General features: G+C 60.9%; 56 protein-coding genes and 1 tRNA gene (2 of these 57 only partly in view). 36 read left to right on the plus strand and 21 right to left on the minus strand.

Translation table 11 applies throughout. The features are described from left to right. From urtC to ETC27_RS10955, 12 genes are all read left to right on the plus strand, one after another. A protein-coding gene (gene urtC, locus ETC27_RS10900; protein ID WP_205742727.1) for an urea ABC transporter permease subunit UrtC crosses the window boundary here: on the plus strand, positions 1-358 show its final stretch. The gene continues 773 nt to the left of window position 1, outside the view; the window shows 358 of its 1,131 coding nt (coding positions 774-1,131); its start codon lies beyond the left edge, outside the window; it ends in the stop codon at positions 356-358. After that, entirely contained in the window at positions 355-1,185 is an 831-nt protein-coding gene (gene urtD, locus ETC27_RS10905) for an urea ABC transporter ATP-binding protein UrtD (protein WP_136255027.1), read from the plus strand. The genes urtC and urtD overlap by 4 nt, the downstream gene beginning before the upstream one ends. After that, entirely contained in the window at positions 1,185-1,883 is a 699-nt protein-coding gene (gene urtE / locus ETC27_RS10910; RefSeq protein ID WP_136255028.1) for an urea ABC transporter ATP-binding subunit UrtE, read from the plus strand. The genes urtD and urtE overlap by 1 nt, the downstream gene beginning before the upstream one ends. A gap of 38 nt (positions 1,884-1,921) precedes the next feature. Beyond that, the gene (locus tag ETC27_RS10915; protein ID WP_240724886.1) at positions 1,922-2,821 is read left to right on the plus strand and encodes an urease accessory protein UreD; all 900 of its coding nucleotides are present in this window, start codon (positions 1,922-1,924) and stop codon (positions 2,819-2,821) included. A 158-nt stretch (positions 2,822-2,979) separates the two neighbouring features. Beyond that, a complete protein-coding gene (locus ETC27_RS10920; protein WP_136255030.1) occupies positions 2,980-3,282 on the plus strand; it encodes an urease subunit gamma in 303 nt (100 codons plus the stop codon). A 10-nt stretch (positions 3,283-3,292) separates the two neighbouring features. Next, positions 3,293-3,709: an urease subunit beta gene (locus ETC27_RS10925; RefSeq protein WP_136255031.1), complete on the plus strand. Its 417-nt coding sequence runs from the start codon at positions 3,293-3,295 to the stop codon at positions 3,707-3,709. Then, positions 3,706-5,427 (plus strand): urease subunit alpha, encoded by a 1,722-nt coding sequence (gene ureC, locus ETC27_RS10930; RefSeq protein ID WP_136255032.1) that lies wholly within the window; start codon positions 3,706-3,708, stop codon positions 5,425-5,427. Before ETC27_RS10925 ends, ureC begins: the two co-directional genes overlap by 4 nt. A 156-nt stretch (positions 5,428-5,583) precedes the next feature. Next, positions 5,584-6,156, plus strand: coding sequence for an urease accessory protein UreE (gene ureE / locus ETC27_RS10935; RefSeq protein WP_136255033.1), 573 nt, complete (start codon positions 5,584-5,586; stop codon positions 6,154-6,156). Continuing rightward, positions 6,146-6,877 (plus strand): urease accessory protein UreF, encoded by a 732-nt coding sequence (locus ETC27_RS10940; RefSeq protein WP_205742731.1) that lies wholly within the window; start codon positions 6,146-6,148, stop codon positions 6,875-6,877. Before ureE ends, ETC27_RS10940 begins: the two co-directional genes overlap by 11 nt. 17 nt (positions 6,878-6,894) lie before the next feature. Further along, positions 6,895-7,560 carry an urease accessory protein UreG gene (gene ureG / locus ETC27_RS10945; protein ID WP_136255034.1) on the plus strand — a complete coding sequence of 222 codons (666 nt, stop codon included), beginning with the start codon at positions 6,895-6,897 and terminating at the stop codon, positions 7,558-7,560. Positions 7,561-7,612: 52 nt separating this feature from the next. Next, the gene (locus ETC27_RS10950; protein ID WP_136255035.1) at positions 7,613-8,203 is read left to right on the plus strand and encodes a HupE/UreJ family protein; all 591 of its coding nucleotides are present in this window, start codon (positions 7,613-7,615) and stop codon (positions 8,201-8,203) included. Between the two features lie 317 nt (positions 8,204-8,520). After that, positions 8,521-11,121 carry an EAL domain-containing protein gene (locus tag ETC27_RS10955; protein WP_168709053.1) on the plus strand — a complete coding sequence of 867 codons (2,601 nt, stop codon included), beginning with the start codon at positions 8,521-8,523 and terminating at the stop codon, positions 11,119-11,121. 369 nt (positions 11,122-11,490) lie between these two features. On the opposite strand, the gene ETC27_RS10960 is transcribed toward ETC27_RS10955, so the two are convergent. The 6 genes from ETC27_RS10960 to bioB all read right to left on the minus strand — a co-directional run bounded on the left by ETC27_RS10960 (position 11,491) and on the right by bioB (position 16,149). Further along, positions 11,491-11,575 (minus strand) — tRNA-Leu (locus tag ETC27_RS10960). Positions 11,576-11,610: 35 nt separating this feature from the next. After that, positions 11,611-12,300 (minus strand): dethiobiotin synthase, encoded by a 690-nt coding sequence (gene bioD / locus ETC27_RS10965; protein WP_136255037.1) that lies wholly within the window; start codon positions 12,298-12,300, stop codon positions 11,611-11,613. Positions 12,301-12,325: 25 nt separating this feature from the next. Further along, positions 12,326-13,150 (minus strand): methyltransferase domain-containing protein, encoded by an 825-nt coding sequence (locus tag ETC27_RS10970; protein WP_240724887.1) that lies wholly within the window; start codon positions 13,148-13,150, stop codon positions 12,326-12,328. Continuing rightward, complete coding sequence (locus ETC27_RS10975; RefSeq protein ID WP_240724888.1) at positions 13,147-13,905, minus strand: alpha/beta fold hydrolase; 759 nt, start codon at positions 13,903-13,905, stop codon at positions 13,147-13,149. Before ETC27_RS10975 ends, ETC27_RS10970 begins: the two co-directional genes overlap by 4 nt. Continuing rightward, positions 13,902-15,056 (minus strand): 8-amino-7-oxononanoate synthase, encoded by a 1,155-nt coding sequence (gene bioF, locus ETC27_RS10980; RefSeq protein WP_136255039.1) that lies wholly within the window; start codon positions 15,054-15,056, stop codon positions 13,902-13,904. The genes ETC27_RS10975 and bioF overlap by 4 nt, the downstream gene beginning before the upstream one ends. Before the next feature lies 1 nt (position 15,057). Continuing rightward, positions 15,058-16,149 (minus strand): biotin synthase BioB, encoded by a 1,092-nt coding sequence (gene bioB / locus ETC27_RS10985; RefSeq protein WP_136255040.1) that lies wholly within the window; start codon positions 16,147-16,149, stop codon positions 15,058-15,060. A gap of 94 nt (positions 16,150-16,243) precedes the next feature. Between bioB and ETC27_RS17695 the strand changes: the two genes are divergently transcribed. Next, positions 16,244-16,987 (plus strand): ComFC family protein, encoded by a 744-nt coding sequence (locus ETC27_RS17695; RefSeq protein WP_276605698.1) that lies wholly within the window; start codon positions 16,244-16,246, stop codon positions 16,985-16,987. 86 nt (positions 16,988-17,073) lie between these two features. After that, positions 17,074-18,060 (plus strand): serine/threonine protein kinase, encoded by a 987-nt coding sequence (locus ETC27_RS10995; RefSeq protein WP_136255042.1) that lies wholly within the window; start codon positions 17,074-17,076, stop codon positions 18,058-18,060. Positions 18,061-18,236: 176 nt separating this feature from the next. Here ETC27_RS10995 and ETC27_RS11000 read toward each other — a convergent pair whose 3' ends face one another. Next, complete coding sequence (locus tag ETC27_RS11000) at positions 18,237-18,773, minus strand: hypothetical protein (protein WP_136255043.1); 537 nt, start codon at positions 18,771-18,773, stop codon at positions 18,237-18,239. 248 nt (positions 18,774-19,021) lie between these two features. Between ETC27_RS11000 and folE the strand changes: the two genes are divergently transcribed. From folE to ETC27_RS11020, 4 genes are all read left to right on the plus strand, one after another. Then, positions 19,022-19,579, plus strand: a complete 558-nt coding sequence (gene folE / locus ETC27_RS11005; RefSeq protein WP_136255044.1) for a GTP cyclohydrolase I FolE — start codon at positions 19,022-19,024, stop codon at positions 19,577-19,579. A 25-nt stretch (positions 19,580-19,604) separates the two neighbouring features. Then, a complete protein-coding gene (gene folX, locus ETC27_RS11010; RefSeq protein ID WP_136255045.1) occupies positions 19,605-20,015 on the plus strand; it encodes a dihydroneopterin triphosphate 2'-epimerase in 411 nt (136 codons plus the stop codon). A gap of 66 nt (positions 20,016-20,081) precedes the next feature. Then, positions 20,082-20,573 (plus strand): DUF4190 domain-containing protein, encoded by a 492-nt coding sequence (locus ETC27_RS11015; RefSeq protein ID WP_136255046.1) that lies wholly within the window; start codon positions 20,082-20,084, stop codon positions 20,571-20,573. A 60-nt stretch (positions 20,574-20,633) separates the two neighbouring features. After that, positions 20,634-22,094, plus strand: coding sequence for an NAD-dependent succinate-semialdehyde dehydrogenase (locus ETC27_RS11020; RefSeq protein ID WP_136255047.1), 1,461 nt, complete (start codon positions 20,634-20,636; stop codon positions 22,092-22,094). Positions 22,095-22,370: 276 nt separating this feature from the next. Here the strand turns inward: ETC27_RS11020 and purH are convergent, their stop codons facing one another. The 7 genes from purH to dsbD all read right to left on the minus strand — a co-directional run bounded on the left by purH (position 22,371) and on the right by dsbD (position 30,494). After that, complete coding sequence (gene purH / locus ETC27_RS11025; protein ID WP_136255048.1) at positions 22,371-23,957, minus strand: bifunctional phosphoribosylaminoimidazolecarboxamide formyltransferase/IMP cyclohydrolase; 1,587 nt, start codon at positions 23,955-23,957, stop codon at positions 22,371-22,373. A 76-nt stretch (positions 23,958-24,033) separates the two neighbouring features. Further along, on the minus strand, positions 24,034-24,375 hold the full coding sequence (gene fis, locus ETC27_RS11030; RefSeq protein WP_136255049.1) for a DNA-binding transcriptional regulator Fis: 342 nt from the start codon (positions 24,373-24,375) through the stop codon (positions 24,034-24,036). Then, positions 24,372-25,409: a tRNA dihydrouridine synthase DusB gene (gene dusB, locus ETC27_RS11035; protein ID WP_136255050.1), complete on the minus strand. Its 1,038-nt coding sequence runs from the start codon at positions 25,407-25,409 to the stop codon at positions 24,372-24,374. The genes fis and dusB overlap by 4 nt, the downstream gene beginning before the upstream one ends. Before the next feature lie 101 nt (positions 25,410-25,510). Beyond that, the gene (gene prmA, locus ETC27_RS11040; RefSeq protein ID WP_136255051.1) at positions 25,511-26,425 is read right to left on the minus strand and encodes a 50S ribosomal protein L11 methyltransferase; all 915 of its coding nucleotides are present in this window, start codon (positions 26,423-26,425) and stop codon (positions 25,511-25,513) included. A gap of 115 nt (positions 26,426-26,540) precedes the next feature. After that, positions 26,541-27,881 carry an acetyl-CoA carboxylase biotin carboxylase subunit gene (gene accC, locus ETC27_RS11045; RefSeq protein WP_136255052.1) on the minus strand — a complete coding sequence of 447 codons (1,341 nt, stop codon included), beginning with the start codon at positions 27,879-27,881 and terminating at the stop codon, positions 26,541-26,543. A gap of 46 nt (positions 27,882-27,927) precedes the next feature. Continuing rightward, the gene (gene accB, locus ETC27_RS11050) at positions 27,928-28,383 is read right to left on the minus strand and encodes an acetyl-CoA carboxylase biotin carboxyl carrier protein (protein ID WP_136255053.1); all 456 of its coding nucleotides are present in this window, start codon (positions 28,381-28,383) and stop codon (positions 27,928-27,930) included. A gap of 194 nt (positions 28,384-28,577) precedes the next feature. After that, a complete protein-coding gene (gene dsbD / locus ETC27_RS11055) occupies positions 28,578-30,494 on the minus strand; it encodes a protein-disulfide reductase DsbD (protein WP_136255054.1) in 1,917 nt (638 codons plus the stop codon). 207 nt (positions 30,495-30,701) lie between these two features. On the opposite strand from dsbD, the gene ETC27_RS11060 reads away from it, so the two are divergent. Continuing rightward, the gene (locus tag ETC27_RS11060) at positions 30,702-32,171 is read left to right on the plus strand and encodes a DUF2333 family protein (protein ID WP_136255055.1); all 1,470 of its coding nucleotides are present in this window, start codon (positions 30,702-30,704) and stop codon (positions 32,169-32,171) included. A gap of 95 nt (positions 32,172-32,266) precedes the next feature. Here the strand turns inward: ETC27_RS11060 and ppa are convergent, their stop codons facing one another. Further along, positions 32,267-32,797 (minus strand): inorganic diphosphatase, encoded by a 531-nt coding sequence (gene ppa, locus ETC27_RS11065; RefSeq protein WP_136255056.1) that lies wholly within the window; start codon positions 32,795-32,797, stop codon positions 32,267-32,269. Between the two features lie 253 nt (positions 32,798-33,050). Between ppa and ETC27_RS11070 the strand changes: the two genes are divergently transcribed. Beyond that, on the plus strand, positions 33,051-34,691 hold the full coding sequence (locus ETC27_RS11070) for a bifunctional protein-serine/threonine kinase/phosphatase (protein WP_136255197.1): 1,641 nt from the start codon (positions 33,051-33,053) through the stop codon (positions 34,689-34,691). Between the two features lie 138 nt (positions 34,692-34,829). Here ETC27_RS11070 and ETC27_RS11075 read toward each other — a convergent pair whose 3' ends face one another. Then, positions 34,830-36,089, minus strand: a complete 1,260-nt coding sequence (locus tag ETC27_RS11075; protein ID WP_136255057.1) for a 6-phosphofructokinase — start codon at positions 36,087-36,089, stop codon at positions 34,830-34,832. 169 nt (positions 36,090-36,258) lie between these two features. Here ETC27_RS11075 and mpl point away from each other — a divergent pair, with 169 nt between their 5' ends. The 3 genes from mpl to ETC27_RS11090 are packed head-to-tail and all read left to right on the plus strand — an operon-like array spanning position 36,259 to position 38,910. Then, a complete protein-coding gene (gene mpl / locus ETC27_RS11080; protein WP_136255058.1) occupies positions 36,259-37,620 on the plus strand; it encodes a UDP-N-acetylmuramate:L-alanyl-gamma-D-glutamyl-meso-diaminopimelate ligase in 1,362 nt (453 codons plus the stop codon). Next, positions 37,613-38,290, plus strand: coding sequence for a flavin prenyltransferase UbiX (locus tag ETC27_RS11085; RefSeq protein WP_136255059.1), 678 nt, complete (start codon positions 37,613-37,615; stop codon positions 38,288-38,290). Before mpl ends, ETC27_RS11085 begins: the two co-directional genes overlap by 8 nt. Then, positions 38,290-38,910, plus strand: a complete 621-nt coding sequence (locus ETC27_RS11090; protein ID WP_136255060.1) for a LysE family translocator — start codon at positions 38,290-38,292, stop codon at positions 38,908-38,910. The genes ETC27_RS11085 and ETC27_RS11090 overlap by 1 nt, the downstream gene beginning before the upstream one ends. A gap of 51 nt (positions 38,911-38,961) precedes the next feature. Here the strand turns inward: ETC27_RS11090 and ETC27_RS11095 are convergent, their stop codons facing one another. From ETC27_RS11095 to ETC27_RS17285, 3 genes are read right to left on the minus strand one after another with little or no spacing between them, the layout of a single operon-like run. Next, positions 38,962-40,365 carry a bifunctional DedA family/phosphatase PAP2 family protein gene (locus ETC27_RS11095; protein ID WP_136255061.1) on the minus strand — a complete coding sequence of 468 codons (1,404 nt, stop codon included), beginning with the start codon at positions 40,363-40,365 and terminating at the stop codon, positions 38,962-38,964. Next, complete coding sequence (locus ETC27_RS11100; protein WP_168709054.1) at positions 40,362-41,306, minus strand: GGDEF domain-containing protein; 945 nt, start codon at positions 41,304-41,306, stop codon at positions 40,362-40,364. Before ETC27_RS11100 ends, ETC27_RS11095 begins: the two co-directional genes overlap by 4 nt. 4 nt (positions 41,307-41,310) lie before the next feature. After that, positions 41,311-42,009 (minus strand): hypothetical protein, encoded by a 699-nt coding sequence (locus tag ETC27_RS17285; RefSeq protein ID WP_168709055.1) that lies wholly within the window; start codon positions 42,007-42,009, stop codon positions 41,311-41,313. Positions 42,010-42,251: 242 nt separating this feature from the next. On the opposite strand from ETC27_RS17285, the gene ETC27_RS11105 reads away from it, so the two are divergent. The 12 genes from ETC27_RS11105 to lipA all read left to right on the plus strand — a co-directional run bounded on the left by ETC27_RS11105 (position 42,252) and on the right by lipA (position 53,701). Beyond that, complete coding sequence (locus ETC27_RS11105) at positions 42,252-43,562, plus strand: glutamate-5-semialdehyde dehydrogenase (protein WP_136255063.1); 1,311 nt, start codon at positions 42,252-42,254, stop codon at positions 43,560-43,562. Then, complete coding sequence (nadD, locus tag ETC27_RS11110; protein ID WP_136255064.1) at positions 43,549-44,241, plus strand: nicotinate-nucleotide adenylyltransferase; 693 nt, start codon at positions 43,549-43,551, stop codon at positions 44,239-44,241. Before ETC27_RS11105 ends, nadD begins: the two co-directional genes overlap by 14 nt. A 67-nt stretch (positions 44,242-44,308) precedes the next feature. Further along, positions 44,309-44,674, plus strand: a complete 366-nt coding sequence (rsfS, locus tag ETC27_RS11115) for a ribosome silencing factor (protein ID WP_136255065.1) — start codon at positions 44,309-44,311, stop codon at positions 44,672-44,674. Next, the gene (gene rlmH / locus ETC27_RS11120; protein ID WP_136255066.1) at positions 44,671-45,138 is read left to right on the plus strand and encodes a 23S rRNA (pseudouridine(1915)-N(3))-methyltransferase RlmH; all 468 of its coding nucleotides are present in this window, start codon (positions 44,671-44,673) and stop codon (positions 45,136-45,138) included. The genes rsfS and rlmH overlap by 4 nt, the downstream gene beginning before the upstream one ends. 77 nt (positions 45,139-45,215) lie before the next feature. Further along, positions 45,216-47,099, plus strand: a complete 1,884-nt coding sequence (gene mrdA, locus ETC27_RS11125) for a penicillin-binding protein 2 (protein WP_136255067.1) — start codon at positions 45,216-45,218, stop codon at positions 47,097-47,099. Then, positions 47,096-48,259, plus strand: a complete 1,164-nt coding sequence (rodA, locus tag ETC27_RS11130; protein ID WP_136255068.1) for a rod shape-determining protein RodA — start codon at positions 47,096-47,098, stop codon at positions 48,257-48,259. Before mrdA ends, rodA begins: the two co-directional genes overlap by 4 nt. 29 nt (positions 48,260-48,288) lie before the next feature. Further along, entirely contained in the window at positions 48,289-49,314 is a 1,026-nt protein-coding gene (gene mltB, locus ETC27_RS11135) for a lytic murein transglycosylase B (RefSeq protein WP_240724889.1), read from the plus strand. Next, a complete protein-coding gene (locus ETC27_RS11140; protein WP_136255069.1) occupies positions 49,311-50,303 on the plus strand; it encodes a septal ring lytic transglycosylase RlpA family protein in 993 nt (330 codons plus the stop codon). The genes mltB and ETC27_RS11140 overlap by 4 nt, the downstream gene beginning before the upstream one ends. Before the next feature lie 57 nt (positions 50,304-50,360). Next, positions 50,361-51,563: a D-alanyl-D-alanine carboxypeptidase family protein gene (locus ETC27_RS11145; RefSeq protein WP_439331805.1), complete on the plus strand. Its 1,203-nt coding sequence runs from the start codon at positions 50,361-50,363 to the stop codon at positions 51,561-51,563. Between the two features lie 108 nt (positions 51,564-51,671). Then, positions 51,672-51,983 carry an HP0495 family protein gene (locus tag ETC27_RS11150; protein WP_136255070.1) on the plus strand — a complete coding sequence of 104 codons (312 nt, stop codon included), beginning with the start codon at positions 51,672-51,674 and terminating at the stop codon, positions 51,981-51,983. After that, on the plus strand, positions 51,983-52,660 hold the full coding sequence (gene lipB, locus ETC27_RS11155) for a lipoyl(octanoyl) transferase LipB (RefSeq protein ID WP_136255071.1): 678 nt from the start codon (positions 51,983-51,985) through the stop codon (positions 52,658-52,660). Before ETC27_RS11150 ends, lipB begins: the two co-directional genes overlap by 1 nt. A 27-nt stretch (positions 52,661-52,687) precedes the next feature. Further along, positions 52,688-53,701, plus strand: coding sequence for a lipoyl synthase (gene lipA, locus ETC27_RS11160; protein ID WP_136255072.1), 1,014 nt, complete (start codon positions 52,688-52,690; stop codon positions 53,699-53,701). A 175-nt stretch (positions 53,702-53,876) separates the two neighbouring features. Here the strand turns inward: lipA and purN are convergent, their stop codons facing one another. Further along, positions 53,877-54,620: a phosphoribosylglycinamide formyltransferase gene (gene purN, locus ETC27_RS11165; RefSeq protein ID WP_136255073.1), complete on the minus strand. Its 744-nt coding sequence runs from the start codon at positions 54,618-54,620 to the stop codon at positions 53,877-53,879. Next, positions 54,617-55,708: a phosphoribosylformylglycinamidine cyclo-ligase gene (gene purM, locus ETC27_RS11170; RefSeq protein ID WP_136255074.1), complete on the minus strand. Its 1,092-nt coding sequence runs from the start codon at positions 55,706-55,708 to the stop codon at positions 54,617-54,619. Before purM ends, purN begins: the two co-directional genes overlap by 4 nt. Before the next feature lie 111 nt (positions 55,709-55,819). Between purM and ETC27_RS11175 the strand changes: the two genes are divergently transcribed. After that, positions 55,820-56,149: the 5' end (the start) of an AI-2E family transporter gene (locus tag ETC27_RS11175; protein ID WP_136255075.1), read on the plus strand. 747 nt of this gene lie beyond the right edge of the window; the window shows 330 of its 1,077 coding nt (coding positions 1-330); the start codon lies at positions 55,820-55,822; its stop codon lies off the right edge, out of view.

A 56,149-nucleotide genomic window follows, 5' to 3' on the forward strand; every position in this document is an offset into this window, starting at 1 on the left:
GCGGGTGCAGCTTTTCGTGTTCGTGGTCTCGGCGATGCTCGCGGGCGTGGCTGGCTCTCTTTATGTACCCCAGGTGGGCATCATCAATCCCAGCGAATTCTCGCCGCTGTTCTCCATCGAGGTCGTGGTATGGGTAGCACTGGGCGGTCGTGGCACCTTGTATGGCGCTGTCATCGGCGCGGTACTGGTCAACTACGCCAAGACCGTCTTCACCGGCGTGATGCCGGATGCCTGGCTGTTCGCCCTCGGTGGGCTCTTCGTGGTGGTTACGGTACTGCTGCCCAAGGGCATCGCCGGGCTGATGACCCGGCGTTCCAAGCCGGATAACCCGACGTCACTCAAGGAGGCAACGCCATGAGCCTGCTCGACGCCTTGGCCGATCGTGATCGGGTCTTCGACTTCCTGGTGCCGGCGGCGTCCCCCGTGGATGTCCGTCACGGCCCGATTCTCTACCTGGAAGACGTCAATGTGAGCTTCGATGGCTTCAAGGCCATCGACAACCTCAACCTGACCATCAACGACGGTGAACTGCGCTGCATCATCGGCCCCAACGGCGCCGGCAAGACCACCATGATGGACATCATCACCGGCAAGACCCGGCCGGATAGCGGCGAGGTGTGGTTCGGCAGCCGTCACAATCTGCTGACCAAAAGCGAGCCCGAGGTTGCCTCGCTGGGCATAGGACGCAAGTTCCAGAAGCCGACGGTGTTCGAGGCGCTCAGCGTCTTCGATAACCTGGAGCTCGCCATGGCGGCAGACAAACGCGTGCTACCGACCCTGGCGGAAAAGCTATCCGGTGAGCAGCGCAGCCGTATCGACGAGGTGCTCGAAACCATCGGCCTCGAGACGCTTCGCAGCCGCCAGGCGGGCATTCTCTCCCATGGCCAGAAGCAGTGGCTGGAGATCGGCATGCTGCTGATGCAGCGCCCAAGGCTGCTGCTAGTCGATGAGCCAGTGGCCGGCATGACCGAGCAGGAAATGGAGCGCACCGCTGAGTTGCTCACTAGCCTTGCCGGCAAGCAGTCGGTGGTGGTGGTCGAACATGACATGGGCTTCGTACGCTCGATTGCTCGCCAGGTCACGGTGCTGCACCAGGGCAGCGTGCTGGCCGAGGGCACGATGGATCAGGTCTCGAATGACTCCAGGGTCATCGAGGTCTATCTGGGCGCGGAGGAGGAGGCCTGATGCTCGCGATTGACAAACTCAACCAGTTCTATGGCGAGAGCCATACCCTCTGGGATCTTGATCTTGAGGTGCCCAAGGGCGAGTGCACCTGCGTGATGGGACGCAACGGCGTGGGCAAGACGACTCTGCTCAAGTGCGTGATGGGCGAGGTGCCGATCAAGAGCGGCAGCCTGCACCTTGATGGCGATGTGGAGCTTGGCAGCAAGCGCCTCGAGGATCGCTCCCGGCTCGGCATCGGCTATGTGCCTCAGGGCCGTCAGATCTTTCCGCTATTGAGCGTCGAGGAAAACCTGCGCACCGGGCTTGCCGCGCGCAAGGACGGGAGTCGGCGTATTCCTGAGCGGATCTTCGAGCTGTTTCCGGTACTCGATGAGATGCGCCATCGCCGCGGCGGTGACCTGTCCGGCGGGCAGCAGCAGCAGCTGGCGATCGGGCGGGCGCTGGTGATCGAGCCGCGTCTTTTGATCCTCGACGAGCCGGGGGAGGGCATCCAGCCCAATATCGTCGCCCAGATCGGCGAAGTGATCCGCCGGTTGATCCGCGAAGATGGCCTGACCGTGCTGCTGGTCGAGCAGAAGCTGCCCTTCGCCCGCAAGTACGCCGACCGCTTCACGATCCTCGATCGTGGCCGCCCGGTGGCCAGCGGGGGCATCGGCGATCTCTCCGATGACCTGATCAAAAGACACCTGACCGTATGATTGTCGACGCGCCTTTGAATCCCGCTAAGGGACGCCCTGTGCCCAGCGATCATGCCATCGCCAGCGGCCATCGCTTCGATGGCGAGCGCTACTGGGCCGCCGCCATCGAGCTAGGCTTTGGCCGTCGCGAGGAGCCCGCCGGCAGCATCACGCGCCTGGTCCGGGCTCGCCACCAGGGCCCGCTGAGAGTTCAGCGCCCCTTTTACCCCGAACCCCGCGATGCCAAGGGAGAGGCCGGCAGCTGCCATGTCTATCTGCTCCACCCGCCCGGCGGGCTGGTCAGCGGCGATGCGCTCTCGATCCGCGCCGAGGTGGGCGAGGGCGCCCGGGCGCTGATTACCACGCCGGCCGCCAACAAGCTTTACCGGGCCGACAGCCACGGAGTGGCCTGGACGCAACACACCCGGCTCAGGGTCGAGGCCGGCGGAGAACTCGAGTGGCTACCCCAGGAGACCATCGCCTTCGATGGTTCCCGCGGGGTACAGAGCACCGAGCTTTCGCTTGCCGAGGGAGCGCTCTGTCTGGGCTGGGAGGTGCTGGCGTTGGGGCGTCCGGCCGGTGAGCTGCCGTTCGTCTCCGGGCATCTCGAGCAGCGTTTCTCGCTCACCCGGGACGGTCGTCCGCTGTGGCATGAGCGTCAGCTTCTCGACCCCACGCACCCGCGTTTCGCGGGTCGCTGGGGGCAGGGTGGTGCCAGCGTTCAAGCCACCCTCTGGGCGGTGGGACTCGCTGACGAGGCAGGCGCCGTTGCCATGCTGCGCCAAGCGCTGCCGGCATCTCCCCGCTGGGCGGTGACGGTGCGCCAGGGCGTATTGCTGCTGCGTTATCTCGGCGATGAACGCAACGAGGCCTGGGCGCTTTGCCAGGAAGCCTGGAAGCTTCTGCGGCCATTGTTGCTGGGGCGAGAGGCCAGCGTGCCGCGGATCTGGATGACCTGACAGCAGCCGGAAGCTTGAAGCCAGCAGTTGGAAGAGATCGCCATCCGGCCAATGGGGGCTTCAGGCTTCCATCTTCCAGGCGCGTAGCGTCGCTCTTCCAGCTTGGAAGCGACAGCCTGGGCACAGCAGAGAAACAACATGATTTGGGAGCTACTGCGATGGAACTAACTCCGAGAGACAAGGACAAGCTGCTGCTCTTTACGGCGGCGCTGCTCGCCGAGCGCCGCCGTGATCGCGGGCTCAAGCTCAACTATCCCGAGGCGGTGGCGCTGATCAGCGCCGAGATCATGGAAGGCGCCCGTGACGGGCGCAGCGTGGCCGAGATGATGAGCGCGGGACGCGAGATCCTGACCCGCGAGGATGTCATGGAAGGGGTCGCCGAGATGGTCGACGAGGTACAGGTCGAGGCGACCTTTGCGGATGGGACCAAGCTTGTCACCGTTCACAACCCGATCGTCTAAGGAGAGCGCGATGATTCCCGGCGAATATCAGTTGAAAGACGGCGAGATCGCGCTGTGTGAGGGGCTCACGCGGATCACTGTGACGGTTGCCAATACCGGTGATCGGCCGGTTCAGATTGGCTCGCACTATCACTTCTTCGAGGCTAATCCGGCGCTTGATTTCGACCGTGCTCCGACCCGCGGCCATCGCCTGGACGTGGCCGCGGGAACGGCGATTCGCTTCGAACCCGGCCAGAAGCGCGAGGTGACGCTGATTCCCTACACGGGCAGCCGCATCGTCTATGGCTTCCGGGGGGAGGTCATGGGTGAGCTCTCTAATGCGCCCGCCGACGCACGACCTAGCGCGCCCGCCGACGCGCGACCTAACGCGCCCGACGATGCGCGAACCCCGTCATCCGATGATGCCGATCAAGGAGAGTCGTCATGAGCGATACCACGCCTAGCAAGATCAGTCGTCAGGCCTATGCCGACATGTATGGCCCGACCGTCGGCGACCGGGTGCGTCTGGGCGACACCGAGCTGTGGATTGAGGTCGAGCGTGACGCGGCTCACTACGGCGAGGAGGTCAAGTTCGGCGGCGGCAAGGTGATTCGCGATGGCATGGGTCAGGGCCAGCGCAGTGATGCGGCGGTGATGGACACGGTGATCACCAATGCGCTAATCCTCGACTGGTGGGGCATCGTCAAGGCGGACGTGGGCCTGCAGGCCGGGCGCATCGCGGCGATCGGCAAGGCCGGCAACCCGGATACCCAGCCCGACGTCGAGATCGTTATCGGCCCGGGCACCGAGGTCATTGCAGGGGAAGGCAAGATCCTCACTGCCGGCGGCATCGACGCGCATATTCACTTCATCTGCCCGCAGCAGGTCGAAGAGGCGCTGATGAGCGGGGTGACCACCATGCTCGGCGGGGGCACCGGTCCGGCTACCGGCTCCAATGCCACCACCTGCACCCCCGGTGCTTGGCATATTGGCAAGATGCTGCAGGCGGTGGATTCGCTACCCATGAACATCGGTCTCCTCGGCAAGGGCAACGCCAGCTTGCCCGAGGCCCTGGAGGCACAGCTGGAGGCGGGGGCTATGGGTCTCAAGCTCCACGAGGACTGGGGCACCACGCCAGCCTCCATCGACGCCTGCCTGTCGGTGGCCGAACGCTATGACGTCCAGGTGGCGATCCATACCGATACCCTCAACGAATCAGGGTTCGTCGAAGACACCCTGGCGGCGTTCAAGGAACGCGGCATTCACACCTATCACACCGAGGGCGCCGGCGGTGGTCATGCGCCGGATATCCTTACCGCCTGTGCCAAGGCCTATGTGCTGCCGTCGTCGACCAACCCGACCCGCCCCTACACGGTCAACACCATCGACGAACACCTCGACATGTTGATGGTCTGCCACCACCTCGACCCCAATATTCCCGAGGACGTGGCCTTTGCCGATTCGCGCATCCGCCGCGAGACCATCGCCGCCGAGGACATCCTGCACGACATGGGGGTGATCTCGATGATCGCTTCGGATTCCCAGGCCATGGGGCGGGTCGGCGAGGTGATCTGTCGCACCTGGCAGACCGCTCACAAGATGAAGGTCCAGCGCGGCCTGCTGCCGGAGGACGGGGCGCTGGGTGCCGATAACCTGCGGGCCCGCCGCTACATCGCCAAGTACACCATCAATCCGGCGATCACCCACGGCATCGCGCACGAGGTGGGCTCGATCGAGGTCGGTAAGCTTGCTGACCTGGTGTTGTGGGATCCGGCCTTCTTCGCCGTCAAGCCGGCGCTGATCCTCAAGGGCGGCATGATTGCCGCCGCGCCCATGGGCGACCCCAATGCCTCGATCCCCACGCCGCAACCGGTGCACTACCGGCCGATGTTCGGCGCCTTCGGCAAGGCGGCGACCGCCACGCGGCTCTCCTTCGTCAGCCAGGCGGCGCTTGAGGCGGGCATCAAGGAACGTTTGGGGCTCGACAGTGCGCTGGTGGCCTGTCGCGATACCCGGGCCGTGCGCAAGTCGGACATGAAGCTCAACGATGCCTGTCCGGCACTCAGCGTCGACCCGCAGACCTATGAGGTGCGCTGTGATGGCGACATCTTGACCTGCGAGCCGGCCACCGAGCTGCCCCTGGCCCAGCGCTATCACCTCTTCTGAGCAGTGGGTGATGACCACACGTCAAGCGGCGCCGGTGGCAGGTCGAAGTGAGGGGCTTTTGCCAGGGACGGCAAAAGTAGCGTACAGGGAAGTATTTACAGTGCCCCGCGAGACTGCCATAGGATCAGCCGCGAAAAATGTCTAGAGAAGATGCCAATGCTGAAATTGATCGAACGCCTGGGGCCCATCGAGGCGAGCCAGGCCAGCGACACCCTGACGCTGCCCTTCGAGCTTCGCATGCGCGGGCGCCTCAAGGCGCAGACCGATGGCGGTCAGGACGTGGGGCTATTTCTCGACCGTGGCCCGGTGCTGCGGGAGGGAGAAGGCCTCGCGACCGAGAACGGCGAGATCGTGATCATCCGCGCTGCCGCCGAACCGGTGGTGACGGCCCGCGTCGAGGCCGGCCTGGCCCTGGCGAGACTCTGCTATCACCTCGGCAACCGCCATGTGGCACTGGCCATCGGTGCCGACGACGAGGGCGGCTGGGTGCGCTTCCCGCCGGATCATGTGCTGGAGGAGCTGGCCACGCGGCTGGGGGCCCGCGTGATGCATCATGAGGCCCCCTTCGATCCCGAATCCGGCGCCTATGCCCAGGCGGGCCACGATCATGACCATTCACACGGGCATTCACACGGGCATTCACACGGGCATTCGCACGCTCATTCTCACGATCATTCCCATGAGTCGGACAATGGGCATACCGCGCCTGAGCATGGCCATGTCCACTGAGCCGCAGGTATCTGCCCCATCGGCTGATAGCCAAGCTCAGGGCGATGACCTGGCCCTGCTAGGATTGCTACAGCTGGTCAGTCCGGCACTGCCGATTGGCGCCTTTGCCTGGTCCCAGGGCCTGGAGAGCGCCTTCGAACTCGACTGGGTGCGTGACGAGGCAAGCCTTCATGCCTGGCTTGCCGGGGTGCTGGACGATGGCCTGTCGCGCTGCGAGTTGCCCGTGCTGGCGCGCCAGCGGGCGGCCTTGCAGGCCGAGGACGGTGAGACGGTGGCGTACTGGGATGCCTGGCTGGCGGCCAGCCGCGAGACCCGCGAGCTCGCCGAGGAAGACCAGCGCCTGGGAGCGGCGCTTAGGCGGCTGCTCAATAATCTCGAGCTATTGCCAGACGCGTCCGCACTACCAGGCTTGCTTCCAGAGCAGCCCGGCTATGTGACGCTTTTCGCCTGGCTGGCGCAGGCACGCGGCGTGCCATCGCGGCAGGTGCTGCTGGGCTTCGCCTGGGGCTGGCTCGAGAACCAGCTGGCGGTGGCCTGCAAGGCATTGCCGCTGGGTCATACCGCCGCTCAGCGCCTCATCGAACGCTTGCGCCCCGAATTGGTCGTGGCGGTCGATCGTGCACTCTCGTTGGCTGACGATGAGCTCGGCCCGCTGCTGCCGGGGTTGGCGCTCGCCAGCGCTCAGCACGAAACCCAATATTCACGTCTGTTCAGAAGCTGAAGGAAAGGAGCACCCTCATGAATCATTGCCTGCGTGTCGGCGTTGGTGGCCCGGTCGGTTCCGGCAAGACCGCGCTCTTGAAGCAGCTGTGTCTGGCGCTGCGCGATCATTACGATATCGCCGTGGTCACCAACGATATCTATACCCGCGAAGATGCCGACTTCTTGTTGCGCCACGATGCCCTGCCGGCCGATCGCATCCTTGGTGTCGAGACCGGCGGCTGCCCGCATACCGCCATTCGCGAGGATGCCTCGATGAACCTCGCCGCCATCGACGACCTGCAGGCCCGTCATCCGGGCCTCGAGCTGGTGCTGGTGGAATCCGGTGGCGACAACCTCTCGGCGACTTTTAGTCCAGAGCTCTCGGATCTGACGCTATACGTGATCGACGTCTCGGCCGGTGACAAGATCCCCCGCAAGGGAGGGCCCGGCATTACCAAGTCCGACATGCTGATCATCAACAAGATCGACATCGCCGAGCGGGTACATGCCTCGCTCGAAGTCATGGAACGCGACTCGAAGAAAATGCGCGGCGAGCGTCCCTTCGTGTTCGCCAACCTCTACGACGGTATCGGCGTCGAGGAGATCATTCGCTTCATCCTCGATCGCGGCATGTTGCCGGAGCGTCGGCCATCGGCCGAACGTACGGCCGGCGATCAGGCTCAGGTAAGTCCGTCCGTCTGAGCCCGGTGCCTTCACCCCGCTATCTCGTCATATCACCAAGAAGGACGCCACTATGATTCGTATTTCACGCTGTACCGCCCTGATCCTGGCGCCGCTGGCGCTGATGACCGCTGGAATGGCCAGTGCCCACGTCGGTCACGAGGCCAGTGCCGGCGGTATCCTCGCGGGCCTGCTGCATCCTCTGACTGGCATGGACCACCTGCTTGCCTTGTTGGCGATCGGTCTATGGAGTGCGCGCCAGTCACGGCCGTTGGGGCGTGCCGTGCCCGGACTTGCCGCACTGGGTATGTTGCTGGGCGCGGCACTTGTCTGGGCCGGGCTGAGCCTGCCGGGTGTCGAGACCGGCATTGCTCTGACGGTGCTGCTCGCCGGGGTGCTGCTCGCCAGTTTGGTGCGTCTGCACGCGGGGATCGGCGCCACCTTGGTGGTGGTTTTTCTCGTCTGGCATGGTCAGGCCCATGCGGTAGAAATGCCGGCGGCTGCCTCAATGGTGGCTTATCTGTCGGGCTTTCTGCTGACCACGCTGGTGATCAGTCAACTGGGGAGGACGGTTGGCCAGGTGCTGTTGCCGCGTTTGCCCTATGTCGATCGTCTGGTGGGTGGTCTAGTGGCGCTTGTTGGCGGATTGCTGGTCATCGCCTGAGTGCTTGAGCAATAGCCTTTGATCAACGCCCGGTCTCGAGCCGGGCGTTGTCGTTTGCAGATGACATTCAAGAAAATCGCGGTGCGGTCGATAAGCCATTTCAGGTATGGAAATCGGCCGGTATTCATATCGGTATAGAAACGGGTTGTTTTATTCGGCGCCCAATACGACGCGTATGACATTAACGTCATATCCTGTGCTTTAAGCTCGACATAGGTGCTTGATGCGGAATTTAGTCGGGAGGATATCTGTACATGGCGCCATCCCTAGCGTCTGAACATGTATTTCGCGAGCTGGCTGATGGCTTGGCCTTGGACATGCCGGAAGACCGCTTTTTTGCGAAGCTTGCCGGTAAGCTGTCGCGAATACTAGAAGTCGATCACGTGGTGATCGCTTGCGTCGATCCTTCCGATAAGCAGATAGCACGCACCCTGGGCTTGTGGTCAGGTGGAGAACTGCGGGATAACATTAGCTATCCGCTGGCCGGCAGTCCCTGTGAGCGGGTGACTCAGCATGAGCCCTGCCACTTTGCTCAGGGCGTTTGCACTACCTTCCCCGATGATCTTCTGCTCGCCGACCTGGGCGTCGAGTCCTACCTGGGCATGCCCATCATCGCTCGCGATGGCGAAACCCTGGGGTTGATCGCGATACTGGATGCTACCCCCCTGCGCTCACCCGAGCTTGGCAGAGAGGTCTTGCGTATCGCTGCGATGCGCGCCGGCGCCGAGCTTACTCGCCAACGTTTCATTGCCGACATCCAGGAAAACGAACGCCGGCTCAATACCCTGATGAATCAATTACCTGGCATGGCTTACCAGCGCCTCCATGACCGTGAGGGTAGTCTCACTTTCGTGAGTCAGGGCGCCGAGGCTTTGATTGGGCATGATGAAACTCATTTGACCGCGGGTGCAGGCTATCCCTTCATGGAGCTGGTGCATCCCGAGGATCGCAAGCGTATCCAGCATCAGATCGTCGCGGACGTTAAGAAGCAGCGCCCGTATCATTTGAACTACCGGCTGTGCACGTCGGGCGGAAAAGTCCGTTGGGTTACCGATCAAGGTCAGGCCGTGCTCGATGCGGCTAGCCGGGTCGCCTGGCTGGAAGGCTTCATCTTCGATAACACGCGCGACTATGAGTCCCAGCGAATTCAGCAGGCGGTCATGCAAATTGCCTCGTCTGTCACCGCGCGTGGCGGCGAGCGTTTCTTCGATCAGCTCGCCATTCACCTGACGCGGGCCCTCGATGCCGATAGTGGCATCATCGCCACGGTCGCGGACAAGACTGCTGAAACGAGGATGATGACGAAGGCGGCGGTGATACATGACGAAAAAATCGATAATTTCAGTTATACGCTTGAAGGCACCCCTTGTTCCGAGGTGATGGAGAAAGGCACCTGCGTCGTACTCGATAAGGTGGCCGCAGCATTGCCATTCAAGGCCGATGCCATGCTCGGCTGGGCTCGCGGATATGTGGGGTTGCGCCTGGATAGTAGTAATGGTGACGCACTGGGTGTGCTGATGGTCATGTTTCGTGACCCCATTGAGGATCCGGATTTTATCACCACCGTACTCAGCATCTTTGCGTCAAATGCGGCAGCAGAGCTTGAACGGCAGATCAGCGATGATCGCATCAACCGTCTAGCTTTTTCTGATCCCGAAACGGGGTTGGCCAATCGTGCCTTCTTCATGGCACGAGTGGGCGATGTTTTGCAGAAGGCGCAATCTGAAGACAGGGCTTTTGGTTTGTTGTTAATGGATCTCAGACGGTTCAAGGAGATCAACGATACCTTTGGTCATAGCGTAGGCGATCAGGTGCTGGCGGCTGCAGGGAGTCGTTTTCATAGTGTGCCGCTGACAGGCTGTGAGCTACTGGCTCGTCTCGGCGGTGATGAGTTCGCCGTGCTGGTTGAGTCGCCAACAGGTTCAGTGCTGATTGATCGAATGCGACACTATCAGCAGTGTCTTGAAGCGCCTGTGCAAGTGGGGGAGCGTTTTTTTAATCTCGATCTGAGTATCGGCGGAGCCCTCTACCCCGAGCATGGCATGACCTCTGGGGAGCTTTTCCAGCATGCCAGTTTGGCGGCGCATCACGCCAAACAACAGGTGTCCGGGTACTGTCTTTATGACGATCAGTTAGGGCAGGCAATCATACGTCGCCAGCAGTTGCTTGATGATTTTACCCGGGCCCTGCGAAACGGGGGGCTGATGCTTCAGTATCAACCTCAGATAGATCTGAAAACGGGGGCGCTGTCCGGTGCTGAAGTGTTATGCCGGTGGTTCGATAGTGAGCGTGGCTGGGTCAGCCCAGGGGAGTTTATCCCACTCGCTGAAGAGCGTGGGCTGATGAAAGAGCTAGGTGGCTGGGTGCTTAAGAGTGCAAGCCAGCAGTTGCGTGAATGGCAGCGGTCCGGAATGGCCGCGATGCCTCGTTTATCGGTAAACGTATCGGCCCAACAGCTGGAAGATATCCATTTTGGCGAAGAAGTCGAACGTCATACCGACGGTGTCTGTCCGGCTAATATCGGTCTGGAACTCACCGAAAGCGGTTTCATGCACGACCCGGAGCAGGTCATTACCCTCATGCAGGCGCTCAAGGCCCAGGGCTTTGGTCTGGCCATCGACGACTTCGGTACGGGTTACTCCTCCTTGGCGTATCTCAAGCGGTTTGCCGCTGATACGCTCAAGATTGATATTTCGTTTGTCCGCGATATGCTTTCATCAAGTCATGACTACACCATCGTCACTACGATTATTGCCATGGCACGCAGCATGGGGATGAAGACGGTTGCCGAAGGCGTGGAAACGGCTGCTCAGGCGAAGGCTCTGGCCGAACTCGGTTGTGATCAAGCTCAAGGCTTCTACTATGCTCGCCCGATGAGCGCCGAAGAATTCGCCAGCCACTGGTTGTGTCATCAGTGAGGTTTGCTCTCTCAATGACGCCCGTCGCCCAGCACTTCGTGCTTCTCTTCGAGAGGGGGCCGATGAGCTGCATCGAAACGTCGAGTGACATCCCCTGTTAGGGCCTTTGATGAGACCAGGTTTGATCTGACAGGCCTATGCGTCGGTACTTGAGGCTTTTTATGGCTTTCGAAGGCACGCCTGTGCTGTGAGGCAGAGGAGCGTCTTTCGAAGCGCCATGCTCTTCTCATTCATTTCGACGCAACCAATAGGCGCAGAAGCGCATCCCCATGATGCATGGGAATATCAGGATAATACTGGGAGCTTATGGGGGCCAATAATCTGGAAAATCGACATTTTCAGATCAATGGAATTACTCAGGAAGGATTTTGGTGCGGATGGGGAGACTCGAACTCCCACGCGCTAGGGCACTAGAACCTAAATCTAGCGTGTCTACCAATTCCACCACATCCGCAACGCAGCAAAATTATATAGATGACAGCGTCTAAGTCAAGGTATTTCCGGAAGTTTTAGATGCCTAGCGGCGCATTCGGGGTGCGTGTCGCTAGGCTCTTCCGTCAGGTGAGGGATGCGGCCAAGGCAAGGTGCTGAGAGGTAATGACTGAGGGTTGATAAATTGTCATCAAGCTCGTCGAAGTCGCTCGAGATGCCGTTGGCAACCCAGCCGGCAAGCGGTAACCCCTGAGCGACAATTGCCTCGGCGGTCAGGCGCGCATGGTTGATGCATCCAAGCCGAAGTCCAACGACGAGAATCACCGGCAGTTGCAAGGCGGTGGCCAGGTCACTCAGGTCCTCATCATCGTTGAGCGGTACACGCCAGCCGCCTGCGCCCTCAATAAGCGTGAGGTCGCGCTTCAGGGCGACAGCATCGGCCATAGCATCGGCAAGCAGCGTTACGCGTAATGTCTCCCCCGCTTGGCGGGCCGCCAGGTGCGGCGCGATGGCGGGTGCGTAGGCAAAAGGGTTGACGGTTTTATAGTCGATCTCGGGATGGCTGCGTGCCTGAAGCATCAGGGCATCATCGTTGCGAAGCCCTTCTGCCTGGCGGTGACACCCCGAGGCCACGGGCTTGAGCCCCAGGGTCGTCAGTCCCTGATGGTTTGCCAGGGCAAGCAGACCGGCGGTGACTAGCGTCTTGCCCGCGTCGGTATCGGTTCCGGTGATAAAAAAGGCAGCCATACGGGATCCATCGGTGTTGGTGTGGTCAGGTCTTGATGAGCTCGATCATCAGGCGCTGATAGGTGACGGGCAGGCCCTGAATTTCGCGTAATTGTTCGTAGCGCTGCTTCGCGTGGGCAAGGTCACGCTTCGTGAGGCAGGCAGTGGGCCGAGAGAGTTGGGCGCCCACCCCCTTGATCGAGGCCATTACCGCGGTGAGGTCTGCATAATGAAAGCGCTCTTGGGCTTGCTCTAGCGCTATTTCAGTGAAGCCGGCGCGAAGAGCGGCCTGTTCAAGGATTTGGGGTGTCTGAAAGTTGAGCAGCGCATTTGGGCGCGACCAGGCCCAGCCTACCTCGCCGAGAGTGCCGGGGCCGAGGGTATTGATCAGCGCGCGTCCGCCTGGCTGCAAGACGCGATAAACCTCTGTGAACACAGCGTTTACATCCGGGCACCACTGGATGGCCAGGTTGGAGAAGACAAGGTCGAGGCGTTGATCGGCCAGTGGCAGGCAGGCGGCATCGCCGCATAGCCAGTCCAGGTGCTCTCCTTGCTCGGCACGGGCCTTGTCGAGCATGCCAGGCGCCAGGTCTAAGCCGAGTACGCGGGGTTGAGTATCTGACGCCGCATAGTGGTCAGCCAGGCGAGCGGTCCAATGACCAGGCCCGCAACCCATGTCGAGAATATGGGACGCCTGGTCAGGAAGTCTCTGCCACAGAGCCTGCCCCATGGTCTGTTGCGCCGTGGCAAGCTCGCTGTAACGGGGGGCGGCGCGGCTGAAAGCACGGGCGACGCGCTGGCGCCATTCATCGGTGGCGATGGCTGCCCTTGGCTTGGTGACAGGATTCGAGGCAGGCGTTGCGAGTTTCACGAACGCTCCCTGTGAGGGTCTCGGCCTCCGGGGCTGTGTGCTTGAGTCAATGCCATCAGTCGACCGGCCAGTATCTCGGGTTGTGAGAGTTGTGGGCAGTGGCCGGCCTGGTCGATTGGGCGAGCCAGATGTTGTGCCATAGCGTCATTGGCGTTTGCCGTAAGCGGGTCTCGTTCGCCGGTCATAGTGAGGATCGGACAAGGAGAAGCCGCGCAGATATCACTGTTATCGAGCGTTGCCAGCCAGTCGAGGCCCGTGGCAAGACTTTCCGGATGGGCGGGAGGGTTGTTGCCAATCAATGCCTGTAGCTGGTGAAGCACATGGCGAGGCCGGGACTCGCCACTTAGCTGCCAACGCAGAAAGTGGCGCCAGGTGACAAGTGCATCCTGTTCGAAGGCATCCTGAAAAGCTGCCAGTGCCTCTGGCGTTACGCCGCCAAAAGTCTCTTGGCGGGTTGTGAAGCGCTCACGCATGCCGAGCATCACCAGTGCCTGCGGCGCCGGTAGATGCTGCAATAGCGCCGTTGCCAATAGGCCGCCAAGTGACCAGCCGACCCAAAGGGCGTTTGAGGGCAGGGCACTGGCCATTGCCTTGGCCAGTGCGTCCATATGCTTGGGCATGGCCTCTTCACGCCGGGTGCCGTAGCCGGGCCAGTCCGGTGTCGTCACTTCGATATTGTCGGGCAGGGAGGCAACCAGTGGCTGCCAGATGCGGGCGTCGATGCCCCAGCCGGATAGCAGCACAAGCCGAGTCACGAAACCTTTACCTCTTGATCCTTCAGCTCGGCGAGAACGTCGAGCAGCGCCTGGATGTCGTGCCATTCATGCAGTGCATTGAGCACGATGCGCAGGCGTGCCGTGCCGCGGGGGACAGTCGGATGACGAATCGCGCCGACCATGAAGCCGGCTTCGCGCAGGTGAAGACTCCACTTCATGACCCGCTGATTGTCGCCGAGCAAAATGGGCTGAATCGGCGTCGTGGAGTCCATCAGCGGGAGTCCGAGTGTCTTGGCCGCCTGTCGGAAGCCCGCGATGTGGGCATGTAACCTTTCCCGGCGCTCGGATTCCTGCTCACTGATGTCCATCGCGCGAAGGGTGGCCCTGGCAACGCCGGGAGGCTGGGCCGTGGTATAGATGTAGGGCCTTGCGAACTGTGTCAATGCGTTGATCAGTACCTCGTCGCCCGCCACGAATGCCCCGAAACTACCAAAGGCCTTGCCCAGTGTGCCGACGAGGACGGGGACCTGGCTGACCGAAAAACGCTGCCCCACCAGGCCCGCGCCTTGTTCGCCCAACACGCCGATACCATGGGCATCGTCGATCATCAGCCATGCCCCCTGGCGCTGACAGGTGGCGGCAAGACCTTCTACGTCGGCGGTGTCGCCGTCCATGCTGAAGACCCCATCGCTGACCACCAGCTTGTCGCGCTCTTGGGGGGTGCGTGTCAGGAGGCGATCCAGGTCAGCCAGGTCGCGATGGTGAAAGCGGCGGGAGGGAGACTGAGCCAGTCGAGCGCCATCAAGCAGAGAGGCGTGATTCAGTCGATCCTGAAATACTCGCGTTTCACTGTCGCAAAGGGTTTGCAGCACGCCCAGATTGGCCATATAGCCAGTCGAAAAAAGCAGGGCCCGAGGTCGACCAGTAAGGTCAGCCAGGCGCTCTTCCAGTGCGTGGTGAGCCGGGGAGTGGCCATTGACCAAGTGGGAAGCGCCTGCGCCTGCACCCTCCTGCCGGGCGCCTGCCGCCAGTGCCTCAGCGACTCTGGAGTCTCGGGCCAGACCTAGATAGTCATTGCTCGCGAAGTCGCGCAGCTTCGCTCGCGGATTTGGCGACATGCTGAGTCGCTCACGCCATTGGCCTTGCTCGCGCTGGTGAGCCAGGCGCGCCTCGAGTCGACTCTTAAGCATGTCAGGCGAGGTTGCCTGATGTGGCGGTAGCATTATAGAAGAGTTCCTGAGGGACAGTGTCTTCCATCGCCTGGTGGCGCAGTGAAGCATCCAGCGATGCTTCCTGCTCGGCTTCGTCATGACAGGTCTGTTTTTCCTCGGGGTGCAGGCCGAGCTTTTCAAACAGCGCTCGGTCGCGCAGCACATCGGGATTTTCAGTAGTCAGTAATTTATCACCATAGAATATAGAGTTGGCGCCGGCGAGAAATGCCAGGGCTTGAGTCGACTCATTCATCAACTCGCGCCCGGCAGACAGGCGAACATGGCTCTTAGGCATCATGATGCGCGCGACGGCGATGGCGCGCACGAAATCGATCGGGTCCAGGTCCTCCACATTCTCAAGTGGTGTGCCTTTGACCTTGACCAGCATGTTGATGGGCACTGATTCCGGGTGCGGTGACAGGCTGGCCAGTTGTCTAAGCAGGGAGGCGCGGTCGCGTGGCGCCTCGCCCATACCAATGATGCCGCCAGAGCAGATTTTCATGCCGGCTTCACGCACGTTGGAAAGGGTCTGGAGACGCTCATCGTAGCTTCGCGTCGTGATGATCTCGCCGTAGTATTCCGGGGAGGTGTCGAGGTTGTGGTTGTAGTAATCCAGCCCGGCGGTGGAGAGCTGCTGTGCCTGCTCATCGTCGAGCGTGCCAAGTGTCATGCAGGTCTCGAGTCCTAGCGCCTTGACCTGCCTTACCATCTCGAGCACCACGTTCAGGTCCTTCTGACGCGGGGTTCGCCAGGCTGCGCCCATGCAGAAGCGGCTAGCGCCTGCGGCCTTGGCGTCGCGTGCCTGTGCGATCACCTTGTCGATTTCGAGCAGTTTTTCCTTGCCAAGCCCGGTATTGTAGTGGCCCGACTGGGGGCAGTACTTGCAGTCCTCTGGGCAGGCGCCGGTCTTGATGGACAGCAGGGTTGATACTTGTACGGCATTGGCATCGAAGTTCTGACGATGGACTTGCTGGGCCCGAAATAGCAGGTCGTTGAAGGGCAGGGCGAACAGTGCCTCAATTTCATCAAGTTGCCAGTCGTGGCGGATGGTGGCGGAGCTGGCTAAGGTCATATCAGAGGCACTCGGTATGTCTGGTTAACTTTTGCTAAATATGAGGTTAACGGTGATGATAGGGACTCTGCGCTCACTGTCAACCGTCGGGTTAATGTGGGTTAACCATTGGCTGCGATGTGCCTTGCCGGGGCATTGCGCTTTTTGCCTTGGAGAAACACCTAGGGCGACTCACTGGTGCGCGAACTGCTTAGAACAACTGCCCTGGAATGACCATGCCTGCGTTGTCTGTGCCGAACCCATGGCGACGGGCACTAACGAGGGCGACGGGGCTGTTCGTTGTGGCGCTTGCCTGACAAGACCGCCAGTCTTTGATGGTGCCTGGGCACCGCTGCGGTATGAGGACGAGGTGGCACGCCTCATGCAAACGTTCAAGTTCGCGGCATCACCCCGAGCCGGTATGCTACTGCTGTCGCTGCTAGAAGCAGGGTTGGAGGCGCGTATTGGTGCGAGTGTGGAACAGCATGAAGCGTTTTGGCCTGCCCGTCAGGGGGTTGAGGCCATCATTCCTGTGCCGTTGCACCCTCGGCGAGCGCGTGAACGTGGTTTTGATCAAGCCGACTGGCTAGGGCGGCGCCTTGCACGCCGCATGGATTTGCCAGTGATCAAAGCGCGGCGAATGCGGGTGACGCCAACACAGCGTGGCCTCGCGCGCCAGGCACGGCGTTCCAACCTGCGTGATGCCTTCATGATTGACTCTCCGTTACCCCAAAGCGTCTTGTTGCTTGATGATGTGATGACAACCGGTGCCACCTTCGATGCCCTGGCACAGGCTTGTCGAGCGGCGGGGGCGCGACGAATTGAGGTCTGGGCGGTCGCGCGCACGCCCAAACGCTAAGCGTGAGTTGAGCTTCACGTGTGAATTCAGGGTGCTAGAGTGATATCTGCTAGCATGTATGCCTGTTTTTCAATCTGGATCATGCCGTGGCCCTCGCTCTTCATCCTTTCGAACAACTGAGTCCCGCTCGCATCGTCGATGCCGTCGAGTCCCTTGGATTCTGGTTGCCGGGTGAACCCTTCGCACTCAACAGCTACGAGAACCGAGTCTTCCTTTTCCATGATGATGAACGTCGTCGCTGGGTAGCCAAGTTCTACCGCCCCAGGCGCTGGAGCGATGCTCAGATCCAGGAAGAACACGACTTTCTGGCCGAACTAGATGAGGCAGGTATCCCCGTGGCCGCTCCCTGGTGTAATGCAGCCGGGGCCAGTCTGCACTTCTTCGAGGGCTTTCGTTTCGCGCTATTTCCGCAGGTCAGCGGGCAGGCGCCGGAACTCGATAATCCGTCTCACCTTTTTGCGCTGGGCGATCTTGTCGGGCAGCTACATGGAGTGGGTCAGCGTCGCTCCTTCATTCACCGTCACCAGCTGGACGTGCCGACGATGATCGAGGAGAGTCGTGAGCAGGTGCTGGGGTCGCCCTGGTTAAGCCGTCATCAGCGTAAGGCCTATGAGCGTATCAGCGCTGCCCTTGGCGAGCAGCTCAAAGCCCGAGCGTGGCCATCCGAGTCACTGCTGCGGACTCACGGTGATTGCCACCTTGGTAATATTCTGGGTAGGGATGAGCACTTTGCCCTGGTCGATTTCGATGACTGCCTGATGGCGCCGGCGGTTCAGGATCTTTGGATGATGTTGACCGCTCAGGATGATCAGGAAGCTCAGATGCAGCTCTCTGAATTGCTCGAGGGCTACGAGCAGCATCGGGATTTTCCCCGTGGCGAGCTCGCCTTGATCGAGCCTCTACGAGGCCTGCGTTTGATGCGCTATGCGGCCTGGCTGGTGACGCGCTGGTCTGATCCCGCGTTCCCTAAAGCCTTTCCCTGGGTCGCTGACGAAGGCTATTGGGATCAGCATCTGCGTACGCTAGAGCAACAGCGCCAGTTGCTTGAAAGCAATCCGCGCTGGCTCGCCTGATTGGCTCTCCCGACTGGCTCTCATGGGTAGGGCCGTCATGAGCGGGTCAGTAATGAGTGAGTTAGGGGAAAGAAGAGGCGGGGTTCGTGCTTTGTGGAATCACTAGCAAAAGGGCAATGGGTGACGAGCGAAATGTTCACGTCACCCGTCGTTTGGGCCCTTGATGACCTATGCCGTTAGTTTGAGGGGGTTGATGTCCCAGCCGATTGACGGCGCTGCTCATTGAGTCGCTCTGAGGGGTTGTCCTGCGCCTCAATAGCGAGTGCTTGTCCCAGTTCCAGTTGAAAAACGTGAGCGGGCGGCAGCTGGGCACGTTGGCAGCCTTGCTCGTTGGTTTCGGTGCAAATGACATCGACGCCGAATTCGCCGTTGCTTTCACGAGCCGCCGCTGAAAAATCGCCGCTATAGATTTCCCGCGTGTCACCCATCATATCGATGCAGGTCACGGTATTGGCAGACAGTCGCGCGCGGCCATCGACCAACTGGGCATCGGCGGTTATCAGACAGTGCGCCGGCAATTCGTGCTCTGCCCCTTGGCCGACAACGGGCTTCAGCAGCACGTTGTCATGGCTCGGCTCTGTTTTTTTCAGGCTCAATGTATCGATGACTTGCACATCGATACGGGCGTCTGAGGGGAGGCGCAGGGTATCGGCCATGGCAACGTTTGGCAGCATCAGGCCAACCACCAGCAGGTGAGCAAAGTATTTCATCATGAGTTTCTCACTGTCCAACGGACCACATTCGGAAGATGCTTAACTCTACCATAGGGGGGTTGGTCGGCCCCAGCCACTGGCTAACCCCCTGACGTGGCACGATGTCACGGCTTTGCGGTGCTTAATAGAAAGGAGCGCTGCATGGCGGGCCTGGGTAGGATAAAATTAATACTTTTATGACATTAAAATGTTGTACGGAAAAGTATTTCTGTATACTTTTTGTATATTAATACCGTGAAGGCTCTACCATGACCGAACAACTCGCCGAGCATTTTCGTCAGATCATCACCGGCCTGGGTGAAGACCCCGAGCGCGAGGGCCTGCGCGATACGCCAAAACGGGCCGCCAAGGCCATGCAATTCTTGACCCATGGTTATGAGCAATCCCTTGAGTCGTTGATCAATGGGGCCGTTTTTGAATCCGAAACCGACGAGATGGTGTTGGTCAAGGATATCGAGCTGTACTCGATGTGCGAGCACCATATGCTGCCATTCATCGGTAAGTGTCACATTGCCTACCTGCCAGATGGCAAAGTATTAGGGCTTTCCAAGTTTGCTCGCATCGTCGACATGTATGCGCGTCGTTTGCAGATTCAGGAAAACCTTACCCGCCAGATTGCAGAAGCCGTCCAGCACGTCACTGAAGCTCGTGGCGTAGCGGTGGTCATCGAGGCCAAGCATCTTTGTATGATGATGCGCGGTGTAGAGAAGCAGAATTCCAGCATGAGTAGCTCCGTCATGTTGGGGGCGTTTCGCGCTAACCAGTCGACTCGGCAGGAATTCTTGACGCTGATCAACGGACGCTAAGACGCTCATTCCCAGGGAGTTCGATATGCCGCTGCACGCCTTGAACGATCAGCACCTCGACCATGACCTTGCCACGATCCGCATCAAGAACTTGAGGTTGCGCACCTATATTGGCATCAAGGAAGAAGAGATCCGTAACCGCCAGGATGTGGTGATCAATGCGGTGATCCGCTATCGTGCGGATCGTGCAGTCAAGTTCAACCACATCGACCAGGCGTTGAACTATCGCACCATTACCAAGCATCTCATCGCCCATGTAGAAGAGAATCGCTTCTTGCTGCTTGAACGCATGACGCGGGAAGTGCTCGATATCATCATGTCCTATGAGCAGGTGCTGACGGCTCAGGTAGAAATCGACAAACTTCATGCCCTGCGCTTTTCGGATTCGGTGTCGATCACGCTGTCCGATTCTCGTGAAGTGGGATCCGATGTGTGAATGAGTTGGTGACGATGCCCGATTCGGCTTAGCATGGTGAGTAGAGTCGATTGACAGGAGATTCCTTTGGACGGCGACATTCTCGCCTTCGATGATGACGCTCAGCAGGGCGTCGTCGAGGCCACAAACGGTCAGCGATATACCTTCGGGCTTGCAGATTGGCGTGGTCGTGGTCTGCCTGCTCCTAACACAGCGGTATGTTTTACCCCACGAGGGGAGTGTGCAGAGCAGCTGATCAATCGACCGGAAGCCCAGCGCAAGGCCAGGGCCAGCCGGCCCTTCCCCTCTAACGATGAGCTGGACGATGTCCCTTCGCGGCGGTACTCAGGATTTTCCATCGCGGCCATCAGTCTGGCGTTTATTGGCATGTTCTTCGATGGGCAGGTTCCCCTGTTGGGATTGGGGGCTGCGGTGCTCGGCGTGCTTGGCCTGAGGCAGATTCATCGCGCTCCCCAGCGCTACACGGGGCGTCTGTTCTGCTGGGGAGCGATCGGTTTGGCACTTCTGCTGGCTGTGCTCTCGATGTTGGTGGAGCCATCGCTGCAGCACACCAACTGACTTGGCATTATCCGTATGCGGTTTGGGTCATCCCGCCGCTTCACTGGAAGGAGAATTCCCATGGAAGCCCTGCAAGATAACCCACTGTTTCGTCCCTTTGCCTACATTGATGGCAGTTGGGTCGCCGCTGATAGCGGCGAGCAGATCGAAGTGCTCAATCCGGCGACCGGCGAGGTGATTGGCCAAGTACCACGCTTGGGGCGCGATGAGACCGAGCGCGCCATCACTGCCGCAGAGTCAGCCTTCCCTGCCTGGCGAGCGCTGACCGCGATCGAGCGTGCCGACATCCTCATGAAGTGGCATGATCTTATGCACGAGCACCAGCAGGAGCTGGCGCAGATCATGACCCTTGAGCAGGGCAAGCCGCTCAAGGAAGCGGCAGGGGAAATTGCCTATGCCGCCAGCTTTTTGCGCTGGTTCGCCGAGCAGGCGCGACGCGTATATGGCGAGACCGTTCCGGAGGCTAACGCTAACCAGCGTGTCCTTGTCACCAAGTCGCCGATCGGGGTGGTTGGTGCCATTACGCCCTGGAACTTTCCGGCGGCGATGATTACCCGCAAAGCCGGTGCCGCGCTGGCAGCGGGCTGCCCGATTGTGGTCAAGCCGGCCAGCCAGACACCGTTCTCGGCTACTGCCATGGCATTGCTCGCCGAGCGAGCAGGGGTGCCGCGCGGTATCTTTAACGTGGTGCCAGGTCAGGCCAGTGCGATCGCTGAGGCTCTCACCGAGTCGCCGGTCGTTCGCAAGATCACCTTTACCGGCTCCACCGAAGTCGGTCGCAAGCTGATGGCGCAAGCCTCGCAGCACATCCAGAAGCTGTCTCTGGAGCTAGGCGGCAATGCGCCCTTCATTGTGTTCGAGGGAGCCGATCTGGACGCGGCTGTCGATGGCGCCATAGCTGCCAAGTTCCGCAATGCCGGGCAGACCTGTGTATGCACCAACCGTTTCCTGGTGCAGTCTAGCGTCATCAATGCGTTCTGCGAGAAGCTGGCTGCCGCGATGAACTCTGAGCTGCATGTCGGTGACGGCACCAAGAAGGGCATCAATATTGGGCCGTTGATTGATGAAAATGCGGTCAGCAAAGTCAGTGAGCACGTGCGGGATGCCGTTGATAAGGGGGCTCATGTGTTGCTCGGTGGTCATCCGCACCCGCTCGGGGGAAATTTCTTCACCCCGACGCTGATCAACGGCGCTAATGCTGATATGCAAGTGGCCAAGGAAGAGACATTCGGGCCGCTGGCTGCCGTCTTTTCTTTCGACGATGAGGAAGACGCCGTAAGCATGGCCAACGACACCGAGTTTGGTCTGGCGGCTTACTTCTACAGCCGCGATCTGGGGCAGGTATGGCGTGTATCGGAAGCGCTGGAGTATGGCATGATTGGCATCAACACGGGCTTGATTTCCAATCCTGCAGCCCCCTTCGGTGGTGTGAAGGCCTCGGGTCTTGGGCGCGAGGGTGGCCATCAGGGCATTGAGGACTTCCTCGAGACCAAGTACCTGTGTATCGACCTGGGGCAGTGACCATGAACGCCTAGGTCGTCGCGCCATCAGCGTTCAGGCCTGAGTCTAGAACCCCATTGCCTTCAGGGTGGTGGGGTTTTTTGTGACTACTCTATTCAGGACGGGGCAGTGTATTCAGGATGGGTCGCTGTCCATAAAAAAAGCGCCCCAACCGGCGGGTAGGGGGCGCTTTCACAACGAAGGCCAGAGAGGCGCCACTTAGGGCGCCTTTCTTCTATTATGGCCTATAAAGTTATGGCTCTCGGTCGGGGCTTCCGCGATAGGCCTCGTAATGGACTAGTGGCGGAAGTGGCGCATACCGGTGAATACCATCGCGATACCGGCCTCGTTGGCCGCTTCTATCACTTCGGCGTCACGCATGGATCCGCCCGGTTGGATCACGGCGGTGATGCCGGCGTCGGCGGCGGCGTCGATGCCGTCACGGAACGGGAAGAAAGCGTCACTTGCCATCACTGAGCCGGGTACCGACAGCCCCTCGTCAGCTGCCTTGATGCCGGCGATCTTGGCCGAGTAGACTCGGCTCATTTGGCCGGCGCCGACGCCGATGGTCTGGCCATGCTGGGCATAGACGATGGCGTTGGATTTGACGTGTTTGGCGACCTTCCAGGCAAAGGCGAGATCACGAAGTTCCTGTTCGCTGGGGGCGCGCTCGGTGACCACCTTGAGCTCATCACGGCCGACCATGCCCAGATCGCGATCCTGGACCAAGAGCCCGCCGGTGACACGCTTGAGGTCATGGGCCGGGTGGCGCTCGCCGGGCCAATGAGCGCTCACGTCGAGCAAGCGGATGTTCTTCTTCTCGGCAACGATCGACACAGCTTCGTCGCTGACCCCTGGGGCGATGATCACTTCCACAAACTGGCGATCGATAATCGCGCGAGCAGTATCGGCATCCAGCGGTACGTTGAAGGCGATGATGCCGCCAAAGGCGCTGGTCGGGTCCGTGGTGAACGCCTTCTCGTAAGCCTCGAGCGCTGTCGCGCCGACAGCCACTCCGCAAGGGTTGGCGTGCTTGACGATCACACAGGCAGTCTCGGTGTACGCCTTGACGCACTCGAAGGCAGAGTCGGTATCGGCGACGTTGTTGAACGAAAGTGCCTTACCCTGCAGCGAGGCCGCGGTGGCAACGCTTGCTTCGCGGGTATCGTCCTCGACGTAGAAGGCGGCCTGCTGATGCGGGTTCTCGCCGTAACGCATGTCCTGCTTCTTGACGAACTGCGTGTTGTAGGTCCGTGGCAGACCGTCGGTGCCACCCTCGACCTTGGTGCCCAGGTAGTTGGCAATGGCACCATCATAACGAGCGGTGTGCTCGAAAGCCTTGACGGCCAGATCAAAACGCGTGGCATCGCTTACGGCGGCGTCTTGCTCCGCCATCTCGGCCAGTAGCCGCGGATAGTCGTCGGCATCGACCACAATGCTGGTGTGGGCATGGTTCTTGGCGCAGGCACGCACCATGGTCGGACCGCCGATGTCGATGTTCTCGATGGCGTCCTCGAGGCTGCAGTCCGGCTTGGCCACGGTCTGGGCAAACGGATAAAGATTGACCACCACCATGTCGATCGGCGCAATGTCGTGCTCTGCCATCACGGCATCATCCTGGCCGCGGCGACCCAGAATGCCACCGTGGATCTTGGGGTGCAGGGTCTTGACCCGGCCATCCATGATCTCCGGGAAGCCGGTGTGTTCGGATACCTCGGTGACCGCGACGCCCTGTTCCTTGAGCAGGCGGAAAGTGCCGCCGGTCGAGAGCAGCTCGACGCCGTGGGCGGCAAGGCCCTTGGCAAATTCGACGATGCCTGTCTTGTCGGAGACGCTGATCAGGGCGCGGCGAACCGGCAGCGGTGAAGGGGCTAGATTGGCCATGGGCGGACTACCATTTCGTTGCGTTGGGGGAGAGGGAAAACGGCCAAGGGCGCCACGAGGGCGCCCTTGAAGGAAATTAGATCAGCGCGTATTGCTTGAGCTTCTTGCGCAGCGTGCCTCGATTGAGACCGAGCATCTCGGCGGCGCGGGTCTGGTTGCCATTGGCGTGCTCCATCACTGTCGCCAGTAGCGGTGCCTCGACCTCGGCCATGACCATGGCGTAGAGGTCGGTTACCACGCCGCCATCCAGGTGATCAAAGTAGCGGCGCATGGCGGCATCAACCGCCTCGCGCAACGGCTGTTCCTGATGATGGGGGGCACTTGCCAGGGCGGCACCGCGTTCGATGGCGGTGAGACTCAAGGCGTCCTGGCCGGTGGTCACGATATCGTCGGGCGTTGTCGCTTGCCTACTGGTCATGCTGCACTGATTCCATCTGCTGTCAGGGTCCGTGGCGAGCCTTCGGCGCCGTGACAAAACAGTTCGTCCACGAAATGAAGTTGATCCTGGGCGCTATCCAGAACGTTGAAACGGGCTCGATGAGCCTTGAGGGTGTCGGCTGGGCAATGCCTGACCAGATACCATCCCAGGTGCTTGCGCGCGATGCGCACGCCCATATGCTCCCCATAAAAGTCGTGCAGGGCCATGAGATGTCCCTGCATCACCTCTCGACGCTCGTCGCGGGAGGGCGTGGGCAATACCGCGCCGTTATGGCGAAGGTAGTGATCAATTTCCCGGAATATCCAGGGGTTGCCCTGGGCGCCACGGCCGATCATCACTGCGTCCGCACCAGTATAGTCGAGGACGGCGGCGGCTTTGGTCGGTGAGTCAATATCGCCGTTGGCAAATACCGGTATCGACACGGCGGAATTGATGGCGGCGATGGTGTCGTACTCGGCAAAGCCGCTATAGCGTTGCTGGCGATGGCGACCATGTACGGCCAAGGCCTCGATGCCTGCGTTTTCGGCAAGTGTGGCAATTCGCACGCCATTGTTGCTATCGGCGCACCAGCCGGTGCGGATCTTCAGCGTCACCGGAATGTCGACAGCAGCCACCACGGCATCAAGGATCTCGGCAACCAGTGCCTCATCGCGCAGTAGCGCTGAGCCGGCGGCCTTGTTGCATACCTTCTTCGCCGGGCAGCCCATGTTGATGTCGATGATCTCTGCGCCTTGATCGGCATTGAGGCGCGCTGCCTCGGCGAGCATGGCGGCATCGCCGCCGGCGATCTGCACGCTACGTGGCCCGGGCTCGCCTGTATGGTCAAGCCTTAGGCGCGACTTGCGCGTATGCCACAGGGCGGGGTCGGCAGTGACCATCTCGGAAACGACCAGGCCAGCGCCCAGACGCCGGCATAGCTGGCGAAAGGGGCGGTCGGTGACGCCGGCCATCGGGGCCAGAATCACGCGATTGGTCAAGCGGTGCCGACCGATGGCGGGTAGGCTAGCGGGCATGGGCGTCACGGAGTTGCTTGAACAAGGGGTGCATATCATACCCATCGGCAGGCGTTGGGTGAAGTTTAAAAACCCCCTTCTTGCCGTGTCGGCCCTAGTTATCAGGCGCCGGGGCGGTGGCCTTCCAGCCGTACCCAGCCTTCACGCTCCTCGGGTTCGGCCATGCTGAGGCCCTGGGCGAGGTAAGCGTCCAGTACTTCGTCGGCCTGGTGCGAGAGGATGCCTGAGAGGGCCAAACGGCCGCCGGGTGCGACGTGGCTGGCGATGGTTGGTGCCAGCTCGACCAATGGGCCTGCCAGGATATTGGCGACCACAATGGGATAGCTTCCGGCGTCGAGCTGCTCTGGGTAGAAGAGCGAGAGCCGCTCGGCCTCGATATCGTTACGCTCGGCGTTGTCGCGACTGGCGGTGAGGGCCTGAGGATCAATATCGCTGCCGGTTGCCCGCTGCGCACCCAGCTTGAGGGCGGCGATGGCAAGAATGCCCGAGCCGCAGCCCACGTCCAGTATCTCGTTACCCTCGAGTTCGCCGGCAACCGCCAGGCCATCGAGCCATTCGAGGCACAGGGCCGTGGTCGCGTGGGTGCCGGTGCCGAAGGCGAGGCCCGGGTCGAGTCGCAGGTTGACGGCGTCCTTGTCGGGCGCTTCTTCCCAGCTTGGCACGATCCATAGGCGGCTACCCATCTTCAGGGGGGCGAAGCCGTCCATCCACTCCCGTTCCCAGTCACGATCGGCCAAGAGTTCATAGCTAATCTCGGGGCAGGGCTCGTCGGGAATCTCGGCGGCCCAGGAGGCCCGCACCTGGTCCAGCATCGCCTCGATCCCTTCGAGGTCGTCGTAGAGCCCCGTCAGTACCGTTTCGTCCCACAGCGGCGTCGTACCCCGCTCGGGTTCAAAGACAGGATCATCGTGGGCATCCTGAAGGGTGATGGCGGTGGCGCCCTCGGCGAGCAACAGCTCCTCGAGAATTTCGGCGTGGGCCGGGGCGATGTGGGCCTTGAGTTGTAGCCAGGGCATAGCGTGAATCTCTTGGTTAAAACGCCAGCGGGGCGGCATAGGCCGCCCCGCTGGGGGAAAGTCGCTCGATTCACCCGTCGGTGAAGCCTTGCAGGGAACCTTGTCCCTCCTCGGCTCAGCTCTCGAGTTTCTTCTCCAGGTAGTGGATATTGACCCCGCCTTGCTGGAAATAGCCGTCGCGGACCAGGTCCTTCTGCAGGTCGATGTTGGTCTTGATGCCTTCTACCAACAGTTCGTCCAGCGCATTGCGCATGCGGGTGAGGGCGGTCTCACGGCTTTTGCCCCAGGTGATCAGCTTGCCGATCAGGGAGTCATAATGGGGGGGAACCGAATAGCCGGTGTAGAGGTGCGAGTCCATGCGCACGCCTAAGCCTCCGGGCGCATGATAGAGGCTGACCTTGCCGGGAGAGGGCATGAAGGTGCGTGCATCCTCGGCGTTGATGCGGCACTCGAAGGCATGGCCATTGAGGGCGATGTCTTCCTGACGAACCGACAGGGGAAGGCCGGAGGCAATCAGCAGCTGTTCCTTGACGATGTCGATGCCGGTGACCATCTCGGTGACCGGGTGCTCAACCTGAACGCGGGTGTTCATCTCGATGAAGAAGAACTGGCCCTTCTCGTACAGGAACTCGAAGGTGCCGGCACCCCGATAGCCAATCTCGATGCAGGCATCGGTACAGGCCTTGAGTACCTGTGCGCGGGCATCAGGGTCGAGCTGTGGCGCCGGCGCCTCTTCCAGCACTTTCTGATGGCGACGCTGCAGCGAGCAGTCGCGATCATAGAGGTGAACGGCATTGCCCTGACCGTCGGCCAGCACCTGCACCTCGACGTGGCGGGGCTGCTCGAGGAACTTCTCCATGTACACCGTGCCATCGCCGAAGGCCGCATTGGCCTCATTCTGGGTCACGCTGATGGAGGAAAGCAGGTGAGCTTCGGATTGAACGACGCGCATGCCGCGACCGCCACCACCAGAGGCCGCCTTGATGATCACCGGATAGCCGATGCGCCGCGCCACTGCCATCGCTTCCTCTGGATCCTCGGGCACTGCGCCGTCGGAACCTGGCACCGTCGGCACGCCGGCCTTCATCATCGCTTCGATGGCGCTGACCTTGTCGCCCATCAGGCGAATGGTCTCGGCGCGCGGGCCGATAAAGGTAAAGCCGGAGCGTTCGACCTGTTCTGCGAAGTTGGCGTTCTCGGAGAGGAAGCCATAGCCCGGATGGATGGCATCCGCGTCAGTGACTTCCGCCGCGCTGATCAACGCCGGAATGTTCAGGTAGGACTTCGCTGACGAGGCCGGGCCGATGCAGACGGCTTCGTCAGCCAGTCGCACATGCATCAGTTCTCGGTCGGCCAGGGAATGCACCGCCACGGTCTTGATGCCCAGCTCTTTGCAGGCACGCAGGATGCGAAGGGCGATCTCGCCACGATTGGCGATGAGTACCTTGTCCAACATCTTGTATCCGCCCAGGTTGGAATGGAAAGGGGAGGTGAGAATGGCCTTAGCCGATGACCAGCATGGGCTGGTCGTATTCCACCGGTTCGCCGTCTTCGGCCAGAATCGCTTCGATTACGCCGTCTTTGTCGGCTTCGATCTGGTTCATCATCTTCATGGCTTCGACGATGCAGATCGTTTCCCCTTTCTTGACGCTCTGGCCCACTTCGACGAATGCCTTGGAGCCCGGCGCCGGCGAGCGATAGAAAGTGCCGACCATCGGTGAATTTACCGTGTGGCCTGTAGGCGCGGCGGGCGCTGCAGGCTCCGCTGAAGCCGCAGGTGCTGTTGCCTGGGCGGGAGCTGCCTGAGCCGGCGCCTGCGCGGCGGGGGCCGGCTGGTAGGCCACGCCGTTGGGGTGACGGCTGATACGAACCGACTCTTCGCCTTCTTGAATCTCGATTTCGCTGATATTGGATTCTTCCAGCAGCTCGATCAGCTTCTTGACCTTGCGGATATCCATGAGTCTGTCTCGATCAGGTGGTAATTAGGGGATTTTCGGGCAGGCTGATGCGCCAGTGGGAGCTGTCAACCTGCTCAAACTTTGTCTAGATCACGGCATGATGTTGCAAGATGCCGCTGATAGCCGCCTCTAAAGGGCGTGTCGGCGGAGTGTGCCGAAAAAAACGGGTCATGTCCAGTGACGGCCAGTTCTACTCAGGTGGGGCGATTGGCGGGCTCGTCACGCTGGGCAAACCTCTCAAGTAGCGCGCCTAGATGGTCGGCAAAGGGCTCGGCTTCAACTTCGCCCTGAATACGCGCATCTCTAATTTCCTTGCCCTGCGCAAAGAATAGCAGGCTGGGGGGGCCGAATAGCTCGAAGCGCTGGAGCAGCTCGCGGCTTTGTGCATTGTTGTCGGTCACATCGACGCGAATGCGATGAAATCTGTCGAGTTGAGTGGCCACCTGAGGGCTTGGAAAGACGTCACGCTCCATGATCTTGCAGGAGATGCACCAGTCGGCGCTGATGTCGACGAAGGCCGGTTGCCCGGACCTTACGGCGCTCTCGAGTTCCGCGTTGAGGGCTTCGAGATCCGTGACGGTGTTGAAAGGGGATGAGGGGGCGGAGGATTCGACGCTAGTGGGCGTCGACTCAGTCGTATGCCAGGCCAATGGTCGCAATGGATCCTCGCCGCCTCCGGCCGCACCGATGATCAGCGCGAGCCCCCAAGTCAGCAGTATCAGGCCTGCGGCTTGCCCCAGTCGCGCCATCCCCTTGGGGTGATCAAAGCGTAGCGCCCCCAGTGCTAACGCACTACTGATAGCAAGTGCGCCCCATAACAGCAGCGTCAGTGCCCCCGGCAATAGACGCGCGATCAGCCATATCGCAACGCCCAGCAAGAGCACGCCGAAGGTGTCCTTGATGCTTTGCATCCAAGCACCCCGGCGGGGAAGCAGGGTCGTGCCGAAGGTGCCGACGATGATCAGTGGCACGCCCATGCCGAGCGCCAGGGCGAGCAAACCGAGTCCACCCATGGCGGCATCACCGGTAGAAGAGATGAATACCAGCGCCCCCGCCAAGGGAGCCGAGACGCAAGGCGAAACCACCAGCACGGATAAGGCGCCTGCCACGGCGAGGCCTAGCGGGCCGCTCTGTTGGGCGCGGCTTTGCCAGTCGTCGAGACGCTGAGCGATGCCCTGGGGCAGGCGAGGCTGAAAGACGCCGAACATCGCCAGGGCAAAGAGCACGAAGAGTACCGTGAAGGGGATAAGGATCGTCGGTGACTGCAGGCGCGCCTGGAGGTTGAGCCCGGCACCGAAGAGCCCCATCAGCACGCCGACACCTGCATAGGTCAGTGCCATTCCCGTCACATAGCTGCCTGATAGCGCGAGAGCGCGCAGCCGCGTCGGATTCTGGCCGACAATGATAGAGGCAAGGATGGGTATCATCGGCAGCACGCAGGGCGTGAAGGTCAGCCCCAGGCCGGCGAGGAAGAAGAGTCCCAATACCAGCCAGGGCGAGGCCTCTGCGAGCAGATTACTGAAACGGCCATCTTCGCTAGTCAGGGTAGAAGGGGCAGTCGCGACGGCGGGCGATACTGCTACGGTATCGTTGGTTGCTTGGTTTTCACTTACCTGGCGAGAGGAGGGGGGCGATGCAAAGGCTGCTGGCGCAGACCCTGGCAGGGCCGTGAGCTCGACTTGCTGTGGTGGGTAGCAAAGTCCGGCTTCCGCGCAGCCCTGATAGTGAAGCGTAAAGGTAATGGCGTTAGCGTCGACAGCTTCCTTGATAGGCACCGGAAAGGTGACACGGTCATGGTAGACATAGACCTCGCCAAGGAATTCATCCTTCTTGAAGGTGCCGGCTGGCAGGGCGGGCTCCCCCAGGGTGACGCCAGGAGTATCGCTCTCGACGCCTAAGCGATGACGGTAGAGATAGTAGCCGTCGGTGGCTTCGATACCGATCATCAAGCGGTTATCGTCGATCCAGGCGTTAGGACTGAAAGCCTCGTCCACTGGCAAAAAGTCACCGTTACTCCCTCCCGAGGAGAATAGCTGAGCCTGCAGAGGGAGCGGAAAGGCTAGCAGCAGGCCAAGGGCGAGAAATAAGAGCCGTGGAATCAACGTCAACATCCTTGCGGGTATTCGGGTCGATAAGAAAGTGATAGCAATAGCCTGCAGATAGCCTTGTCTGCGACCGGGATACGAGACAGGAGTTCCGCCGTCGTGGAAACCTCTCAGTCATACACCTGCTAGGATAACTCATGCCCTTGTCGGCTTCATGCCAAGCATGCGGTCAAAGGGGCTTCGGAATTCCTCCAACCGCCAAGGACGTAGACGATGCCATTGTTCGGATCACGCAATGCCCGGCCCAATCGACCCACCGATATTCTGGAGCGCCCTGACTACGGCTGGGTGTGGAAGCCGCTGTTGGGGCTAGTCGCTGTCTACCTGGTTGTGACCCTAGCGCTGGGCGTCTGGTGGAGCCTGACGCCCGATGGCTTCGACGTGCAGCAAGCCAGCGCCGAGCAGCGCGGTCGCCTTGCGCCTGACGCTCAGACGCACTCAGATGCCCAGGGCGCGGAGAATGATGGCGGAAGCGTTGCGGCAGCCACTGACGATAGCGAGGCCACCAAGACAGCGCTGGATACCAGTCCAGCAGGCCGGGGGGCAGTGATCATCGCGACCCAGATGACACTGCTCGATACGCTGCTGGATAAGTCGGGCGGTTATGTACGCAACGACATGCTGCCGCCTGGTCTGTGGCTCGACAACATGCCTGCCTGGGAGCTGGGCGTGCTCGAACAGGCGCGTAGCCAGGCGCATTCCTTGGTCGAACAGGCCGATATGGAAGCGGGGGCGCTGGTTGAGGCTCAGGAACGACTCGACGGCGACAGTCAGGATTGGCTGTATCCGGCGACCGAGCATCGCCTGAACAAGGCAAATGATGCCTATGCAGTAGTGCTCAACGACATTAATGAGCAGCGCCAAGCCCTGCCGGCCGAGGGCGATGTGCCGGCGGACTGGTTGTCACGGGTCGCCATGCGTCTGGAAGAGATGACCTATCGCCTATCGGCGAGTGTCGCCGACCCCGAGGCCCTGCGCGAACTCGAGGTGGATGTTGACCAGCTGCCCGGCAGAACGCCTTGGTACCGCGTCGATAATATTTTCTTCGAGGCTCGCGGTCAGACATGGGCGCTGGAGCATCTGCTGGCAGCGATGGCCGCTGACTATGGCGATGTGCTGGCCGCCGCTGAAGCCCAAGCGCTGGTAGATCGCTTGATGGCCGAACTCGAGCAGGCGCAGCGTCCGCTGTGGAGTCCGATGGTGCTCAACGGTACGGGTTTTGGCATCTTTGCCAATCACTCACTGATGATGGCGGCCTATACCCAGCGTGCCGCGCGATTGGCCGAGGCACTCTCTGAGCGCTTGGCAGGTGTCAGTGCACCCGCTGAGCCGGTGAACCCAACGTCGGCCGCTGAAACGTCTAGCCAGGCAGATGCCCAGTCTGCTGCCCAGCCGCCAGTCTCAGAAGGTGCTGGCGCTTCGTCAGAAGGGGCGGCCAAGGTCGATGCCGCGCCACAAGGCGCCGCTTCCGATGTCGATACCCAGGGGGGTGACGGCGCTGATGCCAGTGTTGAGGAGGGGGCTAGCGAGCCAAGTTCTGCTGAAAAAGCTGGCCCTGTTGAGAAAACTGAGCCTGCTGAGACAACTGACCCCTCGGTCGATGGTCAGGACGCCAGCGCAACGCTATCGGCCGAGGATGCTGACGTTGCAGATGAAGGCGTGGCCACGGATAGCGGCGACTGACCCGCTAGCCAGCGGGGTCCGGTAACGAATAAGGGGCGCTCAGTGAGCGCCCCTTATTCATCTTGCTGCATCGGTTAGATGCGAAATGCGGTCGTTCAGGCCTTTTCAAAGGCGGCGACAGCCTTCTCGATGGCCTTGCGAGCGGCGTCGGCACCGTCCCAGGATTCGACCTTGACCCACTTACCCTTCTCGAGATCCTTGTAGTTCTCGAAGAAGTGAGCGATCTGCTGGCGCAGCAACTCGGGGAGGTCGGTAACTTCCTGAATATCGTCGTAAAGGGCGGTGAGCTTCTGGTGCGGCACGCAGACCAGTTTGGCGTCTTCGCCGGCTTCATCGGTCATGTTCAGGATGCCGACCGGGCGTGCACGAATCACGCTACCCGGCTGTACCGGATAAGGGGTAACGACCAGTGCATCCAGCGCATCGCCATCGTCGGCCAGGGTGTCCGGGATATACCCGTAGTTGGCCGGGTAGAACATGGGGGTCGCCATGAAACGGTCAACCAGCAGCGCATCCAGATCCTTGTCGATCTCATACTTGATCGGTGCATGGTTGGCGGGGATCTCGATGGCGACGTAAACGTCGTTAGGGAGATCTTTGCCAGCGGGAATCTTGTCGAAGCTCATTGTCACGTCCTTGGGTGGGCAGTAATCGTTGCCTGTAAAGTCCGGCGAATTATACGAACTGCAGGGCGCGATTACCAATGCGACCAATGCCTCCATGGGCCCTAGGGGGCATTTGAGTGTGTATGATAGGCGGCGCCTCTATCAGCTGGAGGTGTGGCCGCCGGATCAAGGAGACTAGCAGGTGGATTCCGAGTTAGCGCTGAGTGTAGGGCAGGCCTTCGTGGCCCCGGAACGTCGTCGTCACCGCAGTTCGATGTCGGTGCGGATTCCCGAATCACGGCTGTTAGCGTTGAAGGGCGCCTGTGCGCTGATCAGCGACTCGAACTCGCGCAACGCCCTTGCTCATCAGGCCGGTGAGCTCAGCGTACGTGGGTTTCTGGCCGATTATATTTCGACTCCCGAGCATTGGGACATCAAGACCTCGGCAACGCGTGTCCTTAGGGCACTCAATGGCTGGTGTCACAGTCAGAGCGATCATATCAGCGGGGGCAGCTATGTCTGCTCGTTATCGGCCATGATCTACCGTGGCCGTGAAGCGCACCTCTTCCATATGGGCGATACGCTGGTCTTTCGACTGCGGGGGGCCGAATTCGAGCAACTCTCTCGCGATCATGTCACCGACCTGGGGGGATATCGCTATCCATCCCGAGCGTTGGGCATGGATGGCAATCTGGACATCGATTACCTAACCATGCCGTTGAAACAGGGCGATCTGTTCCTTTTCACCACCCCAGCGGTCCGCGGCACGCTGATGCCTTCTGACTACGTACAATTGATTCGCCAGGATGCAAGCGACCTGGATGCCGCCTGCGAGCGCCTGGCGGCCACGGCTCTCGAACGTGCCCAGGAGCGAGGCTACGGAGGCGAGCAATTCTGTTTCCAGTTGGTTCGCATCGACCGTCTTCCAGAAGAAATGACCGAATCGCCGGACAAGATTTATGGCGATCTGCCGGTGCCGCCGGAGCTTGCGAAAGGGCAGCGTCTTGACGGGTTGGAGGTCAGGGAAGTGCTGTCTCGCACGGCTCAGTCACGCGTCTACCGGGTATTTGATTCGGTCAGTGGTCGCGACATGGTGATGAAGGCGCCGAGTCCCGAGCTCTCGAGTCGCAACGCCTACCTGGAGCATTTTCTGCTGCAGCAGTGGGTGGTTGAGCGGGTACACTCGCCTTTCGTGGCCCGCGTCGTGGAGCCCTCCAGGCCGCGCACCCATCTCTATTACTTGATGAACCTGGTCGAGGGAGAGCGCCTCACTGATTGGGCGTTGCGCCATCCCCAGGCGAGTCTCTCGCAGCGCCTGGATATTGCTCGCCAGCTGGCCAAGGCCGTGCAGGCCCTGCATCGCCGGGATCTACTGCATCAGCAGATTCATCCCGATAATGTGCTGATAGATACCCATGGTCAGCTGGTACTTGCCGATTTTAGTGCTTGCCGATTGCGGGAAGGCGACGGCCATAAGCATTCCCGGGAGCTGGCTCGTCAGCTGGGCCTTACCGAGCACAGTGCCCCCGAATACGCTCTGGATGACGATGTGGGCAGGCGCAGCGATCAGTACGCGCTGGCCTCGACGATCTACTGGCTGGTGACAGGAGGTCTGCCCTACGATATTCCGCCTCATCAATTGCGCAGTCACACGGACCTGGAGCAGCTGAGCTACAAGAGTGCCTCACTGCGTAATCCCGACGTTCCCAAGAAATTGGACGATGCGCTTCGGCGAGCCCTTGACCCGCAGCGGGCGCTACGTTTTCGGCGTCTGTCGGAACTACTCGTGGCGCTGCGAGAGCCCCGCGGCGAGGGTGAGTCCGCCGCTGCGTCGAAGTTAGCCTCCGGCCGTTTCTGGCAGGCAGTCGCGGGATTATCGTTTGCGCTGCTGATTGTCTCCTGGCTGCTGCGCTAGGCCCGCCCATGCTCGTTGGAGGCACACAAAAACGCCCCGGCTAAACCGGGGCGATGTCGATAGCTGTTGCCTTAACGCTGCTTTGTCATTGCTCAGCGGCGGTATTGAGAAGAGACATGCTGTCGCTTGGCGATGTGCTTAGAGCGTAAACGTCGGCAGCTTGCGCTCTACCCGCGCGAGCTTGAGGCGCGCGACCTTCGGCAGGCCGTTCTCGAAGGGCGGGAAATCTTCACCCTGGATCAGCGGCGACAGGTAACGGCGGCACTCCTCGGTGATGCCGAAACCATCTTCGCGGATGAAATCCTTGGGCATGAACTTCTCGCGGTTGGCGATCTCGGCGAGTGGCGCGGCGCCGATTTCCCAGGCATAGGGGGCTTCGCTTATCCGGTTGATGGTCGGCATCATGGCATTCTCGCCGGCCACCGCAAGCTCCACGGCTTTCTCGCCGACGGCATAGGCCTGGTCGACGTCGGTCTTGGCGGCCAGGTGGCGTGCGGCGCGTTGAAGGTAGTCGGCGACCGCCCAGTGGTACTTGTAGCCCAGGTCCTGCTTGACCATGCCGGCAAGTGTCGGCGCCACACCGCCCAACTGGCGGTGGCCGAAGGCATCGGTATTGCCAGAGTCCGCCAGGAAGGTGCCATCCTCGTAGCGGGCCCCTTCGGAGACTACGATCACGCAGTAGCCATAGTGCTTCACGGCTTCCTCGACCCGCGCCATCACTGCCTTACGATCGAAAGCGACCTCGGGGAAGATGACCAGATGGGGCGGTTCGCCTTCGCCTTCGCCGGCAAGGGCGCCGGCGGCTGCGATCCAGCCCGCATGGCGGCCCATGACTTCGAGCACGAAGACCTTGGTCGAGGTGGCGCACATCGAGGCGATATCCAGCGAGGTCTCGAGGGTCGATGTGGCAATGTACTTGGCCACACTGCCAAAGCCAGGCGAATTGTCGGTGATCGGTAGATCGTTATCGACTGTCTTGGGCACGTGAATGGCGGTCAGCGGGTAGCCGAGCTTTTCGGACAGCTGAGAGACCTTGAGGCAGGTGTCGGCACTATCGCCGCCGCCGTTATAGAAGAAATAACGGATATCGTGAGCCTTGAAGACCTCGATCAGGCGCTCGTACTGGGCGCGATGCGTCTCGATATCTTTAAGCTTGTAGCGGCAGGAGCCGAACGCACCACCTGGGGTGTGACGCAGCGCGGCGATTGTCTCGTCGGTTTCCTGCGAGACATCGATCAGATCCTCGGTCAGGGCACCGATGATGCCGTTGTGGCCGGCGTAGACCTTGCCGATCTTGTCGTCGTGGCGACGGCACGCTTCAATCACGCCACAGGCGCTGGCATTGATGACGGCTGTGACGCCGCCGGACTGGGCATAGAAGGCGTTGTGCTGTGCCATGGGGCTTGTGAGCTCCTGCTAACCGGGTCATCGAAAGGGTAAAAAAGTCAGGGCAATATACTAGCCCAAAGTAGGGCGAGCTGCACCCGCTGGAATGCCTAAGGATCACAGGATGGAGGCGGCGGGGGCGCCATGCTAGTCTGCCTGCCACCCTGGCAGGAGGCACTCGATGCACGTACATATTCTTGGAATCTGTGGCACCTTCATGGGCAGCCTGGCATTGCTGGCCCGAGAGCTTGGTCATCGGGTCAGTGGCTCGGATGCCAATGTCTATCCGCCGATGAGCACTCAGCTTGAAGCCGCGGGAATCACCCTGCAGGACGGCTACGGTGCGACCAATCTCTCGCCGCGTCCGGATCTGGTGATCATCGGCAATGCGTTGTCTCGTGGCAATGCCGAGGTGGAAGCCGTGCTTACCAAGCGCCTGCCCTACGTGTCCGGCCCACAGTGGCTCGCCGAGCATGTGCTGCCCGGACGGCGAGTGATTGCGATAGCGGGGACTCACGGCAAGACCACCACCGCTAGCATGACCGCTTGGCTACTCGAAACACAGGGGCTTGAGCCCGGCTTTCTGATCGGGGGCGTGCCGCGCAACTTCGGTGTCTCGGCCCGCCTTGGCGCGCACGGAGCGCCCTTCGTAGTCGAGGCCGATGAGTATGACACGGCCTTCTTCGACAAACGCTCCAAGTTCGTCCACTACCGGCCCGATATCGCGGTGCTCAACAATCTCGAGTACGACCACGCCGATATTTTCCCGGACCTCGCCGCTATCGAGCGCCAGTTCCACCATCTGGTGCGAACGGTGCCAGGCGATGGCGCTCTGTTGGTGGCTGACGGCGAGCCGGCGCTTGCCCGCGTGCTTGGAGAGGGCGCCTGGACACCCGTCAGCCACTTCGGCAGTGCAGATGACAGCGACTGGCAGCTGCTGTTGGATGCATCCGACGCCAGTCATTTCCGCATACACCACGACGCTATGGAAGTCGCGGTTCAGTGGTCGCTCACCGGTGAGTACAACGCCCGCAATGCGCTGGCTGCGCTAGCCGCCTCCCATGCTCTCGGCGTGAGTGTCGCATCAGGCGCGGCGGCACTGTCGCGCTTCGAGAGCCCACGGAGGCGCCAGGAATTGCGCGGCGAGGTTGCCGGTATTCGGGTCATCGACGATTTTGCTCATCATCCCACCGCCATTGCGGCCACTTTGGGCGGCCTAAAATCCGCTGAGGGACGACTTCTGGCCGTGATTGAACCGCGCTCCAACACCATGCGGCTGGGTACTCTGCGCGCTCGGCTTGCCGAGAGCATCGCCGATGCCGATGCGGTGTGGTGGTACCAGCCGCCGGGGCTCGACTGGCCCCTTGATGAGGTGGTCGCGACAAGCCCTGTGCACTCTCGAATCATCGACGATCTCGATGTGCTGGTTGATGCATTGGTCGCCGAGGCCAAGCCGGGTGATCGTATCGTTGCAATGTCCAACGGCGGCTTTGGCGGTATTCACCAACGGCTACTCGACGCCCTGGAGGTGGCCCATGGCTGAATCATACCCATCGCACCACATACCGGATAAGGGCGGTTTCGCCTTTCCGGTCACCGTTGCGCTGACTGGCGCCTCTGGGGCCCAGTACGGCCTGCGCCTGATCGAGGCGCTGGTCGCCGCAAACCATGAGGTCTGGGTCATGATCTCCAAGGCCGCCCATCTGGTGATTGTCACCGAGACCGACGTCAAGCTGCCGGCCCAGCCCGAACGGCTGACCGAAGCACTTGCCGAGCGAAGCGGTGCGCGGCCCGGGCAGATTCGCTGTTTCTCTCGCGAGGACTGGATGGCGCCGGTGGCATCGGGTTCCGGCTCGCCCAGTGCGATGGTCGTCTGCCCATGTTCAACCGGGTCGTTGTCGGCGATCGCCTGTGGTGCCAGTAACAACCTGATTGAACGGGCCGCGGATGTGGCGCTGAAAGAGCGCCGAAAGCTGGTGCTGGTGCCCCGGGAAACGCCGTTCTCGGCGATTCATCTCGAGCACATGCTAAGCCTTACCCGCATGGGGGCGGTGATCTTGCCAGCGGCGCCGGGTTTCTACCATGAGCCTACAAGCATTGATGACTTGATCGATTTCATCGTGGCGAGAATTCTCAATCAGCTCGGCATCGAGCATCGGCTGATGCCGCGCTGGGGTGAGCAGGGCAGCCGCGATGGAGGAGGAGACGATTGATGGCACCGGTCGCTCTATCGGTCTTCGTGCCGACCTTCTTCCTGGTATCGCTGACGCCGGGCATGTGTATGACGCTTGCCATGGTGCTCGGCATGACCCAGGGCGTTCGTCGCGCGTTGTGGATGATGCTTGGCGAGCTCACTGGTGTCGGCCTGGTGGCGGTAGCGGCAGGCGCGGGGGTGGCCACCCTGATGTTGGCTCAGCCTTTGCTGTTCAGCGCCTTCAAGTGGTTGGGCGGTGCTTACCTAGCGTACCTTGGGATCATGATGTGGCGCGAACGGGGGCGTATGGCGATCCCTGAGCTTTCCGGCAAGCAAACGCCAGTTGGACGCCGGGCGCTTGTGGTGCAGGGGTTCGTGACCGCGGTCGCCAACCCCAAGGGGTGGGCCTTTTTCGTGGCCTTGCTGCCACCGTTTCTTGATGCTAGCCGTCCACTGGCGGTTCAGCTGATGGTGCTGGTGGGAATGATCCTGACCATCGAGTTTATTTGTTTGATGCTATATGCCGTGGGCGGTCGCGGAGCGGGGCGCCTGCTTGGCAATGCCGGCCGGGTGAGGTTGCTCAATCGTCTGGCGGGTACGCTGATGATCGGTGTTGGTGCCTGGCTGGCGCTAGGCTAGAGGTCGCGGCCCGGCCCGGCCCGGCCCGGCCGGCTGCAGCGAAGCGGGGCGTTATACCGCCGGTAGCCAGGTGATGCGAACCGTCAGTAACACGAGTGATGACAGAGCGAGGCATCGCCACGGCGCGTCGTTCAAAGGGTGATGTGGTGTGCGGTGATAGCTGATGTTGATCATCGCACAGACCATCAAGCCAAGAAGCGCGCCGCCGATCAAGTCACTGGCCCAATGCACGTCCAGCACTAGCCGTGATAGTGCCATCGGCAGACAGGAAAGTATTGCCAGCCAGTAGACCAGATGTCGGCGATGCGAGGCGAGTTGCTTGGCGAAGATGGCTGCAGCGAGGCCGAAGAGCAGCACGGTCGTCGACGTATGGGCGCTAGGGTATGACCCGGAGTCGATAAGATAGGCTGGTGCCTCGGGCCGGGCACGGCCAATCACATGCTTGAACAGCGTGTTCGCGGTGGCGATGCCAACAAGCCCTGCAATGAGGTGCGCAAGGGTCGTGGTATGGCGTTTTGCCAGCAGCCAGATGGCCCACGGCAAGCTGAGTGACAAGATGCCGGCCGTATCGCCGATTTTGGCCAACCCTTCGGCCAGCCATGTAAGCCAGGGTGTTTCGATGGCTTGCATCAGCGCGCGAATCTGCTCGTCCATGAGCAGCGGACCATCGGCCTCAAGTACCACCAGTGTCCAAAAGCAAAAGGTGGCCGATGCGAACACCAACATGCTCAACGTGGCCAGTGGAATCTCGCCCTGGGACTGGGCGCGAAGTGCTTGCCAGAGTTTGCGACTCCAGGGGCGAGCCCGCGCTAGCAGCGCGAGTTGCCGGTACAGCCACCCCTCCTTGGCCAAGTGGTGGCGTAACCAGGAAAAGGCCAGGGCTGTCAGGCCAATGGCGACGGCGAACAGGATCAACCACTTGTCGCTGTCCGCCGGCAGTTCCAGTAGTTGCTTCCAGGTGCGTCCCAAGAGATAGCCCGGCAATACGTAGACGGGAGCCCAGACCAGCGCCGAGCCGATGTTGGCACAGGCAAAGGTAAAGGGGCGCATATGCATCATGCCGGCAATCAGTGGCACGATCGGCCTGACCGGGCCAGCGAAACGGCCGAATATCACTGACAGTGAACCATGGCGTTGGAAAAAGCGGGCACCCTGAGCGAGCCATTCCGGATGGCGCGTGAAGGGCCATAGCCCTGGCACGCGTTGGCGTTGGGTGTAGCCCAGCGCGAAGCTTAGAGCATCACCTGCTACTGCCCCCACGAAAGCCGATAGCAGAACCAGAGGGATGGCGAGTTGCTGGTGCCCGGCTAGCGACGCAGCAGCGGTTATAAGGACTACACCTGGCACGATCAAACCGATGACGGCCAGACTCTCCACCAGTGAAATGACCACGATCCCAAGCAACAGCAGGGGCGGAGAGGGCGTGAGTTGGTATAGCCAGTCGACGACACTCATGGAGTGCTATCCATCAGTGCCCGCTCCTTGATGTGCAGGCGCTGCTCGAAGGCCTGCAGGCTTTCGTTAGCATGCAGTGTGCAGGCAACGACCATGGCGCTCAGGCGACCTGTCTCGCTGACCTCGGTGTCATTGAGCATGGTCAGTAGGCGGTTGCGCGTCATGAGAGCATCGTTCTCGTCGGTGCCAGGCAGCAGCATCCATAGAAGTGAGTCGCCAGTTCGGCCAAGGGTGTCGTCGAGTCGGCAGCTTAGCCGAGCCATCTTGCAGAATTGCTGCAGGAGTTCCAGGCGCAGCCTTGCACCGAACTGTTCATGCGCCATTTCCAGCTGGGGCAGATGAATCACCAGCACACTGAGGCGACGATCAAGTGCCTTGGCACGTTGGTATTCCTGTGGCAGGCGTTCAGCCATCATGTCTTTTGATAGCGCGTCACATTCGGGGTCATGGGGCGACGTCAGCTTGTCCAGCATCAGCTGTCTGACCATCTCCCAGCGGCCAAGGGCTCCGACCAGGCTGATCGCCAAATAGGCAAAGATGGCCACGAGTGGTGGCCAGTCGCCCTCGAGCAGTAACAGCCAGACCGGCGCCATCAGCAGGTTGAGAACCAATGCGCGTCGGGTCGACAGCAACATTGTGGTCAGTACCGGGGGGAAGCCCAGCCATAGCAATACATGCATGTTGCTATGCAGAAGCATCTCGGCGCACAGCGCGTAACTGGCTGCCAGAGTGATGATGGCGGCTGCCCGCCGGGCGGTCGCGGTACCCAAGCTCATCAGGGTGGCGGTCATGAGCGCGACGCTCAATGCCGCGGGCAACAAGATGCGCTCAAAGCTGCCCATGTGGTATTGCCAGAGGGCGGTGCACAAGGTCAAGGCGGTAACCCAGGCGTGGAAAAAGGTATATAGCCCTGGATGGGGCAAGGTGTCTTGATGGTTCATGAGCCTAGGCCTCTTCGATAATGACCAGTGGCTGGCGCTGGTCGCGTAGAGCCTGATATTCGCTTGCCAAGGTAATGGGGCGAGCCAAGGTGACAACGCGGCTGCACAGGGGGGAAGGTAGGTCATCGAACAGGCGATGCCGTCGCTTGCGTGCCTGCTCGAGATCGGCGCTGACCAGCAGTGTGGCCAGGGTGCGATTGTCGAGTTTGTAGCAGGATTCGAAGTCGTTGAGGCGTTGGCAGAGCCGGCTCATCAGGTGCCAGAAATGCCGGCCATGAGTGCGCAGCAGGACCAGTTCGCTGTACGAACCCTCCCGTTCGCTGCGCATGATTTCGCGTGGCAGGTCTTCACCCAGTTGATGATCCGACCACAGGCGTGTGCCGGGTACCAGTCGCCGGCGGCGGCCGATCCGTTTCCAGGCCGACTGGGCATCCCGAGCACGGGCGACCCCCAGTACCATCAAGCCAGTCAGCAACATGGCGACCAGTAGTGTCTGTCCAATGTCGAGATCGGCTTGTACGTTCCACAGGCTATAGCCTGCCAGCAGAAAGTGCAGGAGGGTCACCCAGCTAGGCTGTGGGAGCATGAGCAACAGTGCGAAGCACCAAAGCCAGAGAGTTTGGTGCTCGGCATCGACGCTTAACAGGCCGGTTAATAGCAGGCTTGGCAGCAGCTGCCAAGGCACCCGAGAAGGCCACCGCATGCTGCGTTTCAGGGTCAGCGACGAGCCTGCCAGCCAAAGGCCTGTAAGCCCCAGAAGTAGGGCGCTAGGCAGCGTAGGCGCTAACACAGCAAGAAGGGCGAAAAGAAAAGCGCATCCCTGCATGGCCGCTTGCAGTGGGCCGACTTTGTACTTGCTTCCCATGGGCCTTATATTGTTTCCCCTGCGCAACTTAGCATGATAATACCGGCCTTGAAGCCGCCTACGAGGAGTTTTAATTCCCTATGTCACGACACCACTCAGAGGCCGGCGTTGGCGATAGCGGCATGGTGCCGATCACCGATGTCGACTCTTATATGACGCAGGTAGGTCAGCAGGCAAGTGCCGCTGCCGCTATGATGCGGCGTTGCACTTCGGCTAGCAAGAATACGGCCCTGCTTGCAATGGCCCGATACCTCGATGAGGCGCGTGAAAGCGTGCTTGAGGCGAATCAGCAAGATATGGCTCGTGGCCGAGAGGCAGGGCTTGATGATGCGTTACTGGATCGTCTGGCTCTGAATGATGCGCGGGTCGATGCCATGATCAGCGGCCTCGAACAGGTCGCAGGGCTCCCCGACCCTGTCGGAGAAATCGATGGGCTACGGGCACGTCCCAGTGGCATCCAGGTCGGTCAGATGCGAGTGCCGCTGGGGGTCATCGGTATCATCTATGAGTCTCGCCCTAACGTGACTCTTGAAGCGGCCAGCCTGTGTCTCAAGTCCGGTAATGCCTGCATCCTGCGCGGTGGCTCCGAGGCGCGCGAGAGTAACGCTGCCTTGGCGCGCTGCATCGCTGCGGGCCTTGCCGAGGCGCCGCTGCCTGCGGCAGCGGTTCAGGTGGTAGCGACCACTGATCGTGCTGCGGTGGGTCGGCTCATCGCCATGTCTGAGCACGTTGATGTGATCATTCCGCGGGGCGGCAAGTCGCTGATCGAGCGCATCACCCGCGATGCGCAAGTGCCTGTCATCAAGCACCTTGACGGCGTTTGCCATGTCTATGTCGATGCGACTGCTGATCTCGACAAGGCGCTGGCCATTGCGGTCAATGCCAAGACCCAGCGCTACGGCACCTGTAACACCATGGAGACGCTCCTGCTCGATGCGCCGATCGCTGAGGCGCTGCTGCCGGCACTCGCTGCGGCGTATGCCGAGCATGGGGTCGAGCTTCGTGGCTGTCCGCGCACTCAGGCCCTGCTGCCGGGGGTCGTGCCGGCCGAAGAAGCCGACTGGCATGCGGAGTATCTGGCGCCGGTGCTGGCCATCCGGGTGGTCGATGGAATCGACGTGGCCATGGATCATATCGCCTGTTACGGCTCCGATCATACCGATGCCATCGTGACCGAACAGTATGGCCTGGCGCGCCGTTTCCTGGCCGAGGTCGATTCCAGCTCCGTTATCGTCAATGCCTCGACCCGCTTTGCCGACGGTGTGGAGTATGGACTGGGAGCCGAGATCGGCATTTCGACCAACAAGCTGCATGCCCGCGGCCCAGTGGGTCTAGAGGGGCTGACAACACGGAAATACGTGGTAATGGGCGATGGCCATGTGCGCGGCTGAGCACCCCTATTCAACGGCTGGAGCAGGGCGCCGCCTGCCCCATGTGGCAATGCTTGGCGGTACCTTTGATCCCGTGCATCTGGGGCACCTGCGTAGCGCCGTCGAGCTGCGCATGCAGTTGGGGCTCGACTGCGTTCACATGATTCCCGCGCATGTGCCCCCGCACCGTGCCGCACCTGGCGTGTCCAGTGCCGAGCGCCTGGCAATGCTGCGTGCTGGCATCGGCGACACGCCGGGGCTCTATGCCGACGATCGTGAGCTCAGGCGAGAGGGCCCGTCCTATTCCGTCGATACTCTGAGAAGTCTACGTGAGGAATATGGCGACGAGGCGCGGCTCGTGATGGTTGTCGGCCATGACGCCTTTTTGAAGCTGGCTCACTGGCAGGATCCCAAGGCGCTGTTCGATATTGCGCATGTGGTCGTGATCGCACGGCCAGACCATGCAGCGCCATTGCCGCAAGCCCTTCAGAAACTGATCGATGGGCGTGAAGTCCAGACGCCTGAAGCCTTATTTGAAACGCCTGAGGGTCGTCTGATGCAGCTGGCATTGCCAAGTCGTCTGGCGGTATCCGCCACCGCTATTCGCCGCTGGCTTCAGCAGGGAGAGAGCGTGCGCTACCTGCTGCCCGAGCCAGTGCTGTCGCATATCACTCGGGCTGGCCTGTATCGCAGTGCATGAGGCGCTGTCGCCTGGGTCTCAAACGGGTAGAATAGGCGTTGAACCACGCATTCATGAATGAGGCGATATGCACACCGACGTTTTGAAACCCCTGGTCATCGATGCTCTTGAGTCACTGAAGGGCCAGGACATCACTACCATCGACGTATCCGAGTTGACCGACGTGACCGATCAGATGGTGATCGTAAGCGGTACCTCCAGCCGCCACGTGGCGGCGCTCGCCAACAGTGTGGTCGAGACTGTTAAAGAGCATGACGTGATGCCGCTTGGCGTTGAAGGACACAGCGGCGCAGATTGGGTGCTGGTCGATCTGGGCGATCTTGTGGTGCATGTGATGCTGCCCGAGGCCCGCGACCTCTACGATCTCGAACGGTTGTGGACCGAGTTGCCGCGAGACGGCGCCAATGAGCGTCAAGGTGGAGGCCAGGCGTGAAGCTGCGCGTGCTGGCAGTCGGCACGCGCATGCCTGACTGGGTAGAAAAAGGCGTCGAGGAGTATCGCAAGCGCCTTCCTCGAGACTTCACCCTCGAGATTCACGAGATACCCCCAGGTGCTCGGGGCAAGAATGCCGATACGGCCCGTGCCATTGCGCTGGAAGGCGAGCGGATGCGAGACAAGCTGCGAGGCAACGAGCAGCTTGTGGCACTGGAAGTGGGTGGCAAGCCCTGGAGCACCGAGCAGTTGGCGCAAGAAGCCGACCATTGGCGTCTGGAAGGGCGAGATGTGGCGCTGCTGATTGGTGGCCCAGAGGGCCTGGAGCCGACCCTGTCAGCCAGCGCCCATCAGCGCTGGTCACTATCGCCACTGACCCTGCCACATCCCCTGGTACGTATCCTGCTGGCCGAACAGCTGTATCGGGCCTGGACCTTGCTGGTCGGTCACCCCTATCACCGTTGAGCCGTCGAAGGCCGTGGGCCTGTCGCTCCCGTGGAGAGTGATTGTTTTGATGTTGTTGGAATCCGCGAGTGCCCCACATGCGTAAACATCGTTCGGCGCTGAAGAATGCACGTCAGGAACTGCATACCTTCCGCGTCCGCTCGCTGGTCGCGGCCTTTGTCGTGATCCTGCTCACGGGTGCCTTGATGGCGCGGCTGGTGTATCTGCAGGTGGCCCAGCACGAGGTCTATATCACGCGTTCGGAGAACAACCGGGTCCGCGTTGAACCCTTACCCCCTACACGGGGACTTATCTTCGACCGTAACGGCGAGCTTCTGGCTGAAAATCGTCCGACCTATAATCTGACGTTGGTGCGGGAGCGGGTCGAAGACATCGATGCCACGCTTGAACTGTTGATCAATCTCCTCGATCTTCCCGAGGCTGAAATAGACGCCTTCCGTGAGCGTTCCCGGCAGCGCCAGCGACCCTTCCAGCCGGCGTTGTTGATGAGTGATCTCAGCGAGGAGCAGATCGCTAAGTTAGCCGTCAATCGCTATCGCCTGCCTGGCGTCGAGGTGGAAGCGCAGTTGCTGCGCTATTACCCGGATGCCGAGATCATGTCTCATGCACTGGGCTTTGTCGGGCGTATCAATGCCGAAGAACTCAAGGAGCTGGACCCGGGCAACTACGCGGGGACCCACTTCATGGGCAAGACGGGCGTCGAGCTTTTCTACGAGAAAGAGCTTCATGGCCAGGCGGGGCTGCGCAAGGTCGAGACCAATGCCCGGGGGCGTGTGCTGCGTGAGCTAGGGCGCACCGACCCGGTGCCAGGAAAGAATCTGACCCTGACCCTCGACAAGGATCTGCAGTCATTGGCCGTTGACCTGATGGATGGCCGGCGCGGCTCGATCGTGGCCATCGCGCCTCAGACTGGCGAAATCCTCGCCATGGTCTCGACCCCCGGTTTCGACAGTAATCAGTTCGTGACCGGCATTGATGTGGCGTCTTATCGGGCGTTGCAGAATGATATCGATCTGCCGCTGTTTAACCGTGCCGCGCGTGGTCAATACCCGGCGGGCTCCACAGTAAAGCCGTTTATGGCGCTGGCCGGCTTGATGGAAGGAGAAATCACGCCCAAACAGACCATCTATGACCCCGGGTATTATCAATTGCCCAACGATTCGCGTCGTTATCGCAACTGGCTGCGCTGGGGGCATGGCAAGGTTGACCTGGAGCGTGCCATTACCGTCTCGAACAACACCTACTTCTACAGTCTGGCTCATGAGCTGGGTATCGATGCCATCAATGAACATATGCACGAATTCGGCTTCGGCGAGCGTGTCACCGAAGATGTTCATGGCGAGAGCAAAGGGCTCATGCCCTCACGTGAGTGGAAGCGTGCGCGCTTCAATCAGCCCTGGTATCCCGGCGAAACCCTGTCGGTAGGGATCGGCCAAGGTTACCTGCAGATCACCCCTTTGCAGCTGGCGACAGCGACGGCGGTGCTGGCGAACCGTGGTCATTGGGTCAAGCCAAGACTGGCCAAGGAAATTGGTGACAGAGAGGTGCCAGTCGACCTTCCCGACACCAAGCAAGACATCACACTCGAAAGTTCCGAGTGGTGGCAGGATATCTATGCAGGGATGGAAAATGTGCTGTCGGGGCGCGAGGGGACAGCACGGCGCGCCGGCAAGGGCCTCGAATATCGTATGGGCGGGAAATCGGGCACTGCCCAGGTGTTTTCGTTGGGGCAAGACGAAAAATACAACGCCGATGAGCTTGCCGAGCGTCTGCGTGACCATGCGTTGTTTATCGCCTTCGCGCCGGTGGATGACCCCCAGATCGCGATATCGGTGGTTGTCGAGAATGCCGGTGGTGGGAGTAGCCACGCATCCTACCTGGCACGTGACATGGCCGATGCCTGGATTTCGGATAAAGACGATGAATCCGAGGAAGCGAATGGCACGGAGGATGACGCATGACGGCCCTGAATGATCTGGCCAGGTCCATGCGTGGCCGACCTGTCAGGCCACCGCAGAGTGGCATGTCGCGTCGCAAGAGCCTGTGGATGCGAGCTCATGTTGATCCTTGGCTTCTGCTGTTGCTGCTCGTGTTAATGGGAGCTGGCTTGGTAGTGCTCTACAGTGCCAGCGGCCAGAGCATGGCTGTGGTGGAAGCCCAAGCCATTCGCTTGGGCGTCGCCCTGTTAGTGATGTTCTTGCTTGCCCAGTTATCGCCAGTGACCCTGATGCGCTGGTCGCCCCTGGCCTATGGAGGAACCTTGCTGACCCTGGTGGCGGTGGAGGTGATGGGCGATGTCGGTATGGGGGCTCAACGCTGGCTGGTGATTCCCGGGGTGATGCGCTTTCAGCCCTCAGAGTTGATGAAACTGGCCATGCCGATGATGCTGGCGGCTTATCTGGGGCGACGTCAGCTGCCGCCACGGCTTCCGGATCTGCTGGTCTGCGCGCTGATCCTGCTGGTTCCTGTGGTCTTGATCGCTCGCCAACCAGATCTTGGAACCTCGCTGCTGGTGGCAATGGCGGCAGTATTCGTCGTGCTGCTGGCCGGATTGTCCTGGCGCTTCATTGCCTTCCTTAGCGTGCTGGTCGCAGCGGCGCTGCCGCTCCTGTGGATGAACATGCACGCCTACCAGCAACAACGCGTGCTGACCTTCCTCAATCCCGAAAGCGATCCTCTGGGGGCCGGCTGGAATATCATTCAGTCGACCACGGCCATCGGCAGCGGTGGGGTATTCGGCAAGGGGTGGCTGGAGGGCACCCAGTCCCAGCTCGAGTTTCTGCCCGAGCGTCATACCGATTTCATCGTGGCGGTACTCGGCGAGGAATTCGGCCTGGTGGGCATGCTAGCGGTGCTGTGCCTGTATCTGCTGATCGTTGCTCGAGGGTTATGGTTGGCCAACGGCGCTCAAGACAGCTTCGGGCGCTTGCTTGCTGGCAGCATTATTCTGACTTTCTTTATCTATGTATTCGTCAATGTGGGCATGGTCAGTGGCATCCTGCCAGTGGTTGGCGTGCCGTTACCGCTCGTCAGTTTCGGCGGGACCTCCAGCGTGACCTTGATGGCCGGTTTCGGTATTCTCATGTCCATTCATTCCCATCGGCGGTTGTTGCCCCGTTAGGGGACATTGACCACGGAGAGCCCTGATCGATGATTGCAGGACGTATGACAAGGACGCTGTTGCCCCTGATCGCCGGGCTGGGCCTGTGCCTTCAGGCGGCGAATGCCGCCGACACCCATGATGATTTCGACCCGACGACTCATCCAGAGGTAGCGGCATTGGTCGACGAGTTGGTCGAGCAGGGCGTCGAGCGCGAGTGGGCGAGTAATGCCCTGCGCGATGCCGACTATCGACAGAAGGTACTGGATGCCATGGCCGGTGCCGCCGAGCGTCATCTGCGCTGGGATGAGTACCGTGCCATCTTCCTGAAGCCTGACCGTATCCGTGGCGGCGCGGCCTTTATCGCCCAACACCGAGACGCGTTTGAGCGCGCCGAGGCTGAGTATGGCGTTCCTGCCCCGGTGATTGCCGCGATCATCGGTGTCGAGACGGATTATGGACGAGTGACTGGCAGTCATCGGGTGCTGGATTCGCTGGCGACGTTGGCGTTCCATCACCCGAGCCGCGGTGATTTTTTCCGGGGCGAGCTGGCGGCTTTCCTGGAAATCACCCATCAGGCCGGTGTCGCCCCGGGCAGTCTCAAGGGATCCTATGCTGGCGCGATGGGCTACCCACAGTTCATTCCGACCAGTTATCGCGCCTATGCCGTCGACTTCGACGATGATGGCGTACGTGATCTGTGGCGCAATCCGGTTGATGCCATTGGCAGCGTTGCCAACTATTTCGCCGAACATGGCTGGCGCCCCGAGGGCAGGCTCTATGTCGAGGCTAGCGGCACAGGTATGCCTTCGGAGGCAATCGCCTTCAATCAGACGCGGCCTCCCTATGTACGCCTATCTTCCCTGGCTGAGGCCGGTGTTGTTGCCGACGAGCAGGCTCGCCTGACCGCCGATGCCGAGGTGATTCCCCTGGCGCTGGATCTGGCCGATGGCGAGTACCGTTACCGGCTGGGTCTCTACAATTTCTATGTCATTACTCGCTACAATCACAGCCACCTCTACGCCATGGCGGTGACTGAGCTTGCTGAGGCGATTGCCCGGGAGGAGTCAATATGAAGCCCTGGTGGATGCTGCTTCCGGTAGTCGCCGTGCTGGCTGGCTGCGCTTCGAATGGTGGTAGCGTACAGCCCGCGAGCTCGGGCACGACCGAAACATCGGCTCAGCCCGGTACCTCCGGTGGACGCTATGCAATGTCAAGTGATGCCTATCCAGAGACGCCACCGGATGTGGACACGGTACCGGATGCCGTACCGCGTCCCGAGCCGCGTGCCAGTGGTGGCAACCGTTCGAGGTACGAAGTATGGGGCAAGACCTATCACGTTCTCGATGACCCGCGTGGCTATCGTCAGGAGGGGACTGCCTCCTGGTACGGGCAGAAGTTTCACGGCTATGCCACGGCCAGTGGCGATATCTATGATATGTATGAGATGACGGCGGCTCACCGCTCCTTGCCGCTGCCCACCTACGTTCGCGTGACCAACCGAGATAACGGTCGTCAGGTGATCGTGCGCGTCAACGATCGCGGCCCCTTCCACGGGAACCGAGAGATCGACTTATCCTATGCGGCGGCGGCACGTCTCGATATCCTTGATAATGGCACGGGCCGGGTCAGGGTCGAGGCGATCGACCCGGTCGCTTGGCAGGCTCGCCACGCCGGCAAGAGTGCGCCAGACGCGGATAATGAGCCGGTATCGGGTAGTGAGGCGTCCGGCACCGTGATGGCGAATCAGGACGCTCCAACTCAGCAAGCGCCTGCTGGCCAGTCTCAGTCTCAAGCAACGGGGTCGGCGGGTGATGCAGCCACCGACAATGCCGCATCCGGCGTGTTTCTTCAGGTCGCGGCCTTGGGATCTCAGGGCAATGCCCAGGCCCTCAAGACGCGTCTGGAAGACACCCTCAATCGTCCGGTCCGTGTGACAAGCGATGCTCGTCTGCACCGGGTGCAGGTCGGTCCGCTGGCCGCCTCCGGGGACCTAGGTCCAGTGCGCGAAGCCCTGCGACGCGCAGGCTTCGGTCAGACCCTGGTGATTCATGACGGCACCTGAAAGGCGTGCCGCTGTCACCGTTAATTATCTTCGCTCAACGCCACGAGAAAAGTTGTCATGAGAGTCTCTCTGTTCCGCGCCGGTTTCGGCCAACGCCTGATGTCCGCGCTTCTGCTGTGCCTGATGTGTTTTGCCCTGCCGCTCCAGGCGCAGGAAGTCGATAGCCCCCGACCACAGAACATGATCCCGTCGCCGCCGAGCCTCGCGGCCTCTTCATGGATGCTGATGGATGCCGATACCGGTGAGGTGCTGGTCAGTCATAACGCCGATGAGCGTCTGCCGCCCGCCAGCCTGACCAAGCTGATGACGGCCTATTTGGTCGAGCACGAGCTGGATCGTGGCGACATCGACCGAGATGATCAGGTGCTGGTCAGTGAGAAGGCGTGGCGCACGGGCGGCTCCAGAATGTTCATTCAGGAGGGCTCCCTTGTCAGCGTGAGTCAGCTGCTCAAAGGGGTAATCATCCAGTCGGGAAATGATGCCAGTGTGGCGCTTGCCGAGCATATCGCCGGAGGGGAGTCCGCCTTCGCAGATCTGATGAACCAGCAGGCAGATCGAATGGGCATGGCCAATAGCCATTTCGTCAACGCCACTGGCCTGCCGAATGAGAACCACTATTCTTCCGCGCATGATCTGGCCCAGTTGGCGAGCCACATCATTAATGACTATCCCGAGCAGTACAAGTTGTACGCCGAGAAGGAATATACCTATAACGATATCCGCCAGCCTAACCGTAACCGCCTGCTGTGGCGTGATTCCAGCGTCGATGGCCTGAAGACCGGCCACACCGAAGCCGCTGGCTACTGCCTGGTGGCCTCAGCCAAGCGCGATGACATGCGTCTGATTTCGGTGGTGATGGGCGCTGACTCCGACGAAGCACGGGCTCAGGAATCGCAGAAACTCTTGAGCTACGGCTTTCGTTTCTTCGAGACCATGGAGCTCTATCCGCAGGGCGCCGTGTTGGCCACCCCGCGGATATGGGGCGGTGAGAAGAACAACCTGCGCATTGGGGTTGACCGCGAAGTCAGCATGACAGTCCCGCGTGGGCGTGGCGAAGAAATGGCGGCACGCTTGAATCTGCCGTCATCGATCGATGCGCCGGTTGAAGCCGGAGAACGGCTGGGTACGCTCGAGGTCAAGCTGGGTGATGAGGTTGTCGGTGAGCGTCCTCTGGTCGCGCTTGAAAGTATCGAGCAAGGCGGTATCTTCAAGCGCCTGCTGGACACCGTGCGTCGCTTTATCAGTGGTCTGTTTGACTGAACCGCACAGTGTAGCCAGGACCGCGGGCGGCCCTCTGGGTCGCCCGCTCTTGGTTGAGGGGAAAAGGTTGAGTAGAATACTTGGACAAACCATTCGTCGAGTATGCTCATGACCGACAAGTCCCTGCGGGACATGCGCCTTTCGGGCGCCCCCGCCTCAGCCCATGCCACTGAGCTTGAATATCCCTGTGATTATTCTCTGAAGATCGTTGGCGATGCCGTCGACCACCTTAGCGAAACAGTCGTCAAGGTCGTCGAAGATCACGACACGGTCTTCGATCGCAACACGGTGCGCCTGGTGGATAGTCGTAACGGTAAGTTCCAGTCGGTTCGACTCACCATCACCGCGACCGGCCCCGAGCAAATTGCCGCCCTGCACGCCGATCTTAAGGCCACTGGCCTCGTGCACATGGTGATCTGATGCCCGAACTCGAGGTCTATCGGCTTGGCCGGCAGCCTTATCTGCCGGTCTGGCAGGCCATGCGCGAGCTCACGGATCATCGTGGCGCCGATCAAGCGGATCAACTATGGCTGGTCCAGCACGATCCGGTTTTCACCCAGGGGCAGGCAGGACGTCCCGAGCACTTGTTGATGCCCGGCGATATTCCGGTCGTCGATACCGACCGTGGTGGTCAGGTGACCTATCACGGTCCCGGACAGCTGGTGATGTACCCTCTGCTTGATATCAAGCGAGCCGGTATCGGCGTTCGCACTTTGGTTTCCGCCTTGGAAGAAGCCGTGGTTGATGCCCTTGCCGAGCACGGCATCGCGGCCAGGGCGCGTCCCGATGCACCGGGTGTCTATGTGGGTGATGACAAGATTGCCTCGCTCGGGCTGCGCATCCGCAGGGGTTGCAGTTTCCATGGCGTAGCTGTGAACCTGGCCATGGATTTGTCACCGTTTGGGCGCATCAACCCGTGTGGCTATGCTGGCATGGCCATGACCCAGCTCGCCGACCTGATCGATGATACGCCTGATGTCGAGGTCGAAACTCATCGTCTGGTCCGTTGCCTGGCCGCTCGGCTTGGCAACATGCAACTCACCGACAAGCCCGGCATGCCGCCTTCTCTGGTTTCCGACCAGAGCGCGAGTGCCTAACGTTTACGAGCCCAGGATACCCTGATCATGACCGAGAGCACCGCTACCCCCGAAAGCCCGTCTACCGCCGCTGCTGCCGCCGCCGCCAAGAAGAAGGCCAGAGTCGAGCGGGGCGTCAAGCTGCGCGGCGCCGAGAAGGTCGCCCGCATACCGGTGAAGGTGATCCCCACAGATGACGTGCCCCGCAAGCCTGACTGGCTGAAGGTACGTATGCCGATCTCTCAGGAGGTCACGCGTATCAAGCAGACCCTGCGCAAGCATGGCCTGCACACCGTCTGTGAAGAGGCATCCTGTCCCAACCTTGGGGAGTGCTTCAACGGCGGCACCGCGACCTTCATGATCCTTGGCGATATCTGTACACGTCGCTGCCCGTTCTGCGATGTGGCCCACGGTCGTCCCAATGCGGTCAACGAGAAGGAGCCGCGTGAGCTTGCAGAAGCCATTGCCGAGATGCGCCTGAATTATGTCGTGGTGACCTCGGTGGACCGTGATGATCTGCGTGACGGTGGCTCTCAGCACTTCGCTGACTGCATCCGTGAGATCCGCAACGACAGCCCCGAGATCGAGGTCGAAGTGCTGGTGCCGGACTTCCGTGGCCGTATGGAAGTGGCGCTGGATACCCTCGAGCAGACACCGCCGGACGTCTTCAATCACAACCTGGAAACCGTGCCGTCGCTTTATCGCAAGGTGCGCCCGGGGGCCGACTATCAGTGGTCACTGGACTTGCTCAAGGGCTACAAGGAGCGTCGTCCCGATGTGATGACCAAGTCCGGGCTGATGCTCGGCGTCGGTGAGACCGACGAGCAGGTCATCGAGGTGATGCGCGATCTGCGTGCCCACGGCGTCGATATGCTGACACTTGGTCAGTATATGCAGCCATCCAAGAACCACCTGCCGATCGACCGCTGGGTGCATCCGGATACCTTCGATTGGTTCGCCGAGCAGGGCAAGGCGATGGGCTTCAAGCACGTGGCCTCCGGTCCGCTGGTGCGCTCCTCCTATCACGCCGACAAGCAGGCCCATGGCGTCGAGGTCAAGTAGATCGCCGTGACAATCGCGATCGCTCGGCCCGCCTGGTAAGGGGGCGAGCAGTGCCAGGACGTCATCTCCACAGAGGCGTCCGCACACAAGAAGGCCGCGCCCCGAGGGGTGCGGCCTTCTTGTGTGCGCCACTGTGACGCCGATTAGCGAAAAAGCAAGCCCGCCGGACTGAGCGTCAGGCGTCGTCTTCCTCGCTCAGATCCTCGTCCAATTCCTCTGCGGCATCGGCGTGCGATAAGCGCAGTCCTTGAGAGGGTAGTGGGGTGCCATCCAGCGTCGGGCCTTTGGCCGCCAGGATGAGTCGGCCCTCGAGGAACCAGCGCACCGCGATCGGGTAGATCAGGTGCTCCCGGCTGTGGACCTTTGCCTTGAGGCTTTCCTCGGTGTCCTCGGGGGTGACGTCAACGGCAGCCTGCACAACGACTGGGCCGCCGTCGAGCTCCTCGCTGACGAAGTGCACGCTGACCCCGTGCTCGGTTACGCCGTCGGCCAGCGCCCGGGCGTGGGTATTAAGGCCCTGATACGCCGGGAGCAACGAAGGATGAATGTTGAGCATGCGCCCGAAGAAGCGCTGGACGAAGCGTGGAGTGAGGTAGCGCATGAAACCAGCAAGCACCACGAGGTCCGGTTCGTGACGCTCGATGACCTTGATCAGTGCACCATCGAAGGCGTCGCGACTGTCATACTCGCGATGGGGCAGGGCGACCGCCTCGATGCCGGCGTCCCGAGCGCGCTTGAGGCCATAGGCATCTGCCTTGTTGGAGATCACCGCGACGATCTCGCCGCCCAGCTCATCGTAGGATTGGGCGTCGATCAGTGCCTGCAGGTTGCTGCCGTTACCCGAGATCAGCACGACCACCCGAGGGGTGCTGGCCTGCTCGGCCTCGAAGCCATTGAGGTTGTCGGTTTCCTCGCTCATGCCTTGAGATTCTCCAACGTGACCTGTTCTTGTTCCTCGCTGCGAGCGACGATGTTACCCAGCTGGTAGACGGTTTCACCCTGTGCTTCCAGGTGAGCCTTTGCGGTATCGGCATCGTTAGCCGAGACGGCGATTACCATGCCGATACCGCAGTTGAGCACCCGATGCATTTCTTGCTCATCGACATTGCCCTGGGTCTGCAGCCAGTCAAAGATCGCCGGTCGCTTCCAGGCATTGACGTCGATGCGCGCCCCCAGTGTGTCGGGCAGGACACGTGGGATGTTCTCGGATAAACCGCCGCCGGTGATGTGTGACAACGCATGCACGGAAACGCCGCTTTCCTTGATCAGAGACAGCAGGGGCTTGACGTAGATGCGGGTCGGGGCGATCAGCGCATCGCGCAGTGATACGCCATCGATCTCGGTATCGAGGTCAGCACCGCTGATGTCGAGAATCTTGCGAATCAGTGAATAGCCATTAGAGTGCGGCCCCGAGGAGGCGAGGCCTAGCAGCACATCGCCCTCGCCGACACGGCTACCATCGAGGATCTCGTCTTTCTCGACCACGCCGACGCAGAAACCGGCCAGGTCATAGTCGTTGCCTTCATACATGCCGGGCATCTCGGCGGTCTCGCCCCCCACCAGGGCGCAGCCGGACTGAGCGCAGCCTTCGCCGATGCCGGTTACCACGTCGGCAGCGATGTCCACATCGAGCTTGCCCGTGGCATAGTAGTCGAGGAAGAACAGCGGTTCGGCGCCGGCAACTACCAGATCATTGACGCACATGGCCACCAGATCGATGCCAATGGTGTCATGCTTGCCGATATCCATGGCGAGGCGCAGCTTGGTGCCGACGCCATCGGTGCCTGAGACCAGCACTGGCTGGCGATAGCCGCTCGGCAGTTCACAGAGTGCACCGAAGCCGCCAAGACCCCCCATTACCTCGGGGCGAGTGGTACGCTTGGCAACGCCCTTGATGCGATCGACCAGGGCGTTACCGGCGTCGATGTCCACGCCGGCGTCCTTGTAGCTCAGCGAGGCGGAATCGGCGGAAGAAGGAGAAGAGGAGTCCGACGGGCTGCGGGTCATGGGCTTTCCTGTCGTAATACGATCATCAAGTGGGGCAAAAGTGGAACGGAATTGTAGCATCGTGAAGGCCACACCGCACCGTGGCGACGCACACGAACAGGGAGAGACGTAATGCGCAGACAGTGGTGGCTATTGCTTGGCCTGGCAGGATTGATATGGCTATTTATCAGCCTGCAACCGATCCTGACGCCATTTTTCGTCAGCATGATCCTTGCTTACCTGGGAGATCCGCTGGCTGATCGTCTGGAGGCGCGAGGCATGTCGAGACGACTCTCTGTGTCACTGGTCTTCCTCCTACTCAGTATTGTCGTGCTGCTGGCCTTCTTGTTGCTGGTGCCCTTGCTTGGCCGCCAGATCGGACAGCTGGTCGAATCGCTGCCCGCCATGCTCAACTGGGTACAGGCCACCGTGGTGCCCTGGATTCAGTCACTGACGGGGCAG

Origin of the sequence: Onishia niordana (assembly GCF_004798965.1) — a bacterium.
Taxonomy (GTDB): Bacteria; Pseudomonadota; Gammaproteobacteria; order Pseudomonadales; family Halomonadaceae; genus Onishia; species Onishia niordana.

Coding starts and splice junctions, on each gene's coding strand:
- urtD (WP_136255027.1), top strand. CDS start 355: ATGAGCCTGCTCGACGCCTTGGCCGATCGTGATCGGGTCTTCGACTTC.
- urtE (WP_136255028.1), top strand. CDS start 1,185: ATGCTCGCGATTGACAAACTCAACCAGTTCTATGGCGAGAGCCATACC.
- ETC27_RS10920 (WP_136255030.1), top strand. CDS start 2,980: ATGGAACTAACTCCGAGAGACAAGGACAAGCTGCTGCTCTTTACGGCG.
- ETC27_RS10925 (WP_136255031.1), top strand. CDS start 3,293: ATGATTCCCGGCGAATATCAGTTGAAAGACGGCGAGATCGCGCTGTGT.
- ureC (WP_136255032.1), top strand. CDS start 3,706: ATGAGCGATACCACGCCTAGCAAGATCAGTCGTCAGGCCTATGCCGAC.
- ureE (WP_136255033.1), top strand. CDS start 5,584: ATGCTGAAATTGATCGAACGCCTGGGGCCCATCGAGGCGAGCCAGGCC.
- ETC27_RS10940 (WP_205742731.1), top strand. CDS start 6,146: ATGTCCACTGAGCCGCAGGTATCTGCCCCATCGGCTGATAGCCAAGCT.
- ureG (WP_136255034.1), top strand. CDS start 6,895: ATGAATCATTGCCTGCGTGTCGGCGTTGGTGGCCCGGTCGGTTCCGGC.
- ETC27_RS10950 (WP_136255035.1), top strand. CDS start 7,613: ATGATTCGTATTTCACGCTGTACCGCCCTGATCCTGGCGCCGCTGGCG.
- ETC27_RS10955 (WP_168709053.1), top strand. CDS start 8,521: ATGCCGGAAGACCGCTTTTTTGCGAAGCTTGCCGGTAAGCTGTCGCGA.
- bioD (WP_136255037.1), bottom strand. CDS start 12,300: ATGGCTGCCTTTTTTATCACCGGAACCGATACCGACGCGGGCAAGACG.
- bioF (WP_136255039.1), bottom strand. CDS start 15,056: ATGCTTAAGAGTCGACTCGAGGCGCGCCTGGCTCACCAGCGCGAGCAA.
- bioB (WP_136255040.1), bottom strand. CDS start 16,149: ATGACCTTAGCCAGCTCCGCCACCATCCGCCACGACTGGCAACTTGAT.
- ETC27_RS17695 (WP_276605698.1), top strand. CDS start 16,244: ATGTGGGTTAACCATTGGCTGCGATGTGCCTTGCCGGGGCATTGCGCT.
- ETC27_RS11000 (WP_136255043.1), bottom strand. CDS start 18,773: ATGATGAAATACTTTGCTCACCTGCTGGTGGTTGGCCTGATGCTGCCA.
- folE (WP_136255044.1), top strand. CDS start 19,022: ATGACCGAACAACTCGCCGAGCATTTTCGTCAGATCATCACCGGCCTG.
- folX (WP_136255045.1), top strand. CDS start 19,605: ATGCCGCTGCACGCCTTGAACGATCAGCACCTCGACCATGACCTTGCC.
- ETC27_RS11020 (WP_136255047.1), top strand. CDS start 20,634: ATGGAAGCCCTGCAAGATAACCCACTGTTTCGTCCCTTTGCCTACATT.
- purH (WP_136255048.1), bottom strand. CDS start 23,957: ATGGCCAATCTAGCCCCTTCACCGCTGCCGGTTCGCCGCGCCCTGATC.
- fis (WP_136255049.1), bottom strand. CDS start 24,375: ATGACCAGTAGGCAAGCGACAACGCCCGACGATATCGTGACCACCGGC.
- dusB (WP_136255050.1), bottom strand. CDS start 25,409: ATGCCCGCTAGCCTACCCGCCATCGGTCGGCACCGCTTGACCAATCGC.
- prmA (WP_136255051.1), bottom strand. CDS start 26,425: ATGCCCTGGCTACAACTCAAGGCCCACATCGCCCCGGCCCACGCCGAA.
- accC (WP_136255052.1), bottom strand. CDS start 27,881: ATGTTGGACAAGGTACTCATCGCCAATCGTGGCGAGATCGCCCTTCGC.
- accB (WP_136255053.1), bottom strand. CDS start 28,383: ATGGATATCCGCAAGGTCAAGAAGCTGATCGAGCTGCTGGAAGAATCC.
- dsbD (WP_136255054.1), bottom strand. CDS start 30,494: ATGTTGACGTTGATTCCACGGCTCTTATTTCTCGCCCTTGGCCTGCTG.
- ETC27_RS11060 (WP_136255055.1), top strand. CDS start 30,702: ATGCCATTGTTCGGATCACGCAATGCCCGGCCCAATCGACCCACCGAT.
- ppa (WP_136255056.1), bottom strand. CDS start 32,797: ATGAGCTTCGACAAGATTCCCGCTGGCAAAGATCTCCCTAACGACGTT.
- ETC27_RS11070 (WP_136255197.1), top strand. CDS start 33,051: ATGTCGGTGCGGATTCCCGAATCACGGCTGTTAGCGTTGAAGGGCGCC.
- ETC27_RS11075 (WP_136255057.1), bottom strand. CDS start 36,089: ATGGCACAGCACAACGCCTTCTATGCCCAGTCCGGCGGCGTCACAGCC.
- mpl (WP_136255058.1), top strand. CDS start 36,259: ATGCACGTACATATTCTTGGAATCTGTGGCACCTTCATGGGCAGCCTG.
- ETC27_RS11085 (WP_136255059.1), top strand. CDS start 37,613: ATGGCTGAATCATACCCATCGCACCACATACCGGATAAGGGCGGTTTC.
- ETC27_RS11090 (WP_136255060.1), top strand. CDS start 38,290: ATGGCACCGGTCGCTCTATCGGTCTTCGTGCCGACCTTCTTCCTGGTA.
- ETC27_RS11095 (WP_136255061.1), bottom strand. CDS start 40,365: ATGAGTGTCGTCGACTGGCTATACCAACTCACGCCCTCTCCGCCCCTG.
- ETC27_RS11100 (WP_168709054.1), bottom strand. CDS start 41,306: ATGAACCATCAAGACACCTTGCCCCATCCAGGGCTATATACCTTTTTC.
- ETC27_RS17285 (WP_168709055.1), bottom strand. CDS start 42,009: ATGCGGTGGCCTTCTCGGGTGCCTTGGCAGCTGCTGCCAAGCCTGCTA.
- ETC27_RS11105 (WP_136255063.1), top strand. CDS start 42,252: ATGTCACGACACCACTCAGAGGCCGGCGTTGGCGATAGCGGCATGGTG.
- nadD (WP_136255064.1), top strand. CDS start 43,549: ATGTGCGCGGCTGAGCACCCCTATTCAACGGCTGGAGCAGGGCGCCGC.
- rsfS (WP_136255065.1), top strand. CDS start 44,309: ATGCACACCGACGTTTTGAAACCCCTGGTCATCGATGCTCTTGAGTCA.
- mrdA (WP_136255067.1), top strand. CDS start 45,216: ATGCGTAAACATCGTTCGGCGCTGAAGAATGCACGTCAGGAACTGCAT.
- rodA (WP_136255068.1), top strand. CDS start 47,096: ATGACGGCCCTGAATGATCTGGCCAGGTCCATGCGTGGCCGACCTGTC.
- mltB (WP_240724889.1), top strand. CDS start 48,289: ATGATTGCAGGACGTATGACAAGGACGCTGTTGCCCCTGATCGCCGGG.
- ETC27_RS11140 (WP_136255069.1), top strand. CDS start 49,311: ATGAAGCCCTGGTGGATGCTGCTTCCGGTAGTCGCCGTGCTGGCTGGC.
- ETC27_RS11145 (WP_439331805.1), top strand. CDS start 50,361: ATGAGAGTCTCTCTGTTCCGCGCCGGTTTCGGCCAACGCCTGATGTCC.
- ETC27_RS11150 (WP_136255070.1), top strand. CDS start 51,672: ATGACCGACAAGTCCCTGCGGGACATGCGCCTTTCGGGCGCCCCCGCC.
- lipB (WP_136255071.1), top strand. CDS start 51,983: ATGCCCGAACTCGAGGTCTATCGGCTTGGCCGGCAGCCTTATCTGCCG.
- lipA (WP_136255072.1), top strand. CDS start 52,688: ATGACCGAGAGCACCGCTACCCCCGAAAGCCCGTCTACCGCCGCTGCT.
- purN (WP_136255073.1), bottom strand. CDS start 54,620: ATGAGCGAGGAAACCGACAACCTCAATGGCTTCGAGGCCGAGCAGGCC.
- purM (WP_136255074.1), bottom strand. CDS start 55,708: ATGACCCGCAGCCCGTCGGACTCCTCTTCTCCTTCTTCCGCCGATTCC.